Source organism: Sphaerisporangium sp. NPDC049457, assembly GCF_055586705.1.
The window spans coordinates 1-57,671 of the sequence record NZ_JBVJHR010000024.1 but is presented as its reverse complement, the minus strand read 5'-3'; the positions used below and the strand labels follow the sequence as shown (position 1 = coordinate 57,671).

The following is a 57,671-nucleotide window of genomic DNA, read 5'->3' as shown; positions in this document are numbered from 1 at the left end:
CCGCCCCACACGACGAGGCCGAGATAGCCGAGCGCGGACGAATTGTGCGTCGGGTCGGCATCAGCGGCCGCGAACAGCCCCAGGCCGAGGATGACACCGACCATCGTGATCGCGATCGGCGTCCACAGGAGCACGTGGGCCCACACACGGAACCTCCGACTGTAGACCCGCCGGGCCGGCCGCACGTTCGGCTGTGGGGGATAGCCAGCGAGTTCGCTCATGCCGCATTTGTACCAGCCCGCGTGGGCCCGTACCGCAGGGTCGGCCGTGGCGTGTAGACGTTCGGCGTGTGGCGATCCACGATTCCCAGGCCGGCCCTTCGCCGAGATCCTGCTCATGCGGCCTCCGCGCCTTCCGCCGCCGCATCACGGGCGCGCTGCCTGCCCGTCAGTCCTTCCTGCTGTCCCAGGGATCGCCGATCCAGCTGTCGAAAGAGGGGATCAGGGCCACGAGGGCGGCTCCGAGCCGCCAGTCCAGCTCCGGTGCGTACAGATGTAGGGTGTCTCCGGACGACTTGAACTCAAGCGGAACCTGCCCGCCGGAGCGCCACTTGATGCGGCGTGGGCCGCGCGGGAAATCGCCGCCACCGCCGCCGAACAGGGTGGCCACGAGGATGAGCGGCAGCAGGGGCGAGCAGAGCCACCACACGCACCACCAGAACAGCCGGCCCTTGTATCCCACCGCGTCGGGGCTGCCTGCGCGGCTCACCGTCCAGCGTGTGCGCAGTCCCTGGCTGAACGCCTTGTCGCGCGTGAACATACCGAGCGGTTCGCCGTGCGGGCCGAGCACCTTGAACTGTGCCCGCCTGCTGCCCGCGGAGACGGTGACCAGGGTGGCGACCCGCGTCTGGCGATGCTCGTCCGCCCACAGGACGAAGGAGCGGGCTCCGCTCTTCCGGGCCGCGAGGTAGGCGGATATGCCGTCGGGCAGCACCTCGCGTTCCACATAAGCGACCGGCCGCGAAGTTCCCGGTCCGTCGGAGAAGCTGATCCGGCAGTCGAGCTGCCCGCCAGGGGTGGTCCTCAGTCGCCGCAGCGCTCGCAAGCTCAGACTGCCAGTCACCTGCGGGGGCTCCTTCGCGTGTTCATGTCGAATGATCAGCACGAAAGTACACGTGCGCGGCCCCCATTGTTCCCTTGATGAGGGTGGTCGTTCGTCCAGTGGGGCGCTCCACCTTGACGCCCTGGCCCTGTCCCGCTTCCCCTTCGGGCGGGTCGACGGCAGACGGGATGATCAGACGGGTGAGGTGCGCGCGGTGCGCCCAAGACCAGTCCTCTCGCTTGATCGCCGGGCCATTCGCGGGCCATAAGCCAGGGTGACGAGGGGTCAATCACGGTCACTCACGACCGGCCTCACGCCCAGGACATCGGCCCCACGTTGCGTGATCGATGTACTTCCCAAGCTGACAGCGCGGGTTCGATTCCCGTCACCCGCTCCACACACAAAGGCCCAGGTCAGGGACGCGATCTCCGCCCGCGGCTTGTTCATTCCACCGCCTGATCGATCTTCCATGCCTGTGACGTGCCCGATCCCTCGTGATCTTCACTCCTGCCCGTGACCTTTCGCGAGCTTGCCTATGCCATCAGCGATCAGCTTGTCCCGCTCGCCTCGGTATGCAGACAGATCAATGCGGCGCGAGTGGTCGAGCGCCCCATGCTGTTCATGAGCGCGCGAAGGTCGCGCCCGACTGCGCGGCGAACTTGTTGTGGTGCGCCTCCACGGTCGATTTCCGTCTTCTGCCCACTTGTTACGCTGCCGGGCGTGATCAACGTTGTACCCGACTGGGTCAGAGGCTTCGCGATCTCACGGGGGCTGGATGAGCCAGTGGCTGAGCCGTGGGGCTGGCGTATCGAGGTCGAGGGGATCGGACGATACGTCGTCACCGACCTCCAGTGGCTGGTGAAACTTCTCCCCACCGTCACTGAACAGGGCGCCTGGCTCAAGCTCTTCGTCTCCCCCGATGAGGCTGGGCCGTACCTCACTCAAGGGTGGGAACGCACAGACCCCGGCTTCATGATGACCGTGGACCTATACCGCGCCGAACCCCGCTGCCCGGCCGGATACGAACTTGAAGTGACCACCAGCGGAGCGGCCACCTTCGTCCGGATCCTGACCGCCGGTGGCGAGCAGGCCGCGCGCGGCCAGATGGGTTGCACCGGTGAGACCGTGGTCATCGACAAGGTGCTGACAGAGGAGGCGCACCAACGGCGGGGACTGGGCACGGTGGTGATGCGCACCCTGCAGAATCTGGCCATCGACCAGGGGGTCAGCCTCGGCGTCCTGGGCGGGACCGTCGAGGGGCGGGCGCTTTATGAGAGGCTCGGCTGGCGCGTGGTCTCATCCCTGGCTTCCTTCCAGTACGGCGTAGCCCAGCCCTAGCCGATCGCGCCTATTCACCGGAAGTCGTATCGGTGTCGGCATGACAGTGGAGGGCAACCATGACGGCCGGCGCAAGCAACACATAGGTTCCCCGAGCCGGTGACCCATATGGTCACCGCACTAGGGGCCGCCGATCTGTCACATATTGGTCTCGTCGGGTCGTGTCGTCTTGTCGCCGCACTGAGCTTGCTCCCACCGCGTGGACGCGTGGCGCGCCGTAGATGCCCCGCGAACGGTGATGGACCTCCGCGATGCGTCCGGTCGGCTCGGCGTCGCGCACCGCGCGCGGGCCGGGCAGGGCGGTGCGGCGGGCGTAGAAGGCGGCACGGGAGACTCCCAGCAGTTCACACGCCCGTTTGACGTTGTTACCGCTCTGCTTCTCCGCCTCGATGAACGGGTGCGCGCTCACCGGGTCTCCTTCGCGAAGAAAGCCGTCTTAGATTCAAACGATCAACGCAACACTGCTCGTGGAGTCGAGCTGTAGGTGTACCAGCTCCTACTCGACCCGGTCGCCGAGGACCAGATCGCCGTGGTCCCAAGGAGGCCCTACGTCCGCTCGCCGAACTGTTCACGCTGCTGGAGACCGCGCCATGGAGCGGCCAACCGTACAACGGGGGTCTCTGGCCAGGCTCCTGTAAGGTCACGCGCCGCGTCCGGTGAGTGCAGGTGAGCGCCTCCCGGCCAGGGCCGACAGATCCCGTTGAAGACCCTGCGGTCAGTCAGCGGTTGGGTCAGACCCCACCGGGAGACGCTCACTTACATCATCACTGTCAGCGGTTGAGGTTCTGCATCCACTCCCGCAGCGCGCGCGCCTGCCGCGCGAGCTCGGAACGCGCCGCAGCGTCGCCGGAGGCCTCGTCGTTCGCCAGGTCGACGATCGAGTTCAGCGCCGGGATGGCGGTGGTGTACTTGGTTGCCAGGTAGCTGTCCCGCGCGATGTCCAGGGCGGCATCGGCGGCGTCCGCGGCGGCCGCGGTCAGCAGCCCGGCCGCTCGGTCGGCCTCGATCAGCAGGCTGGTCTCGCGGTAGGACGAGCAGTTGGCGTCCGTGCGGTCGGCGGTCGTCTCGATTCCGCCGAGGATGATCCGCATGAACGAGTCGTCGTAGTACTGCGTCCGGAAGTGGCCGAGGATGTTCGAGAACGCCTTGCCACCGCCCCAGTTCTGGCACCACGCGATCGGGTGGTCGCCGTTCATCAGCCGCAGCGGGTTGGTGGCCGCGTTGCCGCTGTTGAGGCTGCGCTGGTAGCTGTCCTCGTTGAGGCTCAGCAGCGTGTGCACGTCGGCCCGCATGTTGCGGTCGAAGTTGTAGAGCTCGTCGACCGTCATCCACTTGGCAGGGAGATGCGCGGTCGCCGGGTGCGAGTTGTCTTCGGTCACCACCTCGGCGTGGATGCAGCTGCCGCACTGGCCGAACCCGTTCTGGCCGTTCGGGTGGTTGGTGAAGAACCCGCCGACGAGGTTGCCGTACCACGGCCAGGTGCGGAGCTCGAACGAGTCGGCGGCGCCGTGGATGCCGACATAGCCGCCGCCCTGGTTCATGTAGGCCTCGAAGTTCGGCTGCTCGGTGATCGCATCGAGCGGGCCCGGGTGCCCGACGTTGGACTCGAAGACGATCGTGTCGTACTTCTTGAGCGTGTCGAGGCTCAGGAACGGGCTCGTGGGCAGCGTGACGGTCGCGAGTTGCGGGTCGTAGACGTCGACGTTGAAGTTGTGCGCGATGCCGAGCTTCTGGATCGCGGCCACGGTGTGCGGGATGTGGTCGTGCCGGAAGCCCGTCGTCTTGGAGAAGACCAGGACGTTGTAGTCGGCGTCCGGGTTGTGCGGGAGCGGGGCGAGCACCGGGTCCGGGATGAACTTCGGGCCCTCCGCGGGCTCAGACTCCAGGCCCGTCGCGGGCTCCGGCGCGAGCCGGCCTTTGAGCTGGTCGATCAGGTAACGCGCATCGCCCACGAGTGTGCCGCGGGCCGAGCCGGGCGCGAGCTGGTCGCCGGCGATCGAGACGAACTCGTTCAGGACCTGGCTCGCCTGCTTGGCCGAACCGGCGTCGGCGAGCGCCTTCGCCTGGTCGAGCTTGGCTTGGAGCGCCGCGCCGACCTCCGCCGGGACGCTGCCGGCGGTCACGAACCGGCCGATCAGCGTGCCGACGTCCGCGAACGACGTCGTCACGATGAACGTCTGCGTGTACTTCGCGCTGTTGGAAGCAGCGTCAGAAAGCTGCACCGCCAGCGTGTGCACGCCGAGCGACAGGTCGGAGGTCTGCACCGGCAACGGCGGGACCAGCTTGCCGTCGAGGTACATGTTCAGCACGGCCACTCCGCCCGAGCCGGGGGCGGGGTCCGTGCGCGTCGGGATGAGTGTGGCGACGTGACCGACGTGACCGTCGGTGATCGCCGGGTACGATGCGGCCGGCGCGCGCGTGTCGATCCGGACCGAGATCGAACGGAACGCCGCGACGTTTCCGGACGTGTCGACCGCGCGGTACCGGACGTTGGTGTTGCCCTCCTGCGTGATCACCGCCGACGCCGTGGCCGACGCCGGCGCCCCCTCGACGGGCACGTCGAGGTAGGCGGCGCCGCCGTTGAGCGAGTACTGGAACTTGGCGATGCCGACGTCGTCGGTCGCCGACATGTTCAGCGTCACCGAGCCGCGGTACCAGTTGTTCTGGCCGGTCGGCGCAGAGGGCGACAGCGTCGCCACGTTGATCGCCGGCGGTGTCGTTTCCTCTGCCCACGACGGTGCCGCGGGGATGAGTGCGACCGCCGTCACGCAGGCGGCCACTACCGATGCGCGAAATCTTCTCCGCATGAGTTTCTTCTCTTTCTTGCCGCTGTACGGGCGGGTTCGCTAGTTGCCGATGCCCGTGCCGACGAACTCGGCCCAGTTGAGGTTGAACAGGTTGCCGCCCGTGGCGCCACCCGTGACCGAGCGGAACACCAGGAACAGCTCATGCGTCCCGGACATCGAGACCGGGAACGTCTGGCTCGTCCAGGTCCCCGTCCCGCCGGTGGACACGAGGTTGGCCGTCGTCAGGATCGGCCCGCTGATCGAGTCCTGACGGACCTCGATCGCCGCCAGCGGCGACCCGGGCGTGCGGCCGTTCGCCGCGTCCGCCACGCGGAACCTGATCGAATCGATGTCGGTCAGGTTGAATGGGCCGTTGAGCTGGAGCCAGTCGCCCGAGCCCAGGCTGCCGCGGTGCACGCCGGCGCCGCCGTCGTTGTTGTTCGCCGTGTTGGTGCCGGACTGGTTGACGACGAACTCCACCTCCTGGTGCTTCTGGCGGATCTGGTGCTGGCCGGTCTTGGTCAGCTGTGGGACGCCGCCCGGACCGCCGTGGTCGGTGTAGCGCGCCTGGACCACGCCGGAGACGTTGCCGCCGTGTGAGACGTCGTCGGCGATCGTGTGGAGCACGCCCGAGCAGCCGTTCACGGACTCCTCGGCGTGGCCGTGCGTGTCGTGGCCGAGCACGAACGTCACCTCCACCTCGGAGCAGTTCACCGTCCCGTCCTCGGGGTCGGTGACCGTGACCGAGAACGGGATGTCGTCGCCGAACGCGAACGTTCCGCCCTCCACCGGCGTATTGACGACCACCGTCGGGCTCGTGTTGCCCACGGTGATCACGGTGCTGGTCGAGGTTTGCTTGCCGGACGAGTCGAGCACGGTCAGCACGGCCGTGTAGCGGCCGGACTGCGTGTAGGTGTGTGTCGGGTTCGGGTCGGTCTCGATCGCCGAGCCGTCGCCGAAGTTCCACTCGTAGCGGATCGAGTCGCCGGGATCCTCATCCAGCGAGCCGTCGCTGGAGAAGTTCACGGTCAGCGGCGTTGAGCCGTCGGTGCGGTCCGTGGTGAGCACGGCCTTCGGGGCGCGCTTGCCCTTGACGTACTCCCACTTGTACATGCCCGCGTCGGGGCTGATGACATTGAACCCGTTGCCGTAGGTCAGCAGGTAGAACGCGCCGTCAGAACCGAACTGCAGGTCCATCGGGTTGTCGCACTCGAACCGGAACCTGCCTGCCCCGGCGTTCGCACGGCTGCCGCAATCCAGGAAGTTGTTGATCTTCTGGACGTGGTTGTTCTGCTTGTCGAGCTTGACCTCGCGCAGCGTGTCCTGCGTCCACTCGCTGATGATCACCGAGTCGTCGTAGTAGGGCGGGAACTTGTGAGGGTTCGGGTTCTGCGCGTCGTAGTGGTACTTCGTGACCCCGTGCGGACCGACGCCGCCGGTGTAGAGCTCGGGGAACAGCCGCGGGCATTCGGTCGTCGAGCCGGGCGCGATCGGGCCCGGGGTCGGCGCGTAGTAGGCCTCGCACGGGGTGCCGAGCGGCGCGTTCGTGTTGTTGTCGCGGTAGGAGTACCAGATGTCCGGGTCGGTGACCGGCGGGACGTCCCTCAGGCCCGGCTCGACCGTCGGACCGCCCTCGATGTTCCACAGCGAGTCGTTGCGCTGCGTCGGCCCGTCGCAGTCGAACTTCTGAGGCGGGTCGTTCAGCGGCGTGCCCGCGGTGGTGGTGCCGGGCGCGAACTCGTGGAAGTTCCACTCGTAGTGCGCGAGGTCGCGCTTGTAGCACGTCGGCCAGCCGTAGTTGGACGGCTTGCGCACGATCTCGTAGCGGCCGGTGCCCGACGGGCCGTGCGAGCGCTGCGGTGTCTGGGCGTCGGGCGAGTAGTCGCCGATGTAGGCCACGTCGTTCTCGTCGACCTGGATCCGGAACGGGTTGCGGAAACCCATCGCGTAGACCTCCGGCCGCGTCTTGTCCTGCGGCGCGCCCGCGACCAGCGGGAACAGGTTGCCCGACGGGATCGAGTAGGCGCCCGTGCCGGAGCCGAGGTCGGCCTTGTTGGCGTCGGCGGCGGGGATGTCGCCGTCCTTGACCTTGATCCGCAACACCTTGCCGCGCAGGTCGTTGGTGTTCAGCGCGCTGCGGCGCGAGTCACCGGTGAGCCGCTGATACCAGCCGCCCGCCTGCGCCGTGGTGGTGGCGATCGCCGGCGTGGCGGTGCCGGTCAGGCCGGCGCCGTCGGCGGTGATCTGCGGCTGATCGGACTGCTGCTTGCCGCGGCGGAAGAACACGTTGACGTTCGACGTGTTGACCGGGCCGCCGCTGGTCTGGATCTCATCCGCCTCGATGTTCGAGAGCGCCTCGAGCGCCGCGTCGATCGCATTGCGATCCGCGTTCCACGCGATCGGCTCCGTCGTCTGGCCCTCGAAGGTCAGCGTGAACGTGCCGCCCGTCGCGTTGGTGACGCGCACGGTCTGCTGCTCGTCGGTCTTCTGCGAGTTGTACGGGCCGTAGCCGCCGGCGTTGATGCCACCCGCGGGCGTGTCATCGCCGGTGACCATCCAGAGGTTGCCGTGCTTGTCGAAGTCGATGTCGCCCCCGACGTGGCAGCACTCCTGGCGGTTGACCGGCACGCGCATGATCTGCTGCTCGGAGCCCATGTCGAGGTGCGCCGGCGTGCTGTCGGTGGCGTCGACGAACTTGAAGCGGCTGAGCTGGAAATAGCCCACGTAGGGATCCCACGCGGTCTTGGACGCCGCCACGTTCGGCGGGTTGGTGTTCGGCGTGACCTGGGTGACGACCGATCCGTCACTCAGCTTGACGTCGGTGACCTCTTTCCCCGAGTAGTAGAGGTAGACCCACTTGTTGGTCGCGAAGTCGGCGTCGACCGCCGGGCCATAGAGCCCGTCCTCGCCCGCGGAGTAGATCTGCTGCGTCATCGGCAGGCTCGGGTCGGCGAAGTTGGCGACGACCGTGGTGACGCCCGTGGTCGAGTCGTGCATGCGCAGCGAGCCGAGGCGGTCCGTCTGCAGAACGCGGCCGTCCGGCAGCTGGTCGAAGCCGATCGGCTCCTGCAGGTTCGGCGGCGAGCCGATCTTCGTCTGCTGGTAGTTGGCCAGCACCGTCGCGCCGCAATCGCTGTAGACCGGGTCGGCCTGGCCCGCGGCCCAGCCGATCGCGCCCTTGAGGTGCTTGGTGAGGCCGGCGTCGAAGCTCGCGGCCGTGTTGCCCAGGCCGGTGTAGAACGAGCGGCCGCCCTGGAAGTCCTTGCACCACGAGACCGGGTGATCGGCGCCCATCGTGCCCCCGGCGATGCCGTCGAGGTCGGCGCCCTGCGGCTGCGGCCCGAACGGGTCCTCGACGACGGTGGCGAGGACGTGTGACAGACCGCGGACGTTCTTCGTGAAGTTGTACCAGTTGTCGGTCCGCGACCAGAGCTGCGGCAGATCCTTGCTCGCGTCGTGGACGCGGTCGGCGACCTTCACGTCACCCGATTGCACGTCGGTCCTGCCGGACGCACGCGTCCCCAGGACGTCGGTCAGGAACGACCAGGACTCGTCGGTCTCGACCGCCGAGCCGACGCCGACGAAGCCGCCGCCGTCGCGGAAGTAGCTCTCGAAGTTCGCGCGTTGCGCGTCCGTGAGCGGGCTCGCGAGACCCGTGTCCAAGAACACGACCGCGCGGTACTGCTGCAGCTTCTTCTCCGTGAAATGGTCGCCCACGTCAGCGGGCCCGGGCGCCACGACCGTGAAATCACCGGTTCTGGCCGCATCCCGGATCGCGGCCAGGCCGGCCGACGACACCGCGTTCTGGGTGCTGCGCACCACGAGCACCTTGAAAGCGGGCTCAGCCGCCGTGGCGGCCTGGACGCTCACCGGCGTCGTGAGGAGCGTGATGAAAGGGGCGATGAGGGCCAAGGCCATCGTGGTCGCGGTGCGACGTCTCGGGCGTCGTCCGTTTTCTGGCAGGGCTGCGTCGAGCAGCCCGGCCCACGTTCGATGACGTGGTGACATGAAAAGCCTTTCCTGACTTGGGGGATGTCAGGCAAGGCGCGCGCCGCCGCGCTTATTGCCACTTGGTGGTAGCGGATATTGCGGTTGCTGGAGGTTGCCGTCTCCAGGTCTGTGGGGCCGTCAGTAAGGTGCCGGCCTGGGTAAGTCCATGATCGTGGTCGGGTGGTCGATGATGTGGTTGTTGAACAGGTTGGCCAGGATCGAGCCGCCGAGCCCGAGCCACTCGCCGACCTGTGCCACCGCCGTCGTCATGCGCCGGTCGCCAGAGGCCGGGCCTCTGGCGATGTCGGCCACCCGTTCGCCGGGGTCGGGCACCGGCATGCCGCGCAACCCGTACGCCTGCTCGGGCATGGCAGCATGCAGCTCGCGCAGCACCAGCGAGAGTGTCGCCCGGCGCAGCGTGGCGGGACCCGCCGGCGGAGCGCCGCCCGGGGCACAGGTGAAGGGAGGTTTGTACGTCACCCACACCACCTGCTCTGTTTGTCCCCGATATCGACTTATCAGGAGTTTTAACACGGCGATGTCGGACTGTGCACCCCCCAACTCCGTAACGAGTTGGCATCCCTCACATCTGTGCACTTCAGCCACCCCTCTCGCTCTGGTTATCGGAACGTTACGTATTGTGCGAATGATGAACACTTGTGCGACCTGGGGACGTCGTGCATCTACTGACCGCAAAAGTGTGGTGTCGCAGATAGCTGACGGGTGATGATCCCTGAGGTGTGCCGTGGTCATGCGATACGCGCAGGGTGGCGGGCTGACCGCCGAGCGGCGGGCCTTCCGTGAACGGTTGCGGATTGAGGTGGCCGGGCGGGTTGTGGCCGGGGAGGACAACGCGGTCATCGCCCATGAGTTGCGGGTGAGTGTGCGTCCGGTGCAGCGGTGGCGTAAAGCCTGGTCGGACGGCGGTGATCGGGCGCTGGAGTCCAAGGGGCCGGCCTCGCTGCCGCTGCTGAGCAATGAGCTGTTCACCGTGTTGGAGATCGATCTGGACAAGGGGCCGGTGGCGCACGGGTGGCCGGACCAGACCTGGACCCTGGCCCGGATCAAGACGTTGATCGGCCGCCGGTGAGTGCCCCATGCGCGCCATCAGCTCTCTGAGCGACGCTCCGGTCATCACCGCGAGGGCCCGCTGAAGACAGACCCCCTTCAACGAGCGATGAAGATCTGTCACCCGGGGTGTCACCACGACGCGACCGTGTAGCGGAGCACTCCTTGCCGGGTGTTGCCGATCTCAGGTGCCTGTGAGGGCGCGGGTGACGGTCACGTCTTGGTCGGTGGCGCATTCCCATGGGACTCCGTACCGGCGGCTGCGGGGCTCATCGCAGACGGTCGCGCCGTTGCTCAGTTGATCCCAGGTGGCGGGTTGCCAGTATGCCTTGTCGTTGCGAAGAAGGATCTCCGCGATGTGGTTGGGGTCTGGGCTGGTGGTCAATTCGGAAAGTGCCGCTGCGACGGTCGGGACGGCGGTGTCGGGTAGGTCAGTGTCGCCGAGGGCGGGCAGGAGGATGAGCAGTCGACCGGCAGCGTCCAGCAGCGTTCTGTCATCAGCGGTAGGTGGCTGGTGAGCGATGGTGATGAGCTCAGGCCAGGACATGCCTGGGCCAATGAAATCTGCGGCGATTGAGGCGAGGCCGAAATCGTCGGGCAAGTTGGGGTGCGTCAGGACATAGTCCAGGCCCATGTCGCCAACTAGGTTCCGGTAGACGATATGGATGTTGCCTGTGCTCCGCAGTGGAACGGTGAAGACAGGCCAATGGTCGTGATCGAACACTTGATCCTCGAGTTCTTCTGCGTAGACGATGTCCACGCCGAATGCTTCTTCGATGTCCGTGAGCCCGATCACCCCGATCTGCAGGACATGGATGGCCCAGAACACCGGGTCGTCCAAGAGGTAGGAGCCATCGACGAGGGGGTGGTCCTCGAATCCAGTGATCAGCATGCCGAGGATCCTGGCAGCTCAGGTCGGCAGCCAATAGCCGGTCCCGGTCACCACCCTCCAGAGAACAGATGCATGTCAAGGCCGAGCAGATCCTTGCCGGCGAGCCTCGCGGGGGAAGGCCATGGCGTGAGGTCCTCACCGCTCGCGGAGTCGAGCGGTAGGTGTACCAGGTCCTACTCGACCCGGTCGCCGAGGACCAGATCGCCATGGTCGCCGAGGAGGCCCTACGCCAAGGGCCCGCGACCCAGCCCCTGATCAGCCGGGAGTAGCCACGACTTCGCGCAGTGCGGCGTAGAGCAAGGCGGGGTCGGCGCCGGGTGGCCAGTCGCTCACCTGGCCGTCGCCGACCTCGATCACCCGCCTGACACCGTCGGCCCGCCGCACCAGGTCTGTGGTAACGAAACGGCATCCGAGCCGACGCACGGCGGCACGTACATCGCTCAGATCCCCGGGCGCTTCGAGGTCGGCTTCAGGGTCGTCGGGGTGCGGGCCGGCGAACACCGGCTCACCATCGACCCACCAGACCCGCAGCTCGCGGTGCTCGAAGTCCTCGAAGCGTCGGATGACCAACCCACCGACCAGATCCTCACCTTGAAGCTCGACGAACCTGGCCACCACATCCGGTAGCCGGGCCAGGTTCGGCGCGTAACAGGCGTCCAACCACTCATGCTTGCGTGACTTGACGTAGTCCTTGATCACGAAGCCGCTATCGCTCCACCCGGCCACCGCTTGGGCCAGCCGTTCCGCATTTGGAGGAGGGGTGCCCTGCGCCATCGGCAGCACGACGGTCTGCGGCGTCAGGTGCCGGAAACAGTCGATCCAGCCGGGCAACTCATGCCCCGCGCGATAGTCCCGCCCGCTGACGAGCAGTTGGCAGCCGCGGGCGCGCAGCGCCTCCTCCATCGCCAGGTACTGCTCGGCCCGCAACATCCAGCCCCGATACCACGCCGGGCCGAATCCGCTCGGAACCCGCGCCACCGCCTCGGCCATCCGGCCGGCCACGACCGCGTCATGGTCGATCAGCGCCAGCCGCCCGTCCATGTTCCGTACGGCTTGCGCCTGCGCCTCGAAATGCGGATCGACCCGCCGCGGCCAGAGCGAATCGGCGCAGAACAGAAAGGCCACCGTCATGATCGACAGGATAGAAGCCCAACCCCCGCCTCTCATCCTGTTATTCCGTTGCCCGGGTTGAGCACCGCTCGCCACTCTGGAGGTCATGAACGTGCCCTACCGGCAGATCCGTGCCCCCTGTAACGCGCACTCCATCACCGTCTACCAGGCCTACGACGCGGCCATTGCGGCAAGGCGCAGCCCTCAGGGACGGTCCCCGTCTCCACCGCTTTTGGTCAGAAGCCGGCTGCCCTGTCCCGCCCGCCATCCCCGATTCGAGGAGAAGCCACATGACAACGGACCAGACGACCGCCAACAAGGCGGTACTCAACCGCTTCCATGACGCGGTGAACTCCGGAGATCTGGCGTTCATTGCCAAGACCGTCGACGAGATCGTTCATCCGGATGTGCTGTTCCACGCGCCGGTGCCGAGTGAGCTGACCGGAGTGCAGGCGCTCAAGCAGGTGTGGACGGTACTCCTGCACGCCTTCCCCGACCTGCACGTCGCGGCCAAGGACATGATCGCGGAGGGGGACAAGGTCGTCTCCAGGAACACGGTGACCGGGACCCACCAGGGCGACTTCAGAGGCCTGCCGCCCACTGGCAGAGCCGTCTCCTACAACGAGATCTTCATCTTCCGCTTCGCCGACGGCGGCATCGCCGAGATCTGGGGAGTCGTCGACGTCCTGTCCCAGCTGCGTCAGCTCGGCGCCATCCCGACCTGACCGCACCGCGGATCCTCCGACACCACCTCGGCGGCCGAGGTGGTGTCAGCTTGGCGTGCGGGCCTCTTCCGGTATTCCGAGCCTCCGGTCTCCGCCGCCAGGTCGTGCCTCAGTGGCCAGCCTGCCCAGCGTGTCAGCGATGGCCCGGTCTCGCTCCATGGCGGTGTGCTGGTAGATGAGGTCGGTGAGTCATCTCAGTCCAGCGCTGCCACGACCTCGGCCGTCGTGCAGACGGTAGCGATACGCGGGAAGATGTAGTCGAAGGCGAACTCATGGGCGCGCGCGTCGAGTGCCGTGACCGCGTCCTCGGGCAGGATCACCTTGAAGCCGAACTCGTCGGCGAAACGCGCGGTCTGCTCGACGCCGAAGTTCGTGGCGATCCCGGTGATGATCAGGGTGTCGATGGCGTGCTCACGCAGCGCCTCCTCCAGCCCGGTGTTGTGGAATGCACCCCAGGTGCGTTTCACGATCTCCAGGTCGCCGAGTACCCCTTCCACCAGCTCGCTGCCCGGTGGCTGCTCCGCGACGCCTGGCCGCTCGACCCGCACGGAGACGACGAGACCGCCCGCCTTTCGCACCGCGTCGGCCAGAGCGAGGGAGCGGGCCACCACGGTAGGTCCGGAATGTGGTGCCGTGGGCTGCTCAACGATGCGCGTCATCAGGTCGATAAGGACCAATGCGGTGCGGCGGGGATCCAGCTTTTCCATGACCGGGATCGTAACGGTCCAAGTCGGCTTTCCACTCTGTGGACCTGGACCGCGATGGCCATCGCTTGGTGGCGGGCCAGCGAGGTGGCAGCGTCGGGCTGAACGCGGCAGGCCGACTACTCGTGGGTGAGTGTCCGACCGGGGGACTTCCGAGGTGCCTAGTCTCGTCCAAAGCGGGCAACGGATGATCAGCAGGGTCGGCGTAGATGCTGGTGCGCAACCGTGGACACTGATGGCGTGAACGATCGTCCCGACGTAGCCGAACCCGTGACCGCCCGCATCCCCGTATATGCTCCCGACTATCGAGCGCCGCGATCTTGGCCTACGGATCACCGACTGACGGTCCGGGCACACGAGAACGAGGTCGTGATCGTGGGAGACAAGATCGCGCTCCGCTGTCTTGCTGAACTCCTTCTCACGCTCTCCGAGCCCGACACACCCTTGACCACTCACTGCCATCCAGAAAGTGGAAAGGGACAACTATCTGACCTTAAAAGTGTGGTGTCGCAGGTAGCTGACGGATGGTGATCGCCGAGGTATGCCATCGTCATGCGATACGCGCAGGGTGGCGGACTGACCGCGGAGCGGAGGGCCTTCCGTGAACGGTTGCGGATCCAGGCGGCCAGCCGATTCGTCGCCGGGGAGGACAACGCGGTCATCGCCCGTGATCTGCGGGTGAGTGTCCGCTCGGTGCAGCGGTGGCGTAAAGCCTGGTCGCAGGGCGGTGAACGGGCGCTGATCTCCAAGGGCCCGGCCTCGCTGCCGTTGCTGAGCGATGAGCTGTTCGCCGTTTTGGAGACCGAGTTGGACAAGGGGCCGGTGGCGCACGGCTGGCCGGACCAGACCTGGACCCTGGCCCGGATCAAGACCCTGATCGGCCGTCGGTTCCACAAGAGCTACACCATCCAGGGGGTGGCTGCTCTGCTCAAGCGGCACGGCTGGTCGGCTCAGGTGCCGGCGCGCCGGGCGGTCGAGCGCAACGAGGCCGCGGTGGCCGGATGAATGAAGGAGACCTGGCCGCAGGTGGAACAACCGCGGCGGCGCTCGGGGCCTGGATCGTCTTAGAAGACGAGGCCGGGTTCTCGATGACGCCGCCGGTCACCCGGACCTGGGCCCGGCGCGGGGCCACCCCGATCGTGCGCGTACGCGGCCGCTCCCGGCGCCGATTATCGGTGGCCGCCCTGGCCTGCTACAAGCCCCGACAACCGTCCCGTCTGATCTATGGGCCCAGCACCGACGCCCGCCCTGACGGACGCAAGAGCTTCGCCTGGACCGACTACCGCGACCTGATCCGGGCCGCCCACCACCAGCTCGGCGGCCCGATCGTGCTGGTCTGGGACAACCTCAACACCCACCTGACCGCAGGGATGCGCCGCTACATCGCCGAACACGACTGGCTCACCGTCTACCAGCTTCCTACCTACGCCCCCGACCTCAACCCGGTGGAGGGCATCTGGTCGGTACTACGACGCACAACCTTGGCCAATCGCGCCTTCACCGACCCGCAAGATTTGATCACCTCTGTCCGCCAAGGGCTACGCCGACTCCAGTACCGTCACGACGTTCTCGACGGCTGCCTCGTCGGCACCGGACTCGTCCCCCACCCGCCCTAACGACATCACGCTTTCAACCTCGAGTAACGCTAGGTTCAGCAAACCTCGTGCTCGATCACGATGAGTGGGAGGAGTGACCGCCGGGCCATTCGCGGACCATAAGCCAGGGTGACGAGGGGTTGATCACGACCACTCACGACCAGCCTCAGACCCAGGTCAACGGCCCCACGTGCGGTGATCGAGGTACTTCCCAAGCTGACAGCGCAAGTTCGATTGCCGTCACCTGCTCTCAACGCAAAGACCCGGCTCGAGAACTTGCGACATCAGCCTCGATCATGGCTGCACTTCTTGCGTCACTTTCCAGTCTTGATCTTCTTCTTTCGCGTACGACGTTCCGACTTCAGGACCAGCGACTGTTCGCGCTCGTCTCCAGCGGCACCAAGCCTGATCCCACTTCGTTCCAGCAATACAACGATGTTTTGAACTGAATCCTGGAGCTGCCGCGTCTCCTCGCCTGACAGCACTGCTGCAGGCGGGGCAGCCGATGCCATCGCCGCAGCTTCCAGGCCCACCTTGCGCAACCATGCGCTCAGTTTCATCCCTGCTGTGGATGCGGCCTCAGTCAGCAAACCGAGATCATCAGGGCTGACCCGCACCGATATGACACGATCGAGAACAGCAGGTGTGGACTCCTCGGCCATTTGCTCGCGGTTATCGTAGAACCACTGGGCACGCTCTGCCTCGGCCATTGTGGCGATGTCCCGAGCAGTCGGTTCAGCCTTGGTCATGATGCACCCTTCTTCGGTGTGTCATATGCGGTGATCGGTCTTGCGATCTCGAGCTCGTACAGACCCCAGTCTCGCTTCTTGGTGACGGGGTAGAGAACGATCACGGTGACTCGTCGCCCCGCATCGGTAACTCCCACCAGGAGGTAGTGATCAGGGATCGGTTCCCCATCCCTGCGCGACTGGCGCACGTCAGGCATGTTGCGGACGACCTGTTCGATCTCCTCTCGCGAGATGCCGTGCCGCTGCGCGTGGTCGACGTTCGCCTCGTCCCAGTCCAACGGCAGTTCGATGATCGGGAGCGGCTTGCTCATCCACAGCCTTCCATGTCATACAGATTACCCTGCCTCCGTCATACGAACCCACGGCGCGGCGAACCTGCAGGAGACCTCGTCCGTATGACTGCGGGCCGCCCGGCACCGTTCTGGACAGGAGGCAGGTTTCCGATCGGGCGTGGAACATGATCCTCTGAGTCCAGCAAAGGCCAACCCGTCGGAGAAACACGCGTTTTCATCGCGGTCCAGCCAGTGGGTGCGGGTGAGCGGCGGCCCATCCGATGCTTCGAGATTCGTCGGTATGGACATGTGCAGCTCATGAGCTGATCGCCGGGCCACTCGCCGGCCATTAGCCAGGGTGACGAGGGGGCGACCACGGTCACTCACGACCGGCCTCACGTGGGGCGGGAACTGCACGGAAAATCGAGGTGACTACAGAGAAGAACAGGGTCCGGGTCGGCGTTCACCCTCCGAGGGCTATCGCCTGGTGAGCGCCTTGCGGAGTTGTGCAGCCTGCTGCGCTCGAACTTCGAAGGGAATCTCGAGCTTGTCGGGGTCCGCGAGAATGAATCCGTCGCCGGGAGAACGGGGGATCGCATGGACGTGCAGATGAAACAGCGTCTGGCCTGGGATGTTGTCGTTTTGGAGAACCATGCTCCCGGGTGCTCCGAACGCCTCCCGTACGGCAGCGGTTACTTGGGCGACCACCTCGAACAGCTCGGCCAAGAGATGGCCAGGGGCAGCATGGAGACTCGTCACGTGCGCAGTCGGTAGTACGAGACAGTGACCAAGGTTCTTCGCTCGCTGCCAGGGCACGGGCAGAACGAAGACGTTGGCGGTGCGATAGGCGACGAGCTCACTGTCCACGTCACCGGCGCCGATGGGACAGAAGGGGCATGAGCTCATCCGCTAGATTCTCGGCCGCTTCGGCCCAGCGCGTCCACCTGAATATTCGGCGGTCGGCTGTACGGCCACAACTACGGCTACGGCTACGGCCAAATGGCAGACCGTGCCCGTTGCGTGCCCGTTCGGCCGGCGATCAGTGGGAAGCAGCGGGACTCACGGTGACTCGACCGCCATACGTCCAGGTCAGCGTTTCCCGGCTCAGACTCCGTGATCACGAAAGACTTCCCAAGCTGACGGCGCGGGTTCGATTCCCGTCACCCGCTCCAGCACAAGGACCCGGCTCGGAACCTCGCGACTTCAGCTGATCGGCATTCTTCAGCGCTTACGCCCAGAACTTCGTGAAGTTGCTGCGCTCCACCCCGACATTCTCGATCTCAAACCGCTCACCTGCGTTCTGCGGGGCGGCCGACCTAAGGGCTGGTCGGCGGGGCGACGACCAACTCGGTGTCCGGGTCGTGGTCGATCTGCGGAGGGCCGGCGACGATCATGGTGGCTCGGGCCCACGGCTGTTCTCGCAAGATGAACGGCAGTTCCTCCAGCAGCCAGTTCGCCACGTGCTCGAGTTGCTCAGGGGAGTCACCGTCGCGGACGACCAACAAGCGCTCTTGCTCATCGAGGTCACCCTGCATCCACACCGAGGCGTCCAACCACGCGGCAAGCTCTTCGCGAATGATGCCGGTGCCCTCGATCCAGATGAAGTCGGCACCAGCGGGGACGTAGATCGTTCCGGGCCGGTCGTGGGTGATCCAGGCATCAGGGCGGAAGTCCACCGCCTCACCTCGGTGCAGGGGCCGCAGGATGTTCTCGACGAGCACGGCGCCCCAGTCGAAATAGGCGTGGTTCCAGGCGATGTCGTCGGTGTGCACGACGGCGGAGTTGGGCACCACCTTGCGTAGCCGCTCGGCCAGGGTCGTCTTGCCGGCACCGCCCCGGCCGTCGATCGCGATCACCCGCGGACGGCCGATGACGTCGGGTGATGCATCGCGCAACTGCCGGACGGCGTCGAGCACGGTCACCACCCGCCAGCCAACGGCCTCGGGCTCGCCTGGATGTAGACGCATTGACAACCTGTCTCCCAAGGTGGGGACACGGTCCAGCCTGCCCGGACGGGCCGCCGGTCGCCTGGGCTGGACGCAAGGTCGGAGCCTCAGGGCCTGATCGAATCGTCTTTCATCCGCAGGTTCAAGGTGGATCTTCGCGTGTGATTCCCCACGGGACTTCACGCGAGCCGGGAGCCGGGCGGGTCAACGATGAGATCCTCAGGTCGTGGGAGCGGGGCCGGCTCATCGTCGACGGAGTAGACCTCAAGACACGAGAGATGGCCATCTTGGACGATCAGCAGGACGCCATCATCGCGCCCATGGACGTTGCCGGAGATCAGAACGCCGTCTTGCACCGGTGAGGCGCATGCACGAGGTCCTGTCCCTGCGCGGAGATTCACGGTCGCGCATCCGCATCCGCATCGCCCGCTGACGACTGCCGAAGGAACCTGAGCCCGAAGTTCGTCTACGCCTGGGAAATCTCGCGCGAGCAGTGCGAGTATGACGGCTTGTTCCTCGACCGACAGACGGCGCCCGCTACTCGACACTCCGCCAAGGTATCGCAGGCGGAATGATCTCCCTCGTGAATCCCTTCTCGTCCTTACCGGAGTCGGCATGATGGTCGGTGACCTTGCGGCTGCGACCACGGATCGTGGGAAAGATGCCTCCGGCGGTATGGCGCCTTCCAGCAGGGGCCGTTTCGTGCTGGCGTCAGCAGGGGAGGGATTGCTCGGTCCAGATGCATTTGCCGTCGTAGAGGTAGCGGGCTCCCCAGCGGCGGGAGAGGGCGGCCACCAACTGCAGGCCCCGGCCGCCTTCGTCGGTGTAGGAGGCGTGGCGGATGCGCGGGGTGCTGAGGCTGCCGTCGTAGACCTCGCAGATCAGGGAGCGGCTGCGCAGCAGGCGCAGGCGCATGGGGCCCTTCGCGTGCCGGATCACGTTGCCGACGAGTTCGCTGACCAGAAGCTCGGTGGTGACCGTCAGATCGTCCAGTCCCCAGATGGCCAATTGTCTGCGGACGTATTTGCGGGCCTGTCCGGCCGCCCTGGGGTCGTCGGGGAGGTTGCAGGTGGCGACATCGTCGGCGGCGGTGCCGCGGATGTGAGCGATGAACAGGGCGGCGTCGTCGTCGGTCTGTTCACGGGCGGGCAGCAGCGCCGAGACGACCGTGTCGCAGAGATCCTCCAGGCGCCCGACGTCCTCGCCCTGGCGTCCTGACCAGAGGTGAGGAATGCGGGGCACGGCCTGGGCCAGGATCCGGCGGAGCTGCGCCAGTCCCTGGTCGACGTCACGGGTCGCGGATTCGACCAGGCCGTCGGTGCAGAGCACCAGCAGGCTCTCCTCGGGCAGATGCAGTTCGTGGATCTCGAAGGGCGGTTCCGCGGCGCCCAGCGGCGGGTCGGCGGTCAGGTGGGGGCACAGCACGGTGCCGTCGGGGTGGACGATGACCGGTGGGGGATGGCCGGCCAGGCAGAGCGTGCAGGTCCGGGTGGTGGGATCGAAGACGGCGTACAGGCAGGTGGCGTAGAAGTCGTCACCGAGGTCGCTGACCAGGTCGTTGAGGTGGCCGATCAATTCGTCGGGCGGCAGGTCGAGGTCGGCGAGGGTGCGTACGGCGGTGCGCAGGCGACCCATGGTCGCCGCTTCGGTGATGCCGTGTCCCATGACGTCGCCGATCACCATGGCGACCCGGCCGCCGGACAGCGGGATCAGGTCGTACCAGTCGCCGCCCACCTCCTCGCCCCGGCCTGCGGGCAGGTAGCGCGCGGCGGCGCAGGCGACGGGGAGGCGGGGAAGCTCCCGGGGAAGCAGGCCGCGCTGCAGTTCCTGTGCACGGGCGTGTTCCACGTCGTACAACCGGGCCCGTTCCAGCGCCTGGCCGACCAGGCCGCTCAACGCCGTCAGCAGGGTGCGTTCCTCGTCGCTGAAGACGCGCTCCTGGGTGAACGAGACCACACATGAGCCGATGTACCGCCCGGAGGCGATCACGGGCAGGAACGCCCAGGCGTTCCTCGGTGACGCCTGCGCCACGTGCGCCATCGTCGGATAGCGCCTGCAGTACTCCGCGAGCGATCCGATGAACCGGGGAGCACCGGTGCCCAGCACGTCGGTCACCGGGGCGGTTTCGGTGAGCGGGAGCCGGTCGACAAGACGGAGGAATTCCTCTGGGTACCCGGCGGCGCCGACCACGTACAGCCGGCCGCCTTCGATCAGCCAGACCACGAGCCCGTCGGCACGGAACGGAGGCAGGACATGGTCCGCGACGGCCTGCACGACGTCCTGGGTGGTGACGGCCTCGGCGAGCGCCGCGGTCAGCTCGCCCATCCGGACCGTCCGCTCGGACCCGGCCACCGTAGTGAGGCCCGGCGCCGTGCCGGGCAGGCCTTCCAGGCGCGCGGCGGCCCATGCCGCCACCGCAGCGAGAAAGGATCGCTGCTCGTCGTCCGGCTCGGCGGGCCGTGCCGTGAGCACGGACAACACCCCGACCGGCCCGTCGGCACCCGGGAGTGGCAGTGCCACCGTGCCGGCCGCCCCGATCCCCAAGCTGTCCCCGCCCACATGGACATAGCCGCCACACCGCAGGGCGCGTGCGGGCGCCACGTCCTGCGCGGTGCGAAGAACCGCCCACGCCTCGGCGGCCTCCGGGAGAATCCCGCCCGCCGCCGCCAGGCGCAGGCACCCGGTGGCGGAATCGCACCTGTGTACGAGGGCGCCCAGGCCGCCCAGGCCCGTCGTCGCCTGCTGGAGAGCCAGCGTCAGCGTCTGCGCGCTCCACTGCTCTTCGTCCGAGGTCTCCAGGACGCCGAGCCGCCCCGCCTGCGGCTGCTCAGCGTGGCTCTCGGACGTGACTTTCCGGGCCGCCACCTCACCTCCCGGCATAAGCGCGACAATGAGGCAAGTCACCGCTTATGTGCATCCACACTAGCTTTCACCGCCATACGCGGCGCTTCCGGGGTCCGACACACTCCGCCGCTTCCTGTGCACCCCGGGACGTTCAGCGACCCACGAACCTGCCGTACCCAAGGCGGTCGCCGAGCATATGGCGCGCGTACCGGCGATCACGTTCGCCCGCGGGGCCCCTGATCGACATGGTCGCCGATCATGCCATCGATGACCTGGGTCGCGGGCATGATGTTGGGATGCTGATCTGTATCGAAGCATCCGACCTGCCGGGCCGGGAGTGTGAACGGGCACCTGGGTTCCCTGGCTACTCCAACATTCATGTCGGCGTGCAGGGGCGGGATCGCACCGGTGAACTCCTCGGCATGACGGCTGCGGACGTCTCCTCGGCGGTGTGGGAGCTGGAGGTGACCGCGACCCGCACGGAGTCCGGCTGGGATCTGCGCGGCCCGTTCGTGCAAGGCCGGCCGGGCGGCCGGTTCGTCTACCTGTCGTGGGGGACGGTCGACGAGGCCGGAGCGTTCTCGATGTTCCGGCGGGCGAAGCTGTGGCTGGAGGCGGTTCCCGCTGACGTGCTGGAGAGAGCCGTGGCCGGTGGCGCCCTGGTAGCGCGGCTGGGATTGACGGACGCCAAGCGTCAGCCGTTGTGCGCGTCGGTCCGCCCGCCGCTGGTGGAGTGGTCGACCCCCACGGGCTGACGGCCTCGATCTCCACCGTCCACGCGGCGAGGTCGTCGGACAGGTGTGGCGCCGGTCAATGTGGCGTGCGCTGAGCTTGTCACCGGCGCAGAGCCGTAGGTAGGGCGTGCAAGGCGTCGGCGAGGCGGTCGAGGTGGTCGGGGGTGGTGAACAGGGCGGGTGTGACCCGTACGCAGGCGCCGGCCGTCACTCCGCTGCGCTGCACGGTGAAGATCCGGTGCCTGTCCATCAGGTGGTCGGTGATGGCGATGTTGTCAGCGGTGCGGGCCCGGCCGGTGAAGCGGAACGCCGTGATCGCCCCGTACATGCGAGGGTCGTCGGGGGTGAGGATCTGCATGCCTTCGATGTCGCGGACCTGATCGACCCAGCGGTCGCGCAGGAACCTCAGCCGGGCCTGCTTGTTGGCCGCGCCCAGTGCGTGGTGGAAGTCCAGGGCCGTGCCGACGGTAAGGATGGGAGCGACGTCCATGGTGCCCGAATGCACCCGCGAGCGGATGTCGCCGGCGGGGTAGGTCTCGTCGGCGAAGGCCATGTCGATGTCGGCCAGCCGGTGCTTCCGGATGTACACGAAACCTGAGCCCAAAGGCGCCCCCATCCATTTGTGCAGCGAGAACACGGCGAAGTCGGCGTCGAGGTCATCGATGGCGAAGTCGAGCTGGCCCCAGGAATGGGCGGCGTCGACGATCACGTCGACGCCCTTGTGGCGGGCCATCGCGACGATCTCACGCACCGGCGTGACGAGGCCGGTGCGGTTGTTCATGTGGCTGAGCAGGAGCAGCCTGACCCGCGGATGCTCCTCCAGCGCGCGTTCGTAGGTGTCCAGCACCGCCTGGTGCGTCGCCGGTTCGGGGATCACGATGCGTTCGACGCGCGCACCGCGCCGGTCGGGCAGCCAGTTCATGACGTACTGGGCGCTGTGATAGTCGAGGTCGGCGTACATGACGGCGTCTCCAGGACGCAGACGGTTGTAGCCGGCGATGAGGCTCTGCAGAGCCTCGGTACCGCCGCGGGTCAGGGCGATGTCCTCAGCGGAGGCGCCCAGGGCCTCGGCGACGCGGTGCCGGATCTGGTCGGCCTGTGCCTTGTAGGTGGTGCGCAGCAGGCGGGAGTTGTTCTCGTTGAGCAGATCGACATTGCGGTGGTAGGCCTGCCGCACGGGCTCCGGCATGATCCCGTAGTAGCCGTTCTCCAGGTTGACGAACTCGTCGCTCACCTGGAACTGAGCCGCCACGGCGCCCCAGAAACGCTCGTCTCGCGCAAGCTGCTCGGGTGAGACGCCGGCGGGTACGGCCGGCGGCTCGGGGGCGATGGGACCTCCCGGGCGCCGGCTCCGTCGCGTGTGATCGGCCAGTGGGTTCGCCGCGAGCGCGCCCAGTCCTGCGACCATCTCTCGTCTGGTCAGGGCCATCGAACTCTCCACGCGTGTCAGCGGCCGGCAGGTCATCCGGTAGACGCGCCCCACCAGCGCGAATTTGGTTCCAGTCTCAGTGAAATGGCCTGGTGGCAGCGGTATTGCCGCGGTGTCGGCGTGGCGGCCTCGATCTCCGTCAGCCGTTCACCGGATAGTCGAGCTTTCAGCGAGCGGACGCGGAAAATCCGTTTTGCGAAAGACGGTGTATCGGCTGGGCGCGTCATATGACGGGCACGGGCATTACCGGCGAGTGATGTTCGCGACATCAGTGCGGCGTTCCTGCCGGCCGGCCATATCGGGTGCCGGCCGGTTGCTCGTGAACATGGTGCTCCTGGTCGCCATGCTCGTCTCGCTGGTGTTCACCCACGGCGGGGCCTGCGCCGCCGTGATCATGTCGGAGGCGGACGCCCACGCCGCCCACACCGCCGCGTCAGCGCCCTGGGTGTCGCCGGACGCCGACTGTCATCACCATGACCTGCCTCCAGGGCACCGGCACGGGACCGAGGAGGACTGCTCGGCGACCGGACCCTCCAGCGTGCACCTGCCGGCCATCTCCCAGGCGGTGTCCTCAGCCTCGGCCGATCACCGCGACCTGCGGTCCCGACCGGTACGCGGCATCATCGTGACGCACTCGATTCCCGATCCAGCGAATATCCGCGTGATGCGTATATAGGCGGCTGCCCGCACTCGTCATCCCGTTGTTCCAGCGGTGTGACGGTATGTCGCCATGCATGCAAACTTCGCATCATTTCACTTTCGGGGATATAGACGTGTCAACGCAGATGATCGCCGCGCGCCGGAATGGCGCGCCTACTTCGACGTACTCGTCCCTCGGCCTGGCCGTGGGGAACACTCCGCTGACGTTCGTGCCGACTCCGTCCGCCCCGCGGCAGGGGTTCTGGGCCAAGCTCGAAGGCTTCAACCCCGGCGGGATCAAAGACCGGCCGGCTCTGCACATGATCCGCAGGGCGCGCGCCCGCGGCGAGCTCCGGCCGGGCGCGACCATCGTGGAGTCGACCAGCGGCACGCTGGGCCTGGGGCTCGCTCTGGCCGGCATCCTCTACTCCCACCCCGTCGTGCTGGTCGGCGATCCGGGCATGGAACTCCTCATGCGTCGGCTGCTGGTCTCCTACGGCGCGCGCCTGGAGATCGTCACCGAGCCTCACCCGACCGGCGGCTGGCAACAGGCACGTCGCGAGCACGTCCGGCGCCTGCTCGCGGAGATACCTCATTCGTGGTGCCCGGACCAGTACAACAACCCCGACAACGTCGGCGCCTACGCCGGACTGGCCCACGAGCTGCTCGGCCAGCTGCCGCACATCGACGCGCTGGTGTGCTCGGTCGGTACCGGCGGCCACAGCGCCGGGATCTCCGCGGTGCTGCGCCAGCACTTCCCGCACCTGGACCTCATCGGCGTCGACACCGTCGGTTCCACGATCTTCGGCCAGCCCGCCCGCCCCCGCCTCATGCGAGGCCTGGGCTCCAGCATCCACCCGCGCAACGTCGCCTACGAGAGCTTCCGCGAGGTGCACTGGGTCAACGCCGCCGAAGCCGTGTCGACCTGCCGGACGCTGGCCGCGGGGCACTACGTCTCGGGCGGTTGGAGCACCGGCGCGGTCGGACTGGTGGCCGGTTGGCTGGCCGCCGCCCGCCCCGCCGACACGATTGTCGCGATCTTCCCCGACGGGCCGTGGCGTTACTGGGACACCATCTTCGACGACGGCTTCTGCCGGGCGAACGGCCTGCTCGACGCGCCACCGGCCGACGAGCCCGACGAACTCGTCACACCTGTCGACCGCGAGGTGACGCGCTGGACCCGCTGCACCAGGGTGCGCGACCCGCTCAGCGCGGGCGGGCGGACGTCGTGATCGAGACCTGGCGCCAGTACCGTTCCTTCAACCGTCCGATCCGGATGCTCCTGATCAATCAGGTCGGCATCAACCTGGGCTTCTTCATGCTGATGCCGTACCTGGCGCAGCATCTGACCACCAAGGCCCACCTGGCGGCATGGACGGTCGCGCTGATCCTGGGGCTGCGCAACGCCGGCCAGCAAGGATGCTTCCTGATCGGCGGCACCATGGCCGACCGGTACGGCTACAAACCCATGATCATGGCCGGATGTGCCCTGCGCACCGTCGGGTTCGCGTTGTTCGGCCTTTCTGACTCGCTGCCGGTGCTGCTCGCCGCCGCCCTGCTGAGCGGCCTGGCGGGAGCCCTGTTCAACCCGGCCGCACGCGCCTACCTCGCCCACGAGGCCGGGGACCGCAAGGTCGAGGCCTTCGCCATGTTCAACGTCTTCTACCAGGCCGGCATCCTGGCGGGCCCGCTGGTCGGCGTCGTGCTGCTCGGATCCGGATTCCGGGCGGTCTGCCTGTCGGCGGCGACGATCTTCGCCGTGCTGGCGGTATTGCAGTGGAAGTGCCTGCCCGCCCGGCGCGGAGCCGAGGCGGACGCCGCCCGGCCCGTTCTGCACGACTGGCGCGAGGCCTCCGCCAACCGTCCCTTCCTCGCGTTCGCCACCGCGATGATCGCCTCCTACGCTCTGTCGTACCAGATGTACCTGGGCCTGCCGCTGGAGGTGCAACGCGTCACCGGCGGCGCGGACGGCGTGGTCATCCTCTATGTGATCTCCGCGGTGATGGGGATCACCGGCCAGGTGCCGATCACGGCGTGGTGCTCGGCGCGCTGGAGCCGCGGCCAGGCGATGTCGAGGGGGCTGGCGCTGATGGCGCTGGCCTTCGTACCGCTGGCGGTGGTGGCTCCCCTGCGCCTGCCACCGGCACTCGCCCTCGCCCCGGTGATCGTCTGCACGCTGGTGCTGACCACCGGCACGCTCATCGCCTTCCCCTTCGAGATGGCCACGATCGCCGACATCGGCGGAGGCCGCCTGGTCGGCACCTATTACGGGTTGTACAACCTGCTCTCAGGCGCCGGCATCCTGGCCGGAAACCTCGCCAGCGGCGCCGCGATCGACCTGGCCGTGAGCCGGCATCTGCCGAGCCTGCCCTGGCTGCTGCTCATGTGCGCCGGCCTGGCCTCCGCGTTGGCGATGACGCGCCTGGAGCACACCGGGCGGCTCACGCCTGTCCTGCCTGAACGGTCGACCGCTCCGGCCGGATGACGCGGGACGGGCACGAGGCCCTGTGGGCGGCCCCGCGCGACATCGCGGCCGCCCCGGGTGCGCTTTCCTGATCTTGTGACAAGATCGCGGAGTGCTACGATTCACCGATTTCATCATCGACTGCCCGGACACGATGAGGCTGGCGGCCTTCTACTCCGAAGTGACGGGCCGTCCGATCAAGGAAGGCAGCCACGAGAACTGGGCCGGCATCAAGTTCGGCGAGATCGAGCTGGCCTTCATCCGGGTGGACGACTACCGCGCTCCGCAGTGGCCCGACAGCGAGCACCCCAAGCAGTTCCACCTCGACTTCGAGGTGGACGACATCGAGTCCGAGCAGCGCCGCATCCTCGACCTCGGCGCGACGCTGCGGAAGGACTTCGTCGGCTCCGAGGGTTACGGCTGGCGGGTCTACACCGACCCCATCGGTCACCCCTTCTGCCTGTGCCGCAACAAGGGCGTCACCTGGACCGACCAGGGCCCGATCTGGCCCGAACGCCACTAGTCTCCGGTCGTGCGTCACCGGCCGGCGCCGGCGGCCGGTGACTCTGCTCTAACCGAAGCTGTTCCGGTAGGCGTGGGGACTGACGCCGACGACGCGTTTGAACCGCTCGCGGAAGGCGGTCGGCGAGCCGAAGCCCGACTGGGCCGCGACACGTTCCACCGGATGCCGGGTGGTCTCCAACAGGTGCTGGGCCCGGCGGACCCGGGCCCGGTGGAGCCACTGCAGCGGCGTGGTGCCGGTCTGCTCGCGGAAACGCCGGATCAGGGTGCGGGTGCTCATGCCCGCTTGTACGGCGATGTCCGCGAGGGTGAGATCTCGGGCGAGATTGTCCTCGATCCAGCGCAGGAGAGGTTCGATGGCGGAGCCGCGAGGAGTGGGCGGGTACCGCCGCACGATGAACTGCGCCTGGCCGCCCTCGCGTTCCAGCGGCATGACGGACAGTCGGGCGGCGTCGGCGGCGACGGCGGATCCGTAGTCCCGGCGGATCATGTGCAGGCACAGGTCTAGTCCCGCCGCGGCTCCGGCCGAGGTGAGGATCTGCCCGTTGTCGACGTAGAGCACGTCCGGGTCGACGTCGATGTCCGGGTAGGCGGCGGCGAGCTGCGCGGCGGCCGCCCAGTGGGTGGTGGCGCGCAGCCCCCTGAGCAGGCCGGCGGCGGCCAGGATGAAGGTGCCGGAGCAGATGGAGGCGATGCGGGTGCCGTCGGCGGCGGCTCCGGAGAGCGCGTCACGGACGGCCGGCGACAGTGGCTCGGCGGGGTCGGCGGTGCCGGGCACGATGACCGTGTCCGCGTCCGCGAGTGCGTCCAGACCCCATGGGGCGCGCAGCGTGAAAAGGCCGGCGTCCACGTCGGGTCGCTCGGCGCAGACCCGCACCCGGTAACCGGGGCGGCCGTCGGGCAGCCGGGTGCGGGTGAACACTTCGATGGGGGTGGACAGGTCGAAGGGGATCACCTGATCCAGCCCGAGGACGACGACGGTGTGCATGGCGAGAACATACGCCTGCACCGGATTCTCGCCAACGGCTCCGCGCGACACTCGGCCTGCGAGGCCATTGAATTCCGTTGACCTGGCCGGGATCGGGCTCGCTGCTTCTCGTCGGCTCGGGTCGGCTCGTCGGCTTCTCGGGCGTGGACGGCGGTTGGCGATATTCCGTTGGAGAATGTCATTCCTGCCGCTGGGAGCCGGGAGACGTCGCCGGTTAGCCTCGACCGCGTCCCGGCACTTCTCGACGGAACGGACGCCCTGGTGATCGCCCGGCCCGATACCGACACGACCTTCGAACTCCGCTACGCGGACGGCACCGCGCGTGCCTCCGCCGCGCCGGCCCGCCGCCGGCAGAAGGGATCCCGACGATGAGCGTCGTCGTACCGATCATGATCGGCGTCGCGTACGTGTGCCTGATGTCCCTGATCCGCGAACCGCACCGGCGCAGGTTCAACGCGATCATGGTGGCCGGAGCGGGGGCCGCCTACCTCAGTGGCGGGGGTTTCGGCCCGTGGGAGTTCGCCTTCACGGCCGTCATGACCTACTGCGCCTACCGCGGGCTGGAGTCGTGGACATTCGTCGGCATCGGGTGGCTGCTGCACACCGGCTGGGACCTGCTGCACCACCTGCACGGCAACCCCATTATCCCGTTCGCGGACCACTCATCCCTGGGATGCGCGATCTGCGATCCCGTGATCGCCGCATGGTGCCTCTCAGGCGGCCCCTCCATCACCGGCCTGCTCCGCGCGCGTCTCGGCCACTCCCACCCCGAACAACTCCCGACGCCGCCGTCCCAGGCCCATTAGCTCCAAGACCGGCCTCATCCGCTGCCGCAGCGGGGCCCGCGTCGCGATCTCACGATCTCGCGATCTGGTCTGGTTCGGGCAGAGGGGTTCGGGGAGCGGGCGGGCGGTGAATGTTTCACCTCGAAATCGATGATCTTCAGGTGGCGTCCCATGTGACGCAGAGGCACCACCCGCGGCCGAGCCCCACGTCAAGGCGCGGTCACCCGCGTGAGGCGCCCCCCGTCGCCGGACCTGGCGTGCCGCCCGCCATCGGACGGCTTCGGTGAGCGGGCAATCCGATATGCCACATTCGTCGGGAGTCGTGACAATATTTCTGACAGCATTGTCAGAGAGGTGCCGCTCATTCTTGATGGACTCTGTCGCATTTTGCTGAATCTGCAGCGAACGGACCTCACGGGGTGCGGTCGGCGGCGCCGTACCCCAAGCCCGGGCCGCGCCGTCGCCGCAATGCGCCCGCCGGCTTCTCGGTGGTGACCGCGCACCGCGTTCCCGCCGGCACCGCGCGAGACCCCTCCCCTGGCAACCTCACCCTCGAACGACCCCGGTAAGGACTGATACGAATGTTCGCCTTAACCACCCGTGGACGGCCGGGGCCGCGCGCTCTGGCCGCCTTCGTGGCCGCGCTCGCCTCGGTGGCCGCCATGATCGTGGCGAGCTCGACGCCCGCGTCGGCGGCCACCTCGACCGTGGTCGGCGTGGCGTCCGGCCGCTGCCTGACCGTGGCCGGCAACTCCACGACGCCAGGCGCCCGCGTCACCATCTACGACTGCAACGGGCAGGCGAGCCAGACGTGGACCTCCACCACGGCGGGAGAGCTCCGGGTGTACAGCTCCCCGAGGTGCCTGGACGTGGTCGGCCAGGACACCACGCCCCCGGCCACGCTGCAGATCTCCACCTGCACCGGGGCGGCCGGCCAGAAGTGGCGGATCAACTCCGACGGCAGCATCGTCGGCGTGCAGTCCGGCATGTGCCTGGACGTGAGCGGACGCCGGACCACCAACAACACCCCGGTGCAGTTGTGGACGTGTAACGGGCAGAGCAACCAGAAGTGGACGACGTCCACCGGAAGCGCCGACACCCAGCCTCCGACGGTGCCGGGCAACCCGCGGGTGAGCGGCCTGGTGTGCGACTCGGTCACGTTCGCGTGGAGTGCCTCCACCGACAACGTCGGAGTGGCGTTCTACGACGTCTACCACGACGGCCAGCTGATGAAGTCGGTGAGCGGGACCACCCTGTCCACCACCCTCACCGTGGTCCCCGGTTCGACGTGGGGTCTGTACGTCAACGCGCGCGACGCGGCGGGCAACGTCTCCCAGGCGAGCGCGACGGTCACGATCACGCCACCGCAGTGCCAGTCCGACACCCAGGCGCCCACCGCCCCGAGCCAGCTCACCGGCTCCGCGTCCGGCACCACGGTGACGTTGCAGTGGACCGCGGCCACCGACAACGTCGGGGTCCGCGCCTACCTCGTCTACCGCGGCGGTGCGCTGGTGGGCACGGTCACCGGCAACCCGCCGGCCACCACCTTCATCGACAGCGGGCTGTCGGCGAACACGAGCTACCAGTACTACGTGGTGGCCCGCGACGCGCAGTCCAACGTCTCGTCGCGCAGCAACACCGCGACCGTGACCACCGGCGGGGGGTGCGCCGACTCGGTGTGCGGGGTGACGCAGATCGCGACCGAGACCGACCTCCCGTGGGGTCTGCTCACGCTGCCCGACGGCACGATCCTCTACAGCCGCAGGGACGTCCACGACATCATCCACCTCGACCCGGCCACCGGCGCGAAGACCAACATCGGCACGGTGCCGAACGTCGACGACACCGACGGCGAGGGCGGCCTCATGGGGCTGGCCATCGCCCCCACCTTCGCCAGCGACCACTGGCTGTACATGATGCACACGACGTCGACCGACAACCGGATCGTCCGCATCAAGCTGGAGAACGACCAGCTCACCCTCAGTTCTGAGCAGATCCTGCTCACCGGGATCCTGCGCAACAAGTACCACAACGGCGGCCGCCTGCGGTTCGGCCCGGACGGCAAGCTGTACGCCAGCACCGGCGACGCCCAGAACGGCGACAACGCGCAGAACCTGAACGGCCTCAACGGCAAGGTCCTGCGGCTCAACCCGGACGGCACCGTGCCGTCAGACAACCCGTTCGGCACCTACGTGTGGAGCTACGGGCACCGCAACCCGCAGGGGCTGGCGTTCGACTCGCAGGGCCGGCTGTGGGAGCAGGAGTTCGGCAACTCCATCATGGACGAGACCAACCTGATCACCAAGGGCGGCAACTACGGCTGGCCGGCGTGTGAGGGGACGACGGGCACCTGCGGCACCGCCGGGTACATCGCGCCCAAGCGCACCTACCCCGTGGCGGAGGGCTCCTGCTCCGGCATCGCCATCGTGAGCGACGTGATCTACATCGCCTGCGAGCGCGCCACCCGGCTGTACCGCGTGCCGATCAGCGGGAGCAGCCTGCCCAGCGCGCAGGTGTTCTTCAACGGCACCTACGGCCGGCTGCGCACTGTGGAGCCCGCTCCCGACGGCGGCCTGTGGCTGACCACCAGCACCCAGGGCGACAAGGACGGCATCCCGAACAACGGAAACGAGAAGATCTTCCACGTCACGCTCGGCTCCTAGCCGGCACGACGGCGCGGCCGGTGGTCTTCGCGGACACGCGGACCACCGGCCGTCCGGCCGTCCGGGCGGGCGCGGCCCGGTCCGCCGCGGCGGCCGGTGCCGGGCCATAAGGGGCGCCGCCACGAGCTCAGGAGCCGCCGGTGAGCCGAACCCACGTGGAAAGTGTGCCGACGCCTCGATGACCCGACCGGCCCCCGATCGCGTCATGGTCGATCAGCGCCGGCCGAGCGCCATCGGAGGCACAATGAGATATGGAGCCAAGGGCCGACGACCCGAAGATATGGAGCTCTATCGTCCTGCGCATTCTTACGGCGATATGGCTGCTGGGCACTCCGTACCTCTTGCTGAAAGGGTTGGGCCAAGGGCTGGCGGGCGCCCTGGGTGGTCCCTCCGACAACGAGCTCGCCGCGCGGTACTTCGTCGGCACGGCGTTCGTCATGGTGGTGGCGCCCACGATCGCCGCATTCCTCGCCTGGGCCACGCGGCGAAGGAGGGCAGCGGGGTTCTTCACCATCGCCGCGCTGCTCTGCGGGATGCTCGTCTCGGCCTTCATAGCCATCAGCGGCCATGCGAACGCCCCCGCCCAGCCGAGGTACCCCTTGCCTTCCAACTATTGCGTCGAGCGCAGCGGCGGAGACAACGACTGCCCTGGCGGCTGACGGCGATAGGACCGAAGCCCCTCAGGTGAGCGGATAGACGTCCGCACATATGGTGAAACCGCCCTCGCGGGGGTGCAAGTTGCGCCGGGCTTGGTCTTGGGGGGGTGCAGGTGGTAGCAGTTGGCCGACCGGGGCAGGAGGGCCGAGATGATCAACATGGAGCACCGTTGACGGATATGGGCACCCCTGATGGACCCTGAGATCACCACCCCGGGCTTCGCCGGGCGCACTCCCCCGCGGCGGTCCGGGGACGAACGCGGGCCGGGCCGCTCGTCGGTCCAGGCGGCCTCGCGCGCGCCGGGAAGCACAGGGACGCCCAAGAGCATGGGGGTGTCGGGGAGCACAGGGGTGTCGGGGAGCACGGGGATGTCGGGGAGCACAGGGGCGCCGGTCCGGGGTGTGGTTGCCTACGGGGTCGGGGGCGCTTCGGAGGGGTGGGCCGGGCATCGGCGTGTATGGGTGAGCCGGGGTGTCCTCGCGCTTGTCATGCTGGTGCAGGCGGTGTTGTCGGTGCGGCTGCGCAACACCGCCTTCATGGACGAGGCGCTGTACATCCACGCCGGCCGGGTGGAGCTCGCTCACATCTTCCACGGGGCTCCGGTGAACCCGTCGTACAGCGGGTCCTTCTCCGGTTCGCCCATGCTGTATCCCCTGCTCGCGGGAGCCGTGGACGCTCTGGGCGGCGGCCTGGCCGGGGCACGTGCGCTGAGCCTGGCCTTCATGCTCGGCTGCACGGGCCTGCTCTATTCGCTGACCCGCCGGCTCTTCGACGAGCGCGCGGCCCTGTTCGCGGCCGTCCTGTTCGCGGCCGCCCAGTCGACGATCGTGCTGGGCTGGTTCGCGACCTTCGACTCGGCGGCCCTGCTCCTGCTGGCCTTCGCCGCGTGGCTCGTGGTGCGCACCGGCCGGGCCGGCCCGTTCACGGTCCTGTTCGCCGCGCCGATCCTGGTCCTCGCGTTCTGCACCAAGTACGCCGCCGGGCTGTTCGTCCCCACGGTCGTCGTCCTGGCCGTCATCGTCGCCTGGCCCCGTGAAGGCGCCCGCGCGCTCTGGCGCGGGGTGCTGCTCTGCGCCGCTTCGGGGCTCATCGGCGGCACTGTGCTGTACGGCAGCTCCATTCTGGCGGGCATCCGGTTCACCACCACCTCCCGGGCGCACGGCACCAACTCCACGAGCGCGCTGATCGACGCGTCCGTCGACTGGATCGGGCTCGCCTTCGTCCTGGCGTGCCTGGGGGCACTGTCGTACGTGTGGCGCGGCCGGCTCGGCGAGGTCGCCTCCGCGGGCCGGAGTACCGCCGGAGCAGAGCCGGGCAGGGCCTGGCGAGCGATGCTGAGTCTCCTGCTCTGCGGGACGGGTCTGCTGGCCCCGGCCTACCAGATCCATCTGTCGACCTCGGTGTCCCTCCACAAGCACGTCGGGTTCGGCCTGTTCTTCTTCGCCCCGCTGGCCGGGCTGGGTCTGTCCCGGATCGTCGGCCCGCTCTCCCGCCGCGCGGCGACCGGCCCGCCGACCGTCCGCGCCGCGATGGGCCTGCTGATCGTCCGCGCCGCGGTCGGCGTGGTGATCGTCGTGGCGGCCTTCTCCTCAGGTGTGGCGGAGTCCCAGTGGCGGTATGCGACCTGGCCGGACTCGACGCGGCTCGTCGACCTGCTCCGTCCGCACGTGGACGGCAAGGGCCGATACCTCGCGGACATCGCGCAGGTGCCCACCTACTACTTCCAGGACGTCACGAGCTGGAGTCAGTGGACGGGCACGTACCACCTCAACTACACCGACCCCAAGGGCGTCAAGCACACCGGCGCGGAGGCGTACACGGCGGCCATCGATGACGGCCGCTACGACTTCGTGGTGCTGCAGAAGCCCGGAGTGTCGAAGTTCGATCCGGCCATCGCCAAGGCCCTGCCGAGCAGCGGCAGATACGAGCTTTATGCGGTGCTGCCGTTCTCCACGACCTTCGGGGACGGCTCCTACCAGGTCTGGATGCGGACGCCGGACTCGCGGTGATCGTCAGGCGGTCAGCGCTGCCTGGTTCCTGACCGGCCTGGTCACCTGCTTCACCACGCACGGCGGCATGCCCGCGACGGCGTCCGCCATCTGGCGCCGGTAGGCGCTGGGCGACATGCCGACCAGCTCGGTGAAGCGCGTGCTGAAGGTGCCGAGCGACGAGCAGCCGACCGCGAAGCACACGTCGGTGACGCTGAGGTCGCCACGGCGCAGCAGCGCCGCGGCGCGCTCGATGCGACGCGTCATCAGGTACGCGTACGGCGACTCGCCGTACGCCAGCCGGAACTGGCGGCTGAGGTGCCCGGCGGACATGTGCACGCCGCGGGCGAGCGCCTCGACGTTCAGCGGCCGCTCGTACTCCCGGTCGATCCGGTCACGGACGCGGCGCAGTCGCGCCAGGTCGCTCAGGCGCTGCGCCGCGACGCGTGCACGCCCCCACGAGGGATGACACATGAGAACCCTCCTGTCAGCGAAGTTCCTGGATGCGGACCATGTTGCCCGCGGGATCGCGGAAGGCGCAGTCGCGGACGCCGTACGGCTGCGCGGTCGGCTCCTGGACGACTTCCGCGTCGCCGGCCTGCACCTTGTCGAAGGTGCCGTCGAGGTCGCGGGTGGCCAGCAGGATCCAGCCGTAGGTGCCCTTGGCCATCATCTCCATGATGGTGCGGCGCTCGTCCTCGGTGACCCCGGGATCGGCGACCGGCGGCGCCAGGAGGATGGACGTGCCGGGCTGGCCGGCGGGGCCGACCGTGATCCAGCGCATCTTGCCGTGTCCGACGTCGCTGCGGACCTCGAAGCCGAGGACGTCGCGGTAGAAGGCCAGGGAGGCGTCCGGGTCGTCATGTGGAAGGACGCACGTGTGAATGGTGATGTCCATACCCATGAGGTTATGTCCGGTTCGGCGACCGGTGCTTCTTCATTCCTGATCGATCCCGCCGCCGGTCAGCGGCCGCGCGCGGGACGGCGCGCGGCCCCGGAGGCGGGGGCCGCGCGCCGTGGCGCAGGGGAAAGGAGGGTCAGGACATGGTGAGCGTGCCGTTCGCGTTGCGGGCGCAGGTGACGATCGTGCGGGGCGCGGCGGTGAGGGCGCCGGTGAGGCACTGGCCGAGGACGGCGTGGCCCGCGGCGTTGGGGTGCCACGACTCCTGGCACGTCTGGAAGTAGGTGACACAGGTGTTCGCCAGCCGCTGGATGCCGATCTTGTCCCAGCCGGACAGGCTGGTGACGAACGTGCCGGACGGCCCGTCCTGCACCCGGAGCGGCGTGGCGAGCACCCCCGTCGGGCTGCCGGCGTTCTCGCAGAGCCGGGCCCCGTCGAAGGCCTTCTGGACGTCCAGCACGCGCAGGTCGGCCGCCGGACGTTCGGCGGCCAGCGTGGTGTAGGCGTTCTTGACCAGGGAGCCGAGGCTCTGGGAGAACACGTGCCCGGGGGCGAGGCTCGCGCGGTGGATCGGGCAGCCGGCGGCGTACCGTTCCGCGCCGAGGGCGCGGAACTTGTCGCGGGTGTCGCTGCGGCCGTCCTCCTCCCGGTACTGCGAGGCGACGTCGAGCGGCAGCGGGTTGGTGTAGGTCTGCAGGACCACCTGGTGGACGCCGTCGGCGTCGACCTGGGCGAGAGTGTCGAGGATCTGGCGCAGGGCGGCGGTGGTCTCGGCGGTGGCGGCGGCGACCTCGGCGTCGGTGGCCAGGTCCGAGACGGTGCAGGGCTCCTGCGGCACCTCACCGTTCAGGTAGGCCCAGAACTCCCACCAGCCGGTCCAGGCGTCGGCGATGAAGCGGTTGGCGCACAACTCGGCCACGTTGCCGAAGGTGAACTGTGAGTTGTTGGAGCCCAGGCCGACGAGGACGACGTCGATGTCGTGGGTCTGGGCGACGGCGCGCAGCTGGTCGAGCTGCGAGGCGACGGAGCGGCCCTTGGCGCGGGCGCTGGAGGGGTTGGCGACGTCCGCGGGCTGACCGCCGGAGCACGCGAGGTTGAAGCGGTCCTGAACGCCGGGAAGTGACGCCTTGAACAGCGAGGCGTTCGCCGACCGGTGGCAGAAGTAGGCGTTGCTGTTGGCCGCCGACCAGCCGGGGAAGGCCTGCGCCGTCCCGGAGGCGTCGACGACGGGCTGGTAGCTTCCCGCGCCCTCGCCGCTGACGAAACTGTCGCCGAGCGCGACGGCGGCGGTGGGCAGGGCCGCCTGCGCCGCTCCGCCCTGGACGACATGGATGCCGACCGCGCCCAGCAGAAGCGCGGTGATCGCGGCCGCACGCCGGATTACCCTCACGACTCCCCATTTCCTACTGAATCAGCATGAAATAACGGATATCCAGATGGCAGCATGCCGCGCCGATGGCGTCAAGATCTCCACGAGGCTCGGCCGCCCCACCTAAGAGATCGCGGATCACTCTGATCGTCAAGCATGCGTTTGCTCGCTCCGATCGAGGGCCGCCGGGTACGGTGCCGTACGGCGGCGGCGGCATCGCCGGGTCTCGCCGGACCGATATGGGTATTCGAACCCGTGCCGAAAGGCTGTACGCAAGGATGCCGCGGTGTAAGACTTACGGCGTTTCGGAGTTGACCTCACCCCCCGGAGGAATCGTGCGCCGAGTCGCCATGGCCTTTCTCGCGCTGGTCGCCGCGGCGGTCGCCGTCGTCGCGACCACCCAGCCCGCCAGCGCCCAGGTCTACAACACCTGCCGCCCCGACCTGTGGACGGGTAAGTGCGCCAGCGGTTACACGCCGGCCAACCACCAGCTCGACCGCGTGTGGATCGGCATTGACACCGGCAGCTCCATCGCCAACTGGGAAGTGTGGGACCGGGAGACGGGCGTTCGCGTCGGGTCGGGGAAGGTGTCGCCGAACACCAACTTCCGTCACGGCATTTACGGCCTGTACGGGAACAAGTACCAGCTGACCATCAACGGCGCCTGGGGCATTTACGGCTTCATCTGCGACTGCTGACGCGTTGACGCCGGCGGATCCCGCCGTTGGTCAGGCGGCGGGCCTGCGGGCGGCGAAGCGCTCGATCATGCCGAGTTTGAACCGGTCGTGCCGCTCGACGGCGAACCCCATGGCGCTGACCAGCGGCAGCGGGCGGCGGCGGAAGTGCTCTCCCTGCAACGGGACGCTCACCAGGTCGGCCGCCGCCTGCAGCACCCGGATCGGCCAGGACGACGAGGCGACGTGGTCGGCCAGCAGCAGCAGGCCGCCCGGCCGCAGCACGCGTCCCATCTCGGTGAGCGCCCGCGACTCGTCGGGGATCGCGCAGAGCGCGAACGTGCAGACCACCGTGTCGAAGCTCGCGTCGGGAAAGGGCAGCGCCTGCGCGTCGGCCGGCCGCAGGTCGACCGGCACGCCCAGCGTCGCGGCGCGGCGCCTGGCCACCGCGAGCATCTCCTCGCTCCACTCGACGCCGGTCAGCCGCACCCCGTCCGGGTAGTGCCCGAGGTTGAGGCCGGTGCCGATCGCCACCTCCAGCACCTCGCCGGAGGCCTGCCCGCAGAGCCACTCGCGGGTGTCGCCGAAGAGACGGCGCTCGGCGAACGCCATCTGCCGGTCGTAGGTGACGGCCTGGCGGTCCCAGTACGCGCGTAACCGATGGTTCCGCTCATCGGAGTCGGCCACAAGCGTCACCAGCCCTTCGCCAGGTTCCCCGACACTACCCAGCGCGACCGCCGTCCGCGTGCGGCGCGGCGCCACCGTTGCGGGAGCGGGTCACACGAGGCCTCGGCGGCCGGCATGGGCGCCGGCCTGGAAGCGGGTCTCGGCGTTCAGCTCGTCGAACAGGTGGCGCAGGCGGCGGCGGAGGCTGCGCGGGCTGGTGCCGAGCTGGCGGGCGATGGCGTCGTCCTTGAGCCCGGCCGACAGCAGCGCCAGCAGGCGGCGGTCCTCCAGGCTGAGCTCCGCCTCCTCCGGTTCCTCGCCCGCGCCGGGGCCGCCGGCCGGCTCGGCGGCGCCGTCACGGGACGCGGGCCGCGGGTACATCGGGATCGACTCCCGCCACAGGCGCTCGAACAGCTCCACCAGGGCCACCACCATGGTCGACCCTCTGATCAGCACGCTGCGGGTCAGCGGCGGGTCCAGGTGCAGGGGCATGATCGCCCGTCGCCGGTCGACGAGCACCATCTTGAACGGCAGGCCGGGCAGCACCCGCGCCGCCTCGCCCGCGCTGAGCTGGTTGTCCAGCTCGTCGAGCGCTCCGGCGTGCTGGAACGCCTCAGGCGCGTAGATGGTCCGGTAGCGGACGCCGTCGCGGAGGCGTTCGCCCTGCAGCGGGTTGCGGAAGTCCAGCACGTACGGCGGCCGGTCGAAGGTCAGCACCTCCTCAGCGGCCTCCTGCTGCAGCCGGGCGTACCACCGGGCGAGCTCCTCTGACCCGGCGAGGACCTCGAACTGGCCGGCGCCCTCCGGATCCTGGCCGACGGTGCGGAAGGCGGCCTCCAGCGCGTCGGCCGTGTCGGTGAGCCGGTCGAGCTCGCTCTGCAGGCCGCGCACCAGCTTGCGGATCGCGATGCCCGGGTTCGTCGCCGTCCAGCGGGGCGAGCGCCCCCACAGGCGGCTGACCATGCCCTTGGCGCGGAGCCTGCTCAGCGAGGACTGGATGCGGCCGGGGCTCTCCCCGCTTCGCATGACCAGCTCCTGCACGGTGATGCCGGGAGAGGCCAGCACCGCCCGGTAGACCCGTTCTTCGAACGCGCTGATGCCCACGACTTCCAGCGCCGGGCCGTCCTCCTGCATGTCCACGATCTTGGCCGGTTCCGGCAACTGCCGCAATAGGTCACGCGATCACCTTGTCGTCAAAGTTCACAAACAGTTAGAAATCGGGTCGTGCTACAGAAAACCGTCCTTTTCGGCGTTGTGGTAACGGCCCTGATGGCGGCCGCCACGCCGGCTCAGGCGACCCCCACCCCCGCCCCCACCTCCCCCCGGACGGCCCAGGCCGCCGCCAAGGCCGCCCCGGCCAAGACGATCACGCTCATCACCGGCGACAAGGTCGCCCTTCGCCCGCTCCCGAACAAGCAGACCCAGCTCGACGTCAAGCCGGGCCCCGGACGCGAGAAGGTGACCTTCGTCCACCGCAGGGGCAAGGACGGGCTCAGCATCGTCCCCATGGACGCGGCGCCCCTGCTGGCCGCGGGCACCCTGGACCCCCGGCTGTTCAACGTCGACCGGCTCGCCGCGCTCGGCTACGACGACGCCGCCAGCCCCGCGCTGCCGCTGATCGTGACCTACGCCGCCGACCCCGCCACGCTGCGCGTCGCGGGCGGGCGCCCGCTGCCCGCGATCAACGGCATCGCGCAGAGCGAGCCGCGCGCCGCCGCGGGCACGCTCTGGAAGTCCCTGACCGCGCAGGCGGGGGCCAGGACGGCGTCCACGCCCGAGAAGATCTGGCTGGACGGCAAGGCCAAGCTGTCCCTGGACGTCAGCGTCCCGCACATCGGCGCGCCGCAGGCGTGGCAGGCCGGCCACACCGGCCAGGACGTCAGCGTCGCGGTGCTCGACACCGGCTACGACCCCGGCCACCCCGACCTCGCGGGCCTGGTCACCAAGACGCAGAACTTCACCGCCGAGCCCGACGTCCGCGATCTCCACGGCCACGGCACCCACGTCGCCACCACGATCGCCGGATCCGGCGCCGCCTCGGACGGCAGGTACAAGGGCGTCGCCCCCGGCGCGAAGCTCATGATCGGCAAGATCTGCGACCAGGGCGGATCCTGCTCGGACTCCTCCATCATCGAGGGCATGACCTGGGCGGCCCAGAACGGCGCCCGCGTCGCCAACCTCAGCCTCGGCGAGCCCGACTCCCCCGGAGTCGACCCCGTGGAGCAGGCCGTCAACACCCTGTCGGAGGAGTACGGCACGCTGTTCGTCATCGCCTCCGGCAACGACGGCCCGCAGACGCTCGGCTCCCCGAGCAGCGCCGACAGCGCGCTCTCGGTCGGCGCCTCCTTCGCCGACGCCGACACCGTCGTCCAGTTCAGCAGCACCGGCCCCCGTCCCGGCGACGCCGCGGTCAAGCCCGACCTCATCGCACCCGGGGTCGGCATCGTCGCGGGCAGGGCGGCGGACACCTACGCCGGCATCCCGGTGGACGACTCCTACACGCAGATGAGCGGCACGTCGATGGCCACTCCGCACGTGTCGGGAGCGGCGGCGATCGTCGCCGGCCTGCACCCCGACTGGAAGGCCGGCCAGATCAAGGCCGCGCTGATGGCCTCCACCGCGCCCGGCGACGAGCTGGGCGCCTACGTCCAGGGCTCCGGCCGCGTGGACGTCGCCCGCGCCGTCACCCAGCAGGTCACGGCCGAGCCCGCCTCGCTGAGCATGGGCGACCTCGAACTCCCCCAGCCGGCGCCCGGCGAGCGCACGCTCACCTACCGCAACGACGGCGACGCCGCCGTCCGGCTGGACCTGAGCGTGACGGCCAAGGACGGCGAGGGTGAGACGGTGACGCCGTTCAAGCTCGGCGCCACCGCGGTGGAGGTGCCCGCGCACGGCACCGCGCAGGTCGAGGTGACCGCGGAACCGGCCGGGACGGGCATCTTCAGCGGCACGGTCATCGCCACCGGCGCCGGGGTCTCCGTCCGCACCGGCATCGGCATGCGGGTGGAGCCGGAGAAGCGCGGGCTCAAGCTGAGCTTCACCGGCTCGGACGGGCGGCCCGCTCAGCTCGCGTTCGCCGGGGTGATCGACCTCGACACCGAAGATCAGCGCAACTACGACATCTCGGGCGGCGCGCTGGACCTCCGGCTGGAGAAGGGCCACCGCTACACGGTCGTCACCCTCATGGCCGACCACGACGGCGCCGTGGTGATGGCCGCGGACCCGGAGTTCACGCTCGACGCCGACCGCGCCTTCGCCGCCGACGCCCGCAAGGCCAAGCCGGTGGACGTGCGCACGGAGGAGCCCACCGCGCGGCTGGCCATGGGCATGCTCGGCATGCTCCAGCTCGTCGACCACCACCAGCCCCTCGGCGTGGACGTCGAGCTGAGCAGCATGTACGGCGCCGATCGCGTCGAAGGCATCAAGGCCATCCCCACGACCCGCACGGCGAGCAAGAAGTTCGCCTTCTACCGGTGGACGCAGTGGGCCAAGCCCAAGGGCGACGGCGGCTACGACGACAGCCCGTACTTCTACCACCTGATGAAGGCCGAGCCGCGCATCCCCGCCGACCCCGGCTACCGTCCGCGCCGCCGCGACCTCGCGGAGGTCACCTCCACGTACGCCACCCAGCAGGACGGGAAGCTCGGCGAGCGCTTCGCGCTGCCCGCGCTGTACGGGACGGAGCTGGCGTGGATGCCGTACGGCGAGGTGTCGAAGTTCTCGCTCCCGTTCCGCCGGACCGAGTACTACACGCCGGGCGACACCGGCTGGTACCCGTCCTTCGTCCAGTACAAGGTGCCGCCGGACGGCTGGGACAACCTCGACCAGTTCTTCTTCGGCCGGACCACCGTGTACCGCGCCGGCCAGAAGAGCACCGACCGCTGGAACACCGGCGTCTTCGCCGCCGCGCTCAGCCCCGAGGGCGACCGGTCCTGGCGTGAGGGGAACCTCCTGCAGTTCTCCGGAGGGCTGTTCGAGGACGGCGTGCCCGAGCGCTACTCCTACGGCTCGTACGTCAACCCGCGGGCCGAGCTCTACCGGGACGGCGAGCGGGTCGACGCCACCGAGTACCTGCCCGGCGTCATCGAGGTGCCCGCCGACGACAAGCCCGGCCAGTACCGGCTCACCATGACCGCCGACCGCGAGGCGGCCATGACCAAGGTGTCCACCCGGGTCAGCGCCGAGTGGCGGTTCCGGTCGAAGACGCCCGAGCAGGGTGAGCGGCAGGTGCTGCCGCTGATGGCCGTCAAGATCAGCCCGGAGCTGGACGACCGCAACCGCGCCGCCGTGGGGCACATGCGCATCCCGCTACGGGTCCAGCGCCAGGCCGGCTCACCTGACCTGAAGGTGAGCACGCTCACCCTGGAGATCTCCTACGACGACGGACGCACCTGGCTGCCCACGCTGGTGCATCCTGCGGCCGGAGGCGCCTGGTCCGCCGAGACCCGGCACCCGGCCGACGCGCGCGGCACGTTCGCGTCCCTGCGCGTCAAGGCCGCCGACACCGGCGGCAACACCTTCACCGAGACCATCACCAGGGCCTACGAGATCCGCTGAACCACCGCTGAACCACCGCCGGCCTCGCCGCGTCGCCTGAACACACCTGATCACCAGGTCGGCGACGCGCCGAGGCCGGCGCCCGACCGGCGGGAGATCACGGCACCGCCAAACCCCCATCAAGGGCGGTAACGCCATAAATCCATCCGATCACACTGCGACATTGCGGACATAAACCCACACAATGCCCCTCTCAATCGCTTGACTCCGGTTCGAAGCCCTCAGCATGATTGCCGAGATGATCACGGGGACATCGGCAACTAAAAGGGCTGGTCATGGGAGTACAGGGCGCCGGCGAGGGCAAGCCGGCCACGTTGAGACTGGCCGTGTTGTTCCTGCTCGTCACCACGGTGTTCGCCGGGCTGGGGATATGCGCCTTCTCCCTGGGTGATGCGGGAGTGCGCCAGGCCGTGGAGACGGCTCCGCCGCAGGCCGTCGGCGTCACGGTCGCCGGGGTGATCAACTCGGGGAACTTCACCACTTATGACCGGGTCGTGCGGGAGCAGACGGCCGTGGCGTTCGGCGGCGCGCCGATCGAAGTGACCACCTTGCTCCGCTCGGACGGCTACACGATGCCGGGCCAGGAGAAGATACGGTTCCGGCGGCCGGAGCGGCTCAGGTTCGACAGTTTCGACGGGTTCCAACGGCATGCCAGGTTGATCTCGGGTTCATGGCCGCGGTCGCGTACCGAGCCGGTCGAAGCGGCGATCTCGCAGGCCGCCGCCTCGTACAGCGGTCTTGAGGTCGGGAAGGCGTTCACCACGATCGGCCGCATCGACGGCGAACCGGTGCAGGTCAAGATCACCGGAGTTTTCGTGCCGGACGACCCGCTCGGCCCGCGCTGGGCCGGCGACCTGATGTTCGGTCGTGGCGTCGAGCGGGACGGCTACACGACCTACGGCCCGCTCATGGTGGATCAGGCCACCTTCCTCGACCATTTCGCGACGACGGTCAACGCCACCTGGACCGTCACGCCGGACCTGCGCGGCATGCCGGTCGAGCGGATGCGTGAGGCGGTCGCCCGGCTGGGGGACCTGGGAGAGCGCTTCAAGGCGAACGGGTGCCCCCGATGCTCGCCTCTCAGCGCCCTGCCCGCGACGCTGGCGCGACTGGAGGCCGCCGCGTCGGCGGCCCGCTGGACGGTCCTGGGCCTGGCGGCGGTCCTGGCTCTGACGCTGCTGCTCCTGCCTCGGCCCAAGGGGACGGGCTGGTCTCCGGGCACGGCGGCGGTGGCCGCGGGCTGCGCGATCGCCGCGCCCTTCGCCGCCCGCCTCCTGCTCTCCCTGGCAGGCGCGGTTCCGTGGTGGCCGGCCTCGGGACTGAGGCCGCCCGCCGCCTTCGACGCGGTGGCGCTCCTGGCGGCGATCTCCATGGCGCTGCTCGCGGCCGTGCTGCTGCTCGCCGAGGTACCGAGGCGGGCGGGCATCCAGGTGCTCTCCGTGGCGCTCGCCGCCGCGGTGGCCGCGGCCGCGCTCATCGGCGCCGCCACCTGGCGTACGTCGCGGGCGGATCAGGCCGGCCATCAGGCCGGCGCCGACCTGCGGCTGACCGGCCCTCCGGCAGGAGGCACGCCGGACGTCCTCGGCCGCGGCACCGCCTTCGCCGCTCTTCCGGGGGTCACCGCAGCCGTACCCGGCCACCGCGATCGGATCGAGGTCGACCTTCGCTACAGCACCCTGCTCGGCATCGACGCCACCCGCCTCCCCGAGGTGTTCCGCCTGCGACCCGATCTGTCGGACCGGACGGTCACGCGGATGGCGGCCGCGATGGCGGCCGGTCGGCCGAAGATCGGCGCCATGCCGCTTCCCAACGCCCCGTGTACGCTCACCGTCGAGGTGAACGCGCCGGCCGACCCTCCGCGGCTGCGGGTGGTGATCTCCGACGCCCTCGGCGTCTGGCACGACATGCCGGTCGCACCGCTGCACCCGGGCGTCACGAAGGTGGATGTGAACCTCGGCGGCCTGGCCGGCCGGGACGGGAAGATCGCCTACCCGCTTTCCATCCGCGGTTTCCTGGGCAACTCGGTCGACGACTCCCCCCATGCGCTGACCGTGACCGCCCTGCGCGCCGACGGCCAGGAGGTGAGCCTGCCGGCGGATCAGCGCTGGTCGGAACAGGCCGACGGCGGCGCGGGGCTCTTCTCGCTCAAGGTGAACACCGCTGCGGCCGTCGTGCGGCCCGTACCGGTGGGCGCCGCCGCCGACCGGCCGCTGCCCATCGTCCTCACGGCCGAGCTGGCCGCGTCCGCGAAGCTCACCACGGGCGCGACCGGATCCATCGGGCTGGGCCGCCAGCGGGCCCAGGTCCAGCTCGTCGGGATCGTCCAGCGCATGCCCGGCATCCCCCTCGACCAGGCCGGCGCCCTCGTGGACCTGCCGTCCTTGCAGGCGTGGAACCTGGCCGCGGCACGCCCGCCACTTCCCGCCACCGACTGGTGGCTCGCCGCCACCGACGAGAACCGGGTCCGTACGGCGGTGGCCGCATCCGGCTGGGACGTCACGCTGATCGACCCGCTCGCCTTCAGGGCCACGCCGGCCGGCCTGCTGCCCGAAGCGCTCGGCCTGGCACTGATGACGGCCCTCGGCCTCCTGCTCGCCGCCGCCACGGGCCGCCGGCGGGCCTGGTGGCGCACCGCCGGCGGCATGGGGCTGGGGCTGGCGCTGGGTCTGGGGCTCTGCTACGCCGCCATGCCTTGGGCCGTACGCGCCTGGCAGGGCGGCACCGCCACGCCGGACGTCGTGCTGGAGCCGCCATGGCCCGCGATCGCCACGCTGCTGGTGCTCTTCGCGGCGGTCACCGCCGTCGTACGCGTGACCGGCGAACGCGACACCGTCGGCTCCAGCCCGGCCACCTCAGGAACGACTGCGGACGATCGGGGCGTTCACGTGCCTTGACCTGCGACCTTCGCAAGGAGACGCCAGAACGCGTACACGTCCGACGCCGGCTTGCGGATGGTGGTGCCGGCCGTCAGTTCCATGGTTCCTCCAGTGCTGGTCCTTGTCAGCTACCGGTCTCGTCCCGGGTTGCACCTGCCGGACGGAAATGAAGCATGATCCTTTGGGTTGGTTTGTCGACCTCGGTCGCGAGTGTTCCCCCAGGCGGCACATACTGGAGGGGATGAACCAAGCCAGCGGCGCACCCCGTCGTCACCTGCCCACAAGTCCCTTCAAGCCCCCGCCTCCCGCCCCGCCCACCGAGCGGTTCAGCGTGGACGACCGGGTGACCCACGACCGCTACGGCCTTGGCGTCGTCATCGCGGTGGAAGACGAGATCGCCGTGATCGTCGACTTCGGATCACGCCAGGAACGCATCACCACCCCGTTCAACAAGCTGTACAAACTCTGAGAGCACTGCGGCGCACCCGTGGGGGCCGCACCGGCCGGCCGGAGGCCGGCGCGGCCCGAGGCGGGGCGGTGCGGCCCGCCGTCGCGCGGTCCGCGAGGACCCGTACGACGTGACGGCCGATAATCAAAAGGAAACCTTCCTATTGACAGGCGCATGACCCGGGTGTTGTATCCGGTTGACTCGGCTGGTGAGAAAACTTCCGGCGGCGGATGACCCGCCGGTGTGCGCCCCCGCACATCGTGAGGGCGTGCGGCCGGAAGCCGTGCCCGGCCAGGACCGCACCCCCCGGAGGTCTCCATGCGCAAACCCCGGCTCCTCCTCACGGCCGCCGCCGTGATCGTCACGCTGACCGGCGGCCTGGTCGCCGCCACGAGCGACGATCGCGCCGAAGCCGCCATCGGCCCCGTCACCTGGTCGGACGAGTTCAACGCCGCCTCGGGAACGCCCATCGACGGCGGCAGGTGGAAGTTCGACACCGGCGGGGGCGGCTGGGGCAACAACGAGCTGCAGTACTACACCAACTCGACCCGCAACGTGTACCACGACGGGCAGGGCCACCTCGCGATCACGGCCCGCAGGGAGAACCCGTCCAACCTGCAGTGCCACTACGGCACCTGCCAGTACACCTCCGGCCGCATCCTGACGGCGGACAGGTTCACTCAGGCGTACGGCCGGTTCGAGGCGAGCATCAAGATCCCCAAGGGGCAGGGCATCTGGCCCGCGTTCTGGATGCTCGGCGGCGGCGACTGGCCGAACAACGGCGAGATCGACATCATGGAGAACATCGGCAAGGAGCCGAACACGGTGCACGGCACCGTGCACGGCCCCGGCTACTCCGGCAGCGGAGGCGTGGGAGGCGGCCGCACCATCGGCTCGCCGCTCGGCGACGCCTTTCACGACTACCGGGTCGACTGGTCGCCCAACCTCATCGTCTGGTACCTGGACGGCGCCGAGTACTTCCGCGTCACCCCTGCCGCCATCGGCGGCAACCGGTGGGTCTTCGACCACCCGTTCTTCATGATCCTGAACGTGGCGGTGGGCGGTTACTGGCCGGGCAACCCCGACGGCTCCACCACGTTCCCGCAGACGATGCTGATCGACTACGTCCGCGTCTCCGCGTGGACCGGCGACGGGTCCGGCACCGGCGGCGCGCTCAAGTCGGCCCTGAACGGGCGCTGCATCGACATCCCCGGCGCCAACCCGGTCGACGCCGCCGCGCTGCAGACCTACGACTGCAACGGCACCGCCGCCCAGCAGTGGTCCGCCAACGGCGACGGCACGATGCGCGCGATGGGCAAGTGCATGGACGCGGCGGCGGCCGGGACCGCCAACGGCACGCGGATCCAGCTCTACACGTGCAATGGCACCGCCGCCCAGCGCTTCACGCTCAACTCGGCCGGCGACCTGGTCAACCCGGCCGCCAACAGATGCGTGGACATAGTCGACCGCAACACCGCCAACGGCGCACGACTCCAGCTGTGGGACTGCACCGGCGCGTCCAACCAGAAGTGGACCCGCGCCTGACCCCTCCGATCGACGCGCGAAATTGCGGTCGGCGGCGAGGAATGCCCGGCGGAGGGCGCGGGTTGAGGTCGCACATGACGACTATCGGATTAATCGGCAGCGGTCACATCGGCGGCACACTCGCCCGTCTCTCTGTGGCCGCGGGGTACGACGTGGTGCTCAGCAACTCGCGCGCGCCCGAGACGTTGAAGGACCTGGTCGACGAACTCGGGCCGAAGGCGCGCGCGGCGACCTCCGCCGGGGCCGCGGCCGCCGGGGACCTGGTGGTGGTGAGCATCCCGCTGCGAGCCTATCGGGCCGTTCCGGCGGAACCGCTGACCGGCAAGACCGTCCTCGACACCAACAACTACTACACCCAGCGGGACGGGGTCTTCCCCGAACTGGACGAGAAGTCGACCACCTCCAGCGAGCTGCTGCAGCAGCACCTGCCGGAGTCCAAGGTGGTCAAGGTGTTCAACAACATCTTCTACCAGCACCTGCTGGCGCTGGCCCGGCCCGCCGGCGCGCCCGACCGCAGCGCCATGCCGATCGCGGGCGACGACGCCGGGGCCAAGAGCGAGACGACGGAGTACCTCGACCGCATCGGCTACGACACCGTCGACGTCGGAAAGCTGGCGGACGGGTGGCGTTTCCAGCCGGGCACCCCCGCCTACGGCTTCATCTACGCGGGGGACGCCGAGAACTTCTGGCAGTCGCCGGGAGTGAAGGCCGACGTCGCGACGCTCCGCGCGGCGCTGGCCGACGCCCGGCCCTGACCTCGCCCGGCGGGCGGGTGCGGCCCTGGACGCAGATCGAAACGCGGGCGGGAATACCTGGCTATTGGCAATGGTTTTCAACGATCGTGACGGCGCGGTCCCCGACGGAGACGGCGCGGTCCTTCGAGGAAAGGATCCCGGCGATGGCCAGAAACGACCTCCGCCCCGTGGTGAAGCTCAGGTCGACCGCGGGCACCGGTTACACCTACGCGACGCGCAAGAACCGTCGCAACGACCCCGACCGGCTGACGCTGAGCAAGTACGACCCCATCGTCCGCAAGCACGTCGTGTTCCGAGAGGAGCGATGACCCCTTGAAGAAGGACATCCACCCCGCATACCGCCCCGTCGTGTTCCGCGATTCGAGCGCGAACTTCACCATGCTCACGCGGTCGACCATGACCAGCGACAAGACCGTCCAGTGGACGGACGGCGCCACCTATCCGGTGGTCGACGTCGACGTCTCGTCGGCCAGCCACCCGTTCTACACCGGCCGCGGCCGCATCATGGACACCGCGGGCCGGGTCGAGCGCTTCAACCAGCGCTACGGCAGAGGCTGAGTCTCACCGGCGACACCTCCGGCCGCCGCGGGCCCGCCCGCGGCGGCCGGTTCCCGCGTGCCTCGCGATGACGGCCTGCCTCGCGATGACGGCCGGTTTCGCGATGACTGCCGGCCCCCCGGCGAGCCCGCGCCGCGGAACGGCGCGGGCCGTCTCGCGTCTACTCCGGAGCGGTGACGGGCTCCTGCAGTTCGGTCACCCACGTGGCCGGGTCGCCGTCGCCGTACTTGAGGTAGACCTCGCGGGCGACGCCGGAGCCGCGGTAGCCGTTGTCCTCGATCCACCGGGCCAGCTGCTGGTAGGAGGCGTCCACGTGCTCCATGGAGCCCTGGTGGACGACGGTGGCGGCCCGCTCGACCGCGGGCAGGTCGACGACGTCGAAGTCGTAGGCCCCGCCCTCCCGGAGGTCGGCCTGCACCCCCGCGTGCACGCGCACGCCCTCGGCGATCGGCTCGTAGTACGCGATCGCCGGGCCGGTGAGGACGTGCCCGGCCGCCTCGACCCGCCTGCACAGGTCCTCGTACAGCTGCTGGATCACCGAGCCGATCTTGTCTGACTCGAACCCGTCGGCCGTGGCGCTCAGCTCGGCGAGACGGACCGCGGGCACACTCTTGATCACGACATCTGCGGGCATGACACCCTCCGTTTCGATCAGTCGGAGCCTCGCCTCGACCCTGGCCAGCCGCGCCATGTCGTCGGCCACCTGGGCCTCCAGCTGCGCGCGGCGCAGCCGCAGCATGCCGTGCAGCTCCTCGGTGCCGACCTTCTCCGCGAGGATCCGTCCCACCTGCTGGAGGCTGAGGCCGAGATCCTTCAGCGCGATCAGCCGGTTGAGCCGGGGCAGCTGCTCCGCCTTGTAGAAGCGGTAGCCGGTGACCGGGTCGACCCTCGCGGGGCGGAGCAGTCCGAGGTCGTCATAGTGCCGCAGCATCCGTACCGACACCCGGCCGAGACGGGCGAAATCTCCGATGGTGAACATGATGCTCCAGGTCTACGGCCTCACACGGTGTCAGGGTCAACACACCATCGCGGCGCGTCCCCTCCTCGACCATCATGCCGCGTGACGAGACACCGGCCCGACGCACCGACCGGCGGATCATGCCTGCTCAGGCCCGCGTGTCGAGCACGACGCGGAACCGGGCCGCGCCGGACATCATGCGCTCGAAGGCCTTCGGCGCCTCCGACAGCGGCAGCACCTCGTTCATCGAGTGGATGCCGTGGTCCAGGGTGAAGGCGAGGTTCTCCTCGTTCTGGATCGGGGTGCCGACGAGGCTGCCGACGATCGACCGCTGGCCGAGGAACAGCTCGGCCGGCAGCACGGACATCGCGTCGGTCCCGCCGCCCAGCACCACCAGCCGCCCGTGGGGCGCCAGGCCGGCGACCAGGGGCGACATCGCCTGGCTGTGCGCCACGGTGCTGATGATCGCGGCCGCGCCGCCGAGCTCGCGCAGCGCCTCGCCGGGGTCCTGGGCGGTGCTGTCGATGTAGTGCCGTGCGCCCAGCCGCGTCGCCAGCTCGCCCTTCTCGGCGCCACGCGCGATGGCGACGGTCCGGAAGCCGAGCTTGGCGGCGTACTGGATGCCCAGGTGCCCGAGACCGCCGATGCCGAAGATCGCCACCAGCGCGCCGGGACGGGCGCCGGCCTGCCGCAGGCCCTGGTAGACGGTGATGCCCGCGCAGAGCAGCGGCGCCGCGTCGATCGCCGCCATACCGTCGGGGACGCGCACGAGCCCGCTCGCCTTGGCGTACGCGACCTCGGCGTACCCGCCGTCCACGGAGGTCCCGGTCAGGGGCTGGTCGGCGCAGTTGACGAAGTCGCCGTGGCGGCAGAAGTCGCACTCGCCGCAGTGGCCGTTCAGGAAGCCGACGCCGACGCGGTCGCCGACCCGCCACCTGTTCACCCCGGCGCCGACGGCGTCGATGACCCCGACGACCTCGTGACCCGGCACAATGGGCGCGGAGGCGTCCGGGCGCATCATGCCCGCGAACGCCAGGACGTCGGAGTGACACACGCCGCAGGCCTCCACCCGCAGGCGCACGTGTCCCGGCGACGGGTCGGTCAGCTCTCGCTCGACCAGGGCCCAGTCACCCGTTCCGGCTCCGGACACTTGAACGGCACGGTAGGTCGACATGCTCTGTTCCTCTCGGACGATGGCGTTCGTCAGGCGATCGGCGGGTCAAAGTGACCGGTCGTCTTGAACCGCGGAAAAAAATCCGGTCTGGGAGGCACCCAGACCGAGATCACCTCGCCGACGGGCTCCGCCGAGGCGGGGCGGGCGAGGCCGGTGCCGAAGCTAGCAGCCATCCCGGCCGCTTGTAAATCCCCTGCTCACACGTCGTCCGTCACCTTCCGGCAGGACTTCTCCGGCCCGGACCGCCGGCCATTTGACAGATCGAAGACGACCGGCCATATTCGTTCCTCTAAGGCGGTGATGACCGTGGCCAGGCAGAGCATGCGCGAAGAGATCGTCGAGGCGGCACTCGACCAGTTCCACACCCGCGGCTACAACGCGGCGGGGGTGAAGGACATCACCGACACCGCCGGCGTGCCGAAGGGGTCCTTCTACAACCACTTCGACAGCAAAGAGTCGCTGGCCGTCATCGCCCTCGAACGGTACGGCGAGACCCGCCGCATGCGCGACCTGTCCGACACCTCCGTCCCGCCCGTGGCGCGCCTCAAAGCGCACTTCGAGTTCCTGCGCGACGACACCGTCGGCCACGGCTACAAGCGCGGCTGTATGTTCGGCAACTTCGGCGCCGAGATCGGCGACCACAGCGAGGTGCTCCGCGCCGGCGTCGAAGGCAGCCTGAAGATCTGGACCACCCTGGTCGCGGACGTCATCTCCGAGGCCCAGCGGGGCGGCGAGGTGCGCGGCGACCTCGACCCGGCCGCGACGGCCCGTTTCGTCGTCAACGCCTGGGAGGGCACCCTCATCGACGCCCGCACCAGCGCGTCGCCGCACGCCTTCGGCTCCTTCTTCACCCTCGTCTTCGGCACCCTGCTGACCCGGCCCGCCTGACCTTCCCCGGGGAACCCCGCTGGACCCACGGCGCGACGCCCAGTGCGGCGGCGGCACGACGGTGGACCGCTCACGACGGACCCCGGCCGGACAAGCCGCCGCCGGGCGGGACGGGCCGACGGGGTCCGGCGATGCGCGACAATCTTCGTATGGCGGAAACGCTCTCCGGTGCGATCCAAATGCCCGACGAGATCTGGGTTCGCGGTCGCGGCCTGCGCCGTCCCCTGCCCGGCGGGCCGGCGCCCTGCTTCGGGCTCTACCTCGGCTCGGCGCGCCTGCAGCGCCGCCATGAGGACGCGCTCGCCTGGCCGCACGAATGGGTCCGCTGGCCGGACTTCCTGCTGCCGGCCGACCGGCACGCGGCCGCCCGTTCCATCATCCGCCTGCACGCGCACGCCCTCTCCGGGTCGCCCGTGGAGGTCGCCTGCGGCGGCGGCGTCGGCCGCACCGGCACCGTCATCGCCTGCCTCGGCACGCTCGCGGGGCTGTCCCCCGGCGAGGCCGTCGCGTGGGCGCGCGAGCACCATCACCCCCGCGCCGTCGAGACCCCCTGGCAGCGCCGATGGGTCGAGTGGTTCGCCTCCCGCGACGAGACCTGACCATCCCGTTGTTGACCCGGTGCGCGCGCACCGGCATCGTGGGGCGGATGACCGGCGATGAGACGACGCGCGACGGGGTGTCGCTGACCAACCTCGATCGGCCGCTGTTCGACGGCGCGGACGCCACCAAGCGCGACCTGGTCGACTATCTCGACGGGGTGCGCGAGCGCATCCTCCCGGTGCTGCGCGAGCGGGCGCTGTCGGTGGTCCGCGTGCGGCCGGGGCAGCCGCCGTTCATGCAGAAGAACGTCCCCAAGTACACCCCTTCGTGGGTGCGCACCGTCTCGGTGTGGGCGGAGGCCTCGCAGCGGCAGGTGTCCTACGCGCTGTGCGACGACCGCCGGACGTTGCTGTGGTTCGCCAACCAGCGGGCGGTGGAGTACCACCCGGCACTGGTGCGCGGCGACCACGCCACCCACCTCGTCCTCGACCTGGACCCGCCGGAGGAGAACGCGTTCCCGCTGGCCGTCCAGGCCGCCCGGCTGGTCCGGCAGGCCCTCGACGACGCCGGGCTGGCGGGCGCGGTGAAGACGAGCGGGGCCAAGGGCCTGCACATCTTCGTCCCGGTGGCGGAGGGCATCGCGATGGAGGACCTGGCCGCCGCGACCCGCGCCCTGGCCGCGTGGGCCGAGCGCGTCGACCCGGCGCTGGCCACGACGGCGTTCATCCGGGAGGACCGCGAGGGCAAGGTGTTCGTCGACTCGACCCGGGCCGGCGGGGCGACGGTGGTGGCCGCCTACAGCCCGCGGGTGCGACCGGGCGTGCCGGTCTCGTTCCCCGTGGCGTGGGACGACCTGTCCCGCGTCTCGCCGGCCGACTTCACCGTCCACACCGCCGCACGGCTGCTCGGCGACCGTGACCCCTGGGCCGAGATGATGCCACCGCCGCAACGGCTGCCCGACGACCTCATCGCGCAGGGGCACACGATCCCGGTCGCCCGCGTCCAGGCCATGCACGAGGGCAAACGCCGCGCCCGCGCCCGCCGCGCCGAATAGCCGCTCACGTCCGGCGAGGCAGGCGGGCGGCGGGCTCCGTACCCACCCGCGTCAGCGGCGGGACGAGATCGATCACGGCATATGCTTCGCTCTGACCGCTGACACCAGAAGGAATCACCACCATTGACCACAGAACGAATCCCCCCGCCCGTGATCGCGGACGAGCGCGACATGTTGCGCGGCTTCCTCGACTACCAGCGCGCGACCCTCGCCATGAAGTGCGACGGCCTGTCCGACGAGCAGATGCGGCGCCTGTCGATGCCGCCCTCCACGCTGTCGCTGCTCGGCCTCGTGCGGCACATGGCCGAGGTGGAGCGCACGTGGTTCCGCCGGGTGATCAACGGCGAGGACATCCCACTGGTCTGGTCGGACGAGGGCGACTACCAGGTGGCCTACGACGCGAGCGCCGCCACCGGGGCGGAGTCCTTCGCGGCCTGGCGCGCCGAGGTGGAGCACGCGCGCCGCATCGAGCGGGCGGCCGCGTCGCTGGAGGTGACCGGCTACCAGGCCAGGTGGGATGAGGAGGTGTCACTGCGCATGGTGATGCTGCACGTGTTCGGAGAGTACGCCCGGCACAACGGCCACGCCGACTTCCTCCGCGAAGGCATCGACGGCACCGTCGGCGCCTGACCCCGGGCGTCTGCTCCGGGCCTCTGACCCTGGGCGTCCGCCCCTTCACGCGTGCGTGTTCTTCGGCGCGCGCACCACCACACCGGACCAGCCCGAACTCACCGGCTGCGTCCGCTGGTCCACCCAGCCCGCCGGCGGCAGGATGCGCCCGGCCCGGGACCGGGCCGGGCGCATCACCTTTCAACATCGGACCGCGCACATCGCCTTCTGACATAAGGCCATATTCCGATGGATTTGGTAGGGTATCCGGGTGGACTTCGACTTCACCATGGCAATCGGCTCGTTCCTGGTCGCCATCGTCGTCGGCCTTACCGGCATGGGCGGCGGCGCGCTCATGACGCCCATGCTCGTGACGTTCTTCGGGGTCCCGCCGCTGGCGGCCGTCTCCAGCGACCTGGTGGCGGCGGCGGTGATGAAGCCGGTCGGCAGTCTGGTCCATCTGCGCAGAGGGACCGTCCACCTCAGGCTGGTGGGCTGGTTGTGCGTGGGCTCGGTCCCTGCGGCGTTCGGCGGCGTGCTGATCGCCAAGGCGCTCGGCGACGGCGAAGACGTCCAGGCCGTGATCCAGAAGGCGCTGGGCGGCGCGCTGCTGATCGCCGCGGCCGGCCTGGCCGTGCGGGGCTACCTCGCGATGCGGGACCGGGCCGAGCGCCGCACCCCGGCCACCGGCAGGCGCACCGCCCAACCGGGCGAGCCGGCCGCGACCGCGCCGCCCCCGGCCGTCCCGGTGCGTCCCCTGCCCACCGTCGTGATCGGCGTCATCGGCGGGCTGGTGGTCGGGATGACCTCGGTCGGCTCCGGCTCGCTGATCATCGTGGCGCTGCTCGCGGTCTACCCGATGCTGAAGGCCAACCAGCTCGTGGGCACCGACCTGGTGCAGGCGGTGCCCCTGGTCATGTCGGCGGCGCTCGGTCACCTGCTGTTCGGTGACTTCAAACTCTCGGTCACGGTCGCGCTGCTGGCCGGGTCGATCCCCGGGGTGTACATCGGCTCGCGCATCTCCTCCCGGGCCCCTGGCGGGCTGATCCGCCGCGCGCTGGCATTCGTGCTGCTCGCCTCGGCGCTGAAGATGTTCGACGTCTCGACCTCGGCCACCGTCTGGGTGCTCGTCGGCGTCCTGGTCGCCGCGCCGTTGTTCTGGATGTTCCTGCGCACCCGGCACGGCCTGCCCGCGCTGCCCTGGGCGCGGAGCACCGCCGCACCGGTCGAGGCGGGACGATCGTCCTCCGACCGTCCGTGACCCCGCCGCCCGTCGGCGGGCGGCGGGCGGCGGCCTTCACCGGGTCGTTCAGCGGCCGGACGGCCTTCACCAGGCCGAATCCGGAGTGCGAAAAAAATGTGGTGTTCCGGGAACCTCCGCAACTTATGCTCGTTATACACCGTGCATAGCGTTTCGGCGTCCCTCCTGGAGTAGCATTCATGCGCAAACTTCTCGTGCCCGTCGCCTTTACCAGCGGGCTTTTCCTGCTGGCGCCGCAAAGCGCCCAGGCCGCCACCACCGCGTCCACCGCGTCCACCGCGTCGTCGGCCGCACGGACGACCACGGAGACGGCCGCGCAGCTCAGGTCGCGTGTGACGGTGTCGTATCCCAAGGCGATACGAAGGGGATGGCCCGCTCGCTATACCTTCAAGGTTACGAATCCGAATGAAATTGACGACGAACGGCTGGTCCTCGCCACCGACCTGCCGCGCGGCATCGTATCCAAGGTGCGTTTCGTGACAAAGCCGCGCGGCGCCTCCTGTGGCACGCAGAAGCGCAACGCGGCCGGCAACTACAGCATCTACTGCGTGGTGCGCTCGCTCAACCACAGCAAGATCACCATGTCGTTCAATGTCTGGATCAGGTCGAGTTACCGCGGCAAGTACCGGGCGGGGCACTACTGGGCGCCGGTCAGCCTCGGCGGCGGCAGCGTGCGCGACTACCTCGACGAGGTGACCAGGGACAACCTCATCGGCCACAGCTGGACCAAGATCGTCTGACCCACCCGGCCAGGGCGGCCTCCCCAGCGGCCCTGGCCCAGATGGGCAAGCACCCGGTGCAGGGGTGTGGACACCGGGCTAAGCGCTGAGGGTTTCCAGGATGGCCTCGCCGTACTTGGCCAGTTTGTTCTCGCCTACGCCGCTCACCTTGCCGAGCTCGTCCAGGGACGACGGCATCAGGGTCGCGATCTCGCGCAGTGTCGCGTCGTGGAAGATGACGTAGGCGGGCACGCCCTGCTCCTTCGCGGTGGCCGCGCGCCAGGCGCGCAGCCGCTCGAAGACGGGCACGGCCTCCTCGGGCAGCTCGGCGGGGGCGCCCTTGGCGGTCTTGGCGGCCTTCGCCGCGGCGCGGGCGGGGCGTTCGGGATCGCGGCGCATCGGCACCTGGCGGCGGCGGCCCAGCACCTCGCCGCTCTCATCGGTCAGCACGAGGGTGCCGTAGTCGCCTTCGACCGCCAGAAGACCCTGGGCGAGCAACTGACGCACCACGGCCCGCCACTCGGCCTCGCCCAGCTCGGTGCCGACGCCGAACACGGTGAGCGAATCGTGCCCGTGCTGGACGACCTTGGGGGTCATGCGGCCGAGCAGGATGTCGATGATCTGGCCGGCGCCGAACTTCTGGCGGCGCTCGCGGGCGAGGCGCACGACGGTGGACAGGAGCTTCTGGGCGGCGATGGTGCCGTCCCAGGACTCGGGCGGGGTCAGGCAGGTGTCGCAGTTGCCGCAGGGGGCGGCGCTCTGCTGGCCGAAGTAGTCGAGCAGGCGGGTGCGGCGGCACTCCACCGTCTCGCACAGCGCGAGCATGGCGTCGAGGTGCGCGGCGAGGCGGCGGCGGTGGGCGTCGTCCCCCTCGGAGGTGTCGATCATCTTGCGCTGCTGGACGACGTCCTGGAGGCCGTAGGCGAGCCAGGCGGTGGAGGGCAGGCCGTCACGCCCGGCGCGGCCGGTCTCCTGGTAGTAGCCCTCGACGGACTTGGGCAGGTCGAGATGGGCGACGAACCGCACGTCGGGCTTGTCGATGCCCATGCCGAAGGCGATGGTGGCGACCATGACCAGGCCGTCCTCGCGCAGGAAGCGCGACTGGTTGCCGGCGCGGGTGCGCGCGTCGAGCCCGGCGTGGTAGGGCAGGGCGGCGATGCCGTTGGCGACCAGGAACTCGGCGGTCTTCTCGACCGAGGCCCGCGACAGGCAGTAGACGATGCCGGCGTCGCCGGGGTGCTCGGTGCGCAGGAACTGCAGGAGCTGCCGCTTGGGGTCGCTCTTGGGGACGATGCGGTACTGGATGTTGGGCCGGTCGAAACTGGCCACGAAGTGGCGGGCGTCGCGCAGGTTGAGCCGCGCGGCGATCTCGGCGTGCGTGGCCGGGGTGGCGGTCGCGGTGAGGGCGATGCGCGGCACGTCGGGCCAGCGCTCGTGCAGCATGGACAGCGCGAGGTAGTCGGGCCGGAAGTCGTGCCCCCACTGGGCGACGCAGTGGGCCTCGTCGATGGCGAACAGCGAGATGGCGCCGCGGTCGAGCAGCCGCAGCGTGGAGTCGACCCGCAACCGCTCGGGGGCGAGGTAGAGCAGGTCGAGCTCGCCGGCGAGGAAGGCGGTCTCGACCTGCCGGCGCTCGTCGGCGTCCTGCGTGGAGTTGAGGAACCCCGCCCGGACGCCGAGCGCCGTGAGGGCGTGGACCTGGTCTTGCATGAGGGCGATCAGCGGCGAGACGACGATGCCGACGCCCTGCCGGACGAGCGCGGGGATTTGATAGCACAGTGACTTTCCGCCGCCGGTCGGCATGAGCACCAGGGCGTCGTTGCCGGCGACGACGTGATCGATGATCTCCTGCTGGCCCTCGCGGAAGGACGCGTAGCCGAACACGCGGCCGAGCACCCGCAACGCGTCGGGTTCTTGGAGGCCATCGTCCACCAGGGAGGTCATCGCGTCATTCTATGAGGCCCCCACGCCCCTCGAAGGAGAACGGCCTCCCTTGTGGACGACCTCGCCACCTGTGGACGACCTCGCCACCTGTGGACGACCTCGCCGCCTGTGGACGGCGAGCGACGCCCCGGCCCGTCACGGACCCGGCTAGTACTCCAGTGACCGTTCGTGATCTCGCTGGTTGTGGTGGCATGGGTACGGCCACCGCGTGATCATCAGTGTTTGTGATGACATCCGAAGATCGTG

52 protein-coding genes (1 of these 52 running past the window's edge) are annotated in these 57,671 nt (G+C 69.2%); 28 read left to right on the top strand and 24 right to left on the bottom strand.

From position 1 onward, the window contains the following. Positions 1–221, bottom strand: the 5' portion of a protein-coding gene (locus ACZ6QO_RS31825) for a hypothetical protein (RefSeq protein ID WP_465856140.1). The gene continues 76 nt to the left of window position 1, outside the view; the window shows 221 of its 297 coding nt (coding positions 1–221); the start codon lies at positions 219–221; its stop codon lies off the left edge, out of view. 166 nt (positions 222–387) lie between these two features. Next, complete coding sequence (locus ACZ6QO_RS31820; protein ID WP_465856138.1) at positions 388–1,062, bottom strand: hypothetical protein; 675 nt, start codon at positions 1,060–1,062, stop codon at positions 388–390. 492 nt (positions 1,063–1,554) lie between these two features. Here ACZ6QO_RS31820 and ACZ6QO_RS31815 point away from each other — a divergent pair, with 492 nt between their 5' ends. After that, a complete protein-coding gene (locus ACZ6QO_RS31815) occupies positions 1,555–2,379 on the top strand; it encodes a GNAT family N-acetyltransferase (RefSeq protein ID WP_465856136.1) in 825 nt (274 codons plus the stop codon). Between the two features lie 112 nt (positions 2,380–2,491). Here ACZ6QO_RS31815 and ACZ6QO_RS31810 read toward each other — a convergent pair whose 3' ends face one another. The 4 genes from ACZ6QO_RS31810 to ACZ6QO_RS31795 all read right to left on the bottom strand — a co-directional run bounded on the left by ACZ6QO_RS31810 (position 2,492) and on the right by ACZ6QO_RS31795 (position 9,635). Further along, a complete protein-coding gene (locus ACZ6QO_RS31810; RefSeq protein ID WP_465856134.1) occupies positions 2,492–2,788 on the bottom strand; it encodes a hypothetical protein in 297 nt (98 codons plus the stop codon). 361 nt (positions 2,789–3,149) lie between these two features. Then, positions 3,150–5,147, bottom strand: a complete 1,998-nt coding sequence (locus tag ACZ6QO_RS31805; RefSeq protein WP_465856132.1) for a ThuA domain-containing protein — start codon at positions 5,145–5,147, stop codon at positions 3,150–3,152. Positions 5,148–5,225: 78 nt separating this feature from the next. Next, entirely contained in the window at positions 5,226–9,083 is a 3,858-nt protein-coding gene (locus ACZ6QO_RS31800; protein ID WP_465856130.1) for a ThuA domain-containing protein, read from the bottom strand. Positions 9,084–9,293: 210 nt separating this feature from the next. Beyond that, positions 9,294–9,635, bottom strand: a complete 342-nt coding sequence (locus ACZ6QO_RS31795) for a hypothetical protein (protein ID WP_465856128.1) — start codon at positions 9,633–9,635, stop codon at positions 9,294–9,296. A gap of 271 nt (positions 9,636–9,906) precedes the next feature. Here ACZ6QO_RS31795 and ACZ6QO_RS31790 point away from each other — a divergent pair, with 271 nt between their 5' ends. After that, positions 9,907–10,245, top strand: coding sequence for a helix-turn-helix domain-containing protein (locus tag ACZ6QO_RS31790; protein ID WP_465856126.1), 339 nt, complete (start codon positions 9,907–9,909; stop codon positions 10,243–10,245). Between the two features lie 162 nt (positions 10,246–10,407). Here the strand turns inward: ACZ6QO_RS31790 and ACZ6QO_RS31785 are convergent, their stop codons facing one another. Both ACZ6QO_RS31785 and ACZ6QO_RS31780 read right to left on the bottom strand, forming a co-directional pair. Continuing rightward, positions 10,408–11,115, bottom strand: a complete 708-nt coding sequence (locus ACZ6QO_RS31785; RefSeq protein WP_465856124.1) for a hypothetical protein — start codon at positions 11,113–11,115, stop codon at positions 10,408–10,410. A gap of 255 nt (positions 11,116–11,370) precedes the next feature. Further along, positions 11,371–12,246, bottom strand: coding sequence for an ATP-grasp domain-containing protein (locus tag ACZ6QO_RS31780; protein ID WP_465856122.1), 876 nt, complete (start codon positions 12,244–12,246; stop codon positions 11,371–11,373). A 269-nt stretch (positions 12,247–12,515) separates the two neighbouring features. On the opposite strand from ACZ6QO_RS31780, the gene ACZ6QO_RS31775 reads away from it, so the two are divergent. Continuing rightward, positions 12,516–12,950 carry an ester cyclase gene (locus ACZ6QO_RS31775; RefSeq protein ID WP_465856120.1) on the top strand — a complete coding sequence of 145 codons (435 nt, stop codon included), beginning with the start codon at positions 12,516–12,518 and terminating at the stop codon, positions 12,948–12,950. A gap of 194 nt (positions 12,951–13,144) precedes the next feature. Here the strand turns inward: ACZ6QO_RS31775 and ACZ6QO_RS31770 are convergent, their stop codons facing one another. Continuing rightward, a complete protein-coding gene (locus tag ACZ6QO_RS31770) occupies positions 13,145–13,657 on the bottom strand; it encodes an isochorismatase family protein (RefSeq protein ID WP_465856118.1) in 513 nt (170 codons plus the stop codon). Between the two features lie 549 nt (positions 13,658–14,206). Here ACZ6QO_RS31770 and ACZ6QO_RS31765 point away from each other — a divergent pair. Continuing rightward, positions 14,207–14,659 carry a winged helix-turn-helix domain-containing protein gene (locus ACZ6QO_RS31765; RefSeq protein ID WP_465856116.1) on the top strand — a complete coding sequence of 151 codons (453 nt, stop codon included), beginning with the start codon at positions 14,207–14,209 and terminating at the stop codon, positions 14,657–14,659. Continuing rightward, on the top strand, positions 14,656–15,270 hold the full coding sequence (locus ACZ6QO_RS31760; protein ID WP_465856114.1) for a transposase: 615 nt from the start codon (positions 14,656–14,658) through the stop codon (positions 15,268–15,270). The genes ACZ6QO_RS31765 and ACZ6QO_RS31760 overlap by 4 nt, the downstream gene beginning before the upstream one ends. 293 nt (positions 15,271–15,563) lie before the next feature. Here the strand turns inward: ACZ6QO_RS31760 and ACZ6QO_RS31755 are convergent, their stop codons facing one another. The 5 genes from ACZ6QO_RS31755 to ACZ6QO_RS31735 all read right to left on the bottom strand — a co-directional run bounded on the left by ACZ6QO_RS31755 (position 15,564) and on the right by ACZ6QO_RS31735 (position 21,081). Beyond that, entirely contained in the window at positions 15,564–15,998 is a 435-nt protein-coding gene (locus tag ACZ6QO_RS31755; protein ID WP_465856112.1) for a plasmid mobilization protein, read from the bottom strand. Beyond that, the gene (locus ACZ6QO_RS31750) at positions 15,995–16,309 is read right to left on the bottom strand and encodes a BrnT family toxin (protein ID WP_465856110.1); all 315 of its coding nucleotides are present in this window, start codon (positions 16,307–16,309) and stop codon (positions 15,995–15,997) included. Before ACZ6QO_RS31750 ends, ACZ6QO_RS31755 begins: the two co-directional genes overlap by 4 nt. Positions 16,310–16,747: 438 nt before the next feature. Continuing rightward, complete coding sequence (locus tag ACZ6QO_RS31745) at positions 16,748–17,137, bottom strand: HIT family protein (protein WP_465856108.1); 390 nt, start codon at positions 17,135–17,137, stop codon at positions 16,748–16,750. Positions 17,138–17,586: 449 nt separating this feature from the next. Then, on the bottom strand, positions 17,587–18,237 hold the full coding sequence (locus ACZ6QO_RS31740) for a uridine kinase family protein (protein WP_465856106.1): 651 nt from the start codon (positions 18,235–18,237) through the stop codon (positions 17,587–17,589). 690 nt (positions 18,238–18,927) lie between these two features. Then, a complete protein-coding gene (locus ACZ6QO_RS31735; RefSeq protein ID WP_465856104.1) occupies positions 18,928–21,081 on the bottom strand; it encodes a SpoIIE family protein phosphatase in 2,154 nt (717 codons plus the stop codon). Between the two features lie 275 nt (positions 21,082–21,356). Between ACZ6QO_RS31735 and ACZ6QO_RS31730 the strand changes: the two genes are divergently transcribed. Beyond that, a complete protein-coding gene (locus ACZ6QO_RS31730) occupies positions 21,357–21,815 on the top strand; it encodes a DUF5990 family protein (protein ID WP_465856102.1) in 459 nt (152 codons plus the stop codon). A 79-nt stretch (positions 21,816–21,894) separates the two neighbouring features. On the opposite strand, the gene ACZ6QO_RS31725 is transcribed toward ACZ6QO_RS31730, so the two are convergent. Then, the gene (locus ACZ6QO_RS31725) at positions 21,895–23,223 is read right to left on the bottom strand and encodes an aminotransferase class V-fold PLP-dependent enzyme (RefSeq protein ID WP_465856100.1); all 1,329 of its coding nucleotides are present in this window, start codon (positions 23,221–23,223) and stop codon (positions 21,895–21,897) included. 256 nt (positions 23,224–23,479) lie between these two features. On the opposite strand from ACZ6QO_RS31725, the gene ACZ6QO_RS31720 reads away from it, so the two are divergent. From ACZ6QO_RS31720 to ACZ6QO_RS31705, 4 genes are all read left to right on the top strand, one after another. After that, the gene (locus tag ACZ6QO_RS31720) at positions 23,480–23,899 is read left to right on the top strand and encodes a hypothetical protein (RefSeq protein WP_465856098.1); all 420 of its coding nucleotides are present in this window, start codon (positions 23,480–23,482) and stop codon (positions 23,897–23,899) included. 97 nt (positions 23,900–23,996) lie between these two features. Further along, positions 23,997–25,094 (top strand): PLP-dependent cysteine synthase family protein, encoded by a 1,098-nt coding sequence (locus ACZ6QO_RS31715; RefSeq protein WP_465856096.1) that lies wholly within the window; start codon positions 23,997–23,999, stop codon positions 25,092–25,094. Then, positions 25,091–26,347: an MFS transporter gene (locus ACZ6QO_RS31710; protein WP_465856094.1), complete on the top strand. Its 1,257-nt coding sequence runs from the start codon at positions 25,091–25,093 to the stop codon at positions 26,345–26,347. Before ACZ6QO_RS31715 ends, ACZ6QO_RS31710 begins: the two co-directional genes overlap by 4 nt. Before the next feature lie 91 nt (positions 26,348–26,438). After that, entirely contained in the window at positions 26,439–26,849 is a 411-nt protein-coding gene (locus ACZ6QO_RS31705) for a VOC family protein (protein ID WP_465856092.1), read from the top strand. A gap of 48 nt (positions 26,850–26,897) precedes the next feature. Here ACZ6QO_RS31705 and ACZ6QO_RS31700 read toward each other — a convergent pair whose 3' ends face one another. Continuing rightward, entirely contained in the window at positions 26,898–27,836 is a 939-nt protein-coding gene (locus ACZ6QO_RS31700; protein WP_465856090.1) for a GlxA family transcriptional regulator, read from the bottom strand. A gap of 368 nt (positions 27,837–28,204) precedes the next feature. Between ACZ6QO_RS31700 and ACZ6QO_RS31695 the strand changes: the two genes are divergently transcribed. The 4 genes from ACZ6QO_RS31695 to ACZ6QO_RS31680 all read left to right on the top strand — a co-directional run bounded on the left by ACZ6QO_RS31695 (position 28,205) and on the right by ACZ6QO_RS31680 (position 33,950). Further along, on the top strand, positions 28,205–28,642 hold the full coding sequence (locus ACZ6QO_RS31695) for a DUF6010 family protein (protein WP_465856088.1): 438 nt from the start codon (positions 28,205–28,207) through the stop codon (positions 28,640–28,642). Positions 28,643–29,202: 560 nt separating this feature from the next. Then, a complete protein-coding gene (locus tag ACZ6QO_RS31690; protein ID WP_465856086.1) occupies positions 29,203–31,284 on the top strand; it encodes a PQQ-dependent sugar dehydrogenase in 2,082 nt (693 codons plus the stop codon). A 341-nt stretch (positions 31,285–31,625) separates the two neighbouring features. Beyond that, positions 31,626–31,943: a hypothetical protein gene (locus ACZ6QO_RS31685; protein ID WP_465856084.1), complete on the top strand. Its 318-nt coding sequence runs from the start codon at positions 31,626–31,628 to the stop codon at positions 31,941–31,943. Between the two features lie 459 nt (positions 31,944–32,402). Continuing rightward, positions 32,403–33,950 (top strand): glycosyltransferase family 39 protein, encoded by a 1,548-nt coding sequence (locus tag ACZ6QO_RS31680; RefSeq protein WP_465856082.1) that lies wholly within the window; start codon positions 32,403–32,405, stop codon positions 33,948–33,950. A 3-nt stretch (positions 33,951–33,953) separates the two neighbouring features. On the opposite strand, the gene ACZ6QO_RS31675 is transcribed toward ACZ6QO_RS31680, so the two are convergent. The 3 genes from ACZ6QO_RS31675 to ACZ6QO_RS31665 form a co-directional block, all read right to left on the bottom strand. After that, positions 33,954–34,403 (bottom strand): helix-turn-helix transcriptional regulator, encoded by a 450-nt coding sequence (locus ACZ6QO_RS31675; protein WP_465856080.1) that lies wholly within the window; start codon positions 34,401–34,403, stop codon positions 33,954–33,956. A gap of 13 nt (positions 34,404–34,416) precedes the next feature. Continuing rightward, positions 34,417–34,827, bottom strand: coding sequence for a VOC family protein (locus ACZ6QO_RS31670; RefSeq protein WP_465856078.1), 411 nt, complete (start codon positions 34,825–34,827; stop codon positions 34,417–34,419). 139 nt (positions 34,828–34,966) lie between these two features. Further along, complete coding sequence (locus ACZ6QO_RS31665) at positions 34,967–36,220, bottom strand: SGNH/GDSL hydrolase family protein (protein ID WP_465856076.1); 1,254 nt, start codon at positions 36,218–36,220, stop codon at positions 34,967–34,969. A gap of 314 nt (positions 36,221–36,534) precedes the next feature. On the opposite strand from ACZ6QO_RS31665, the gene ACZ6QO_RS31660 reads away from it, so the two are divergent. Next, positions 36,535–36,897 (top strand): hypothetical protein, encoded by a 363-nt coding sequence (locus ACZ6QO_RS31660; protein ID WP_465856074.1) that lies wholly within the window; start codon positions 36,535–36,537, stop codon positions 36,895–36,897. Positions 36,898–36,927: 30 nt separating this feature from the next. On the opposite strand, the gene ACZ6QO_RS31655 is transcribed toward ACZ6QO_RS31660, so the two are convergent. Continuing rightward, positions 36,928–37,569: a class I SAM-dependent methyltransferase gene (locus ACZ6QO_RS31655; RefSeq protein ID WP_465856072.1), complete on the bottom strand. Its 642-nt coding sequence runs from the start codon at positions 37,567–37,569 to the stop codon at positions 36,928–36,930. An 81-nt stretch (positions 37,570–37,650) separates the two neighbouring features. Further along, on the bottom strand, positions 37,651–38,709 hold the full coding sequence (locus ACZ6QO_RS31650) for a helix-turn-helix domain-containing protein (RefSeq protein ID WP_465856070.1): 1,059 nt from the start codon (positions 38,707–38,709) through the stop codon (positions 37,651–37,653). Between the two features lie 99 nt (positions 38,710–38,808). Here ACZ6QO_RS31650 and ACZ6QO_RS31645 point away from each other — a divergent pair, with 99 nt between their 5' ends. The 7 genes from ACZ6QO_RS31645 (at position 38,809) to ACZ6QO_RS31615 (ending at position 48,278) form a co-directional block, all read left to right on the top strand. After that, positions 38,809–42,096, top strand: a complete 3,288-nt coding sequence (locus ACZ6QO_RS31645; RefSeq protein WP_465856068.1) for a S8 family serine peptidase — start codon at positions 38,809–38,811, stop codon at positions 42,094–42,096. Between the two features lie 275 nt (positions 42,097–42,371). Next, positions 42,372–44,990, top strand: coding sequence for a hypothetical protein (locus ACZ6QO_RS31640; RefSeq protein ID WP_465856066.1), 2,619 nt, complete (start codon positions 42,372–42,374; stop codon positions 44,988–44,990). 223 nt (positions 44,991–45,213) lie between these two features. Then, the gene (locus ACZ6QO_RS31635; protein ID WP_465856064.1) at positions 45,214–45,441 is read left to right on the top strand and encodes a hypothetical protein; all 228 of its coding nucleotides are present in this window, start codon (positions 45,214–45,216) and stop codon (positions 45,439–45,441) included. Positions 45,442–45,738: 297 nt separating this feature from the next. Next, positions 45,739–46,965: a family 16 glycosylhydrolase gene (locus tag ACZ6QO_RS31630; RefSeq protein ID WP_465856062.1), complete on the top strand. Its 1,227-nt coding sequence runs from the start codon at positions 45,739–45,741 to the stop codon at positions 46,963–46,965. A 74-nt stretch (positions 46,966–47,039) separates the two neighbouring features. Next, entirely contained in the window at positions 47,040–47,720 is a 681-nt protein-coding gene (locus ACZ6QO_RS31625; protein WP_465856060.1) for an NADPH-dependent F420 reductase, read from the top strand. A gap of 143 nt (positions 47,721–47,863) precedes the next feature. Next, positions 47,864–48,028 carry a 50S ribosomal protein L33 gene (gene rpmG, locus ACZ6QO_RS31620; RefSeq protein ID WP_465856058.1) on the top strand — a complete coding sequence of 55 codons (165 nt, stop codon included), beginning with the start codon at positions 47,864–47,866 and terminating at the stop codon, positions 48,026–48,028. Between the two features lie 4 nt (positions 48,029–48,032). Then, positions 48,033–48,278 (top strand): type B 50S ribosomal protein L31, encoded by a 246-nt coding sequence (locus tag ACZ6QO_RS31615; protein ID WP_465856056.1) that lies wholly within the window; start codon positions 48,033–48,035, stop codon positions 48,276–48,278. Between the two features lie 160 nt (positions 48,279–48,438). Here the strand turns inward: ACZ6QO_RS31615 and ACZ6QO_RS31610 are convergent, their stop codons facing one another. Continuing rightward, entirely contained in the window at positions 48,439–49,257 is an 819-nt protein-coding gene (locus ACZ6QO_RS31610; protein WP_465856054.1) for a MerR family transcriptional regulator, read from the bottom strand. Positions 49,258–49,384: 127 nt separating this feature from the next. Continuing rightward, entirely contained in the window at positions 49,385–50,410 is a 1,026-nt protein-coding gene (locus ACZ6QO_RS31605; RefSeq protein WP_465856052.1) for an alcohol dehydrogenase catalytic domain-containing protein, read from the bottom strand. Positions 50,411–50,710: 300 nt separating this feature from the next. Between ACZ6QO_RS31605 and ACZ6QO_RS31600 the strand changes: the two genes are divergently transcribed. From ACZ6QO_RS31600 to ACZ6QO_RS31575, 6 genes are all read left to right on the top strand, one after another. Further along, entirely contained in the window at positions 50,711–51,298 is a 588-nt protein-coding gene (locus ACZ6QO_RS31600; RefSeq protein WP_465856050.1) for a TetR/AcrR family transcriptional regulator, read from the top strand. 149 nt (positions 51,299–51,447) lie between these two features. Further along, positions 51,448–51,897: a phosphatase domain-containing protein gene (locus ACZ6QO_RS31595; protein ID WP_465856048.1), complete on the top strand. Its 450-nt coding sequence runs from the start codon at positions 51,448–51,450 to the stop codon at positions 51,895–51,897. Between the two features lie 47 nt (positions 51,898–51,944). After that, the gene (locus ACZ6QO_RS31590; RefSeq protein ID WP_465856046.1) at positions 51,945–52,892 is read left to right on the top strand and encodes a DNA polymerase domain-containing protein; all 948 of its coding nucleotides are present in this window, start codon (positions 51,945–51,947) and stop codon (positions 52,890–52,892) included. 123 nt (positions 52,893–53,015) lie between these two features. Next, positions 53,016–53,522: a DinB family protein gene (locus ACZ6QO_RS31585; RefSeq protein ID WP_465856045.1), complete on the top strand. Its 507-nt coding sequence runs from the start codon at positions 53,016–53,018 to the stop codon at positions 53,520–53,522. A gap of 250 nt (positions 53,523–53,772) precedes the next feature. Then, the gene (locus ACZ6QO_RS31580; RefSeq protein WP_465856043.1) at positions 53,773–54,762 is read left to right on the top strand and encodes a sulfite exporter TauE/SafE family protein; all 990 of its coding nucleotides are present in this window, start codon (positions 53,773–53,775) and stop codon (positions 54,760–54,762) included. A 179-nt stretch (positions 54,763–54,941) separates the two neighbouring features. Further along, a complete protein-coding gene (locus tag ACZ6QO_RS31575) occupies positions 54,942–55,502 on the top strand; it encodes a hypothetical protein (RefSeq protein ID WP_465856041.1) in 561 nt (186 codons plus the stop codon). 78 nt (positions 55,503–55,580) lie between these two features. Here the strand turns inward: ACZ6QO_RS31575 and recQ are convergent, their stop codons facing one another. Then, positions 55,581–57,425: a DNA helicase RecQ gene (gene recQ / locus ACZ6QO_RS31570; RefSeq protein WP_465856039.1), complete on the bottom strand. Its 1,845-nt coding sequence runs from the start codon at positions 57,423–57,425 to the stop codon at positions 55,581–55,583. Positions 57,426–57,671 lie beyond the last annotated feature (246 nt).

Coding starts and splice junctions, on each gene's coding strand:
- ACZ6QO_RS31695 (WP_465856088.1), top strand. CDS start 28,205: ATGAGCGTCGTCGTACCGATCATGATCGGCGTCGCGTACGTGTGCCTG.
- ACZ6QO_RS31605 (WP_465856052.1), bottom strand. CDS start 50,410: ATGTCGACCTACCGTGCCGTTCAAGTGTCCGGAGCCGGAACGGGTGAC.
- ACZ6QO_RS31610 (WP_465856054.1), bottom strand. CDS start 49,257: ATGTTCACCATCGGAGATTTCGCCCGTCTCGGCCGGGTGTCGGTACGG.
- recQ (WP_465856039.1), bottom strand. CDS start 57,425: ATGACCTCCCTGGTGGACGATGGCCTCCAAGAACCCGACGCGTTGCGG.
- ACZ6QO_RS31625 (WP_465856060.1), top strand. CDS start 47,040: ATGACGACTATCGGATTAATCGGCAGCGGTCACATCGGCGGCACACTC.
- ACZ6QO_RS31740 (WP_465856106.1), bottom strand. CDS start 18,237: ATGCGTCTACATCCAGGCGAGCCCGAGGCCGTTGGCTGGCGGGTGGTG.
- ACZ6QO_RS31640 (WP_465856066.1), top strand. CDS start 42,372: ATGGGAGTACAGGGCGCCGGCGAGGGCAAGCCGGCCACGTTGAGACTG.
- ACZ6QO_RS31755 (WP_465856112.1), bottom strand. CDS start 15,998: ATGACCAAGGCTGAACCGACTGCTCGGGACATCGCCACAATGGCCGAG.
- ACZ6QO_RS31800 (WP_465856130.1), bottom strand. CDS start 9,083: ATGGCCTTGGCCCTCATCGCCCCTTTCATCACGCTCCTCACGACGCCG.
- ACZ6QO_RS31675 (WP_465856080.1), bottom strand. CDS start 34,403: ATGTGTCATCCCTCGTGGGGGCGTGCACGCGTCGCGGCGCAGCGCCTG.
- ACZ6QO_RS31760 (WP_465856114.1), top strand. CDS start 14,656: ATGAATGAAGGAGACCTGGCCGCAGGTGGAACAACCGCGGCGGCGCTC.
- ACZ6QO_RS31775 (WP_465856120.1), top strand. CDS start 12,516: ATGACAACGGACCAGACGACCGCCAACAAGGCGGTACTCAACCGCTTC.
- ACZ6QO_RS31725 (WP_465856100.1), bottom strand. CDS start 23,223: ATGGCCCTGACCAGACGAGAGATGGTCGCAGGACTGGGCGCGCTCGCG.
- ACZ6QO_RS31750 (WP_465856110.1), bottom strand. CDS start 16,309: ATGAGCAAGCCGCTCCCGATCATCGAACTGCCGTTGGACTGGGACGAG.
- rpmG (WP_465856058.1), top strand. CDS start 47,864: ATGGCCAGAAACGACCTCCGCCCCGTGGTGAAGCTCAGGTCGACCGCG.
- ACZ6QO_RS31635 (WP_465856064.1), top strand. CDS start 45,214: ATGAACCAAGCCAGCGGCGCACCCCGTCGTCACCTGCCCACAAGTCCC.
- ACZ6QO_RS31575 (WP_465856041.1), top strand. CDS start 54,942: ATGCGCAAACTTCTCGTGCCCGTCGCCTTTACCAGCGGGCTTTTCCTG.
- ACZ6QO_RS31700 (WP_465856090.1), bottom strand. CDS start 27,836: ATGCACACCGTCGTCGTCCTCGGGCTGGATCAGGTGATCCCCTTCGAC.
- ACZ6QO_RS31730 (WP_465856102.1), top strand. CDS start 21,357: ATGCTGATCTGTATCGAAGCATCCGACCTGCCGGGCCGGGAGTGTGAA.
- ACZ6QO_RS31690 (WP_465856086.1), top strand. CDS start 29,203: ATGTTCGCCTTAACCACCCGTGGACGGCCGGGGCCGCGCGCTCTGGCC.
- ACZ6QO_RS31645 (WP_465856068.1), top strand. CDS start 38,809: ATGGCGGCCGCCACGCCGGCTCAGGCGACCCCCACCCCCGCCCCCACC.
- ACZ6QO_RS31590 (WP_465856046.1), top strand. CDS start 51,945: ATGACCGGCGATGAGACGACGCGCGACGGGGTGTCGCTGACCAACCTC.
- ACZ6QO_RS31780 (WP_465856122.1), bottom strand. CDS start 12,246: ATGACGGTGGCCTTTCTGTTCTGCGCCGATTCGCTCTGGCCGCGGCGG.
- ACZ6QO_RS31595 (WP_465856048.1), top strand. CDS start 51,448: ATGGCGGAAACGCTCTCCGGTGCGATCCAAATGCCCGACGAGATCTGG.
- ACZ6QO_RS31765 (WP_465856116.1), top strand. CDS start 14,207: ATGCGATACGCGCAGGGTGGCGGACTGACCGCGGAGCGGAGGGCCTTC.
- ACZ6QO_RS31770 (WP_465856118.1), bottom strand. CDS start 13,657: ATGGAAAAGCTGGATCCCCGCCGCACCGCATTGGTCCTTATCGACCTG.
- ACZ6QO_RS31630 (WP_465856062.1), top strand. CDS start 45,739: ATGCGCAAACCCCGGCTCCTCCTCACGGCCGCCGCCGTGATCGTCACG.
- ACZ6QO_RS31600 (WP_465856050.1), top strand. CDS start 50,711: ATGACCGTGGCCAGGCAGAGCATGCGCGAAGAGATCGTCGAGGCGGCA.
- ACZ6QO_RS31720 (WP_465856098.1), top strand. CDS start 23,480: ATGTTCGCGACATCAGTGCGGCGTTCCTGCCGGCCGGCCATATCGGGT.
- ACZ6QO_RS31785 (WP_465856124.1), bottom strand. CDS start 11,115: ATGCTGATCACTGGATTCGAGGACCACCCCCTCGTCGATGGCTCCTAC.
- ACZ6QO_RS31670 (WP_465856078.1), bottom strand. CDS start 34,827: ATGGACATCACCATTCACACGTGCGTCCTTCCACATGACGACCCGGAC.
- ACZ6QO_RS31790 (WP_465856126.1), top strand. CDS start 9,907: ATGCGATACGCGCAGGGTGGCGGGCTGACCGCCGAGCGGCGGGCCTTC.